This window comes from Parasphingomonas caseinilytica (assembly GCF_036663755.1).
In the GTDB taxonomy this organism is placed as follows: domain Bacteria; phylum Pseudomonadota; class Alphaproteobacteria; order Sphingomonadales; family Sphingomonadaceae; genus Sphingomonas.
Genome location: NZ_JAXOJL010000002.1, coordinates 341744 through 383504, shown reverse-complemented (window position 1 = coordinate 383504; position 41761 = coordinate 341744). Strand labels below are relative to the sequence as shown.

Here is a 41761-nt window from a genome sequence, read left to right as displayed (position 1 = left end):
TACGGCTCCAGCCGCGCCATCTGCTCGTCCGTCAGCCAATATAGGTCGCTCATGCCCAGTCTCCTCGCAGAGCCTGAATCAGATCGCGACGCTTACATCAATGGGTCCTGACCCTAGACTGGATGTAGCCGCCGACGTTGAAGGCCAGATGATCGCTAAGCGGCTGCGAATAATAGAAGTCGCCGCGCTTAAGCCCGTAATTATAGGCGGTGACGCGCGCCATGCCCTCGGCGCGCGTGAAGTTCGGCCGCTTGGAGATGAAGTTGATCGTCGCACCTGCGCCGTTGACGGTCAGCACGCCGGACGATCCGCCCTTGACCGCTTCGAGACGGTCGATGGTCAAATCCTGATCGAAGAAGAAATCGGCACCGCCACCGCTGTACAGGATCGGCATGCCGTCCTCTTCCAACTGTACGAAGCGCTGACCGCCGCCCTGCAGGCCGCGAACCGAATAATTGTTCGAGATAGCGCCTGCCGTGCCCTCGACGAAGATGCCGGGAACCAGTTCGAGCATATCTGCGGTCGAGCGCGGCGCCTTGCGATCGATATCCGCGCGGTTGGCCAGGGTGATATCGGCCGAGGCGGTGATCAGCGGACGATTGCGCGTCGTCTGGCCGGTGACGATGATGTTCTGCGTCTCGTCGGCATCGTCGGCGACGGGTGCTGGCTCAGCTGACGGATCCTGCTGCGCGACCGGAGCGGTCTGCGCGATGGCGGACGATAGCGGGACGGCGGCGACGCTGGCCAGCAATGCGACGCGGACGCCGGCACGAACGGAAAAACGCATAAATCCTCCCCACATCAACTGCCAGAGTGCTGGCTTGGACCGTCGCTTAGGCCTCGGAACGAATTCATGAAATGCTTTTCTGCAATTTTCAAGCGAAATTGGCGACGGCTGTTGCGCGCGTGCAACACGCGGGCAATAGGGGGTGAAAGCTGCCGGGTGCGAACGCCCGGGCGAAGTGAGGAGGACGGCATCGACAACGAAACTTCGCCCGCCGCGTGGTGCCTGGATCGTCGTGGCGCGCTGAGCTGGATCGCCCGCCTCGCGGCAGTGGCGGCGCTGCCGGCACCGTCGTTTGCCGCCGCGAAGCGGATCGATGCGCTGATCGATCGCATGACGATCGAGGAGAAAGCCGGCCAGCTCAGTTGTTTCAACGACGAGATCAGGCCGGTCGGCGCGGTGTTCAATCCGGTGGTCGATCCGCGCGGTGCCACAGCGATGCTGGCCGATATCCGCGCCGGGCGCATCGGCATGCTGTTCAATGGGTACGGGGTGGCAGGCGCACGCCGGGCGCAGCAAGCGGCACTGGCGAGCCGCCTCGGGATCCCACTGATCTTCGCCGCCGATGTGATCCACGGTTGCCGCACGATCTTCCCGATCCCGCTGGCCGAGGCCGCCGCGTTCGATCCCGCACTGTCCGAGCGCGCGGCGCGTGCGGTGGCGGAGGAAACGAGCGCGGGCGGGCTGCACTGGACGTTCGCGCCGGTCGTCGATGTCGCGCGCGACCAGCGCTGGGGCCGGGTGGCGGAGGGCGCGGGCGAGGACGTGCTGCTCAACCGGTTGCTCGCGGCGGCGCGGGTGCGCGGTTTTCAGGGCGGCGACCTGAGACGGGCCGACAGCCTGTTGGCGACGCCGAAACATTTCGCCGCGTACGGCGCGGTGCGCGGCGGGATGGAATATGCCGCGGTCGATATCAGCGATTCCGAGTTGCGCGAGACGTTCCTGCCGCCGTTCCGTGCGGCGTTCGATGCCGGCGCGCGGACCACGATCGCCTCGTTTACTGATCTGAACGGCGTACCGGCTACTGCCAACCGCTGGCTTTTGACCGACATCATGCGTGGCGAACTGGGCTTCACCGGCGTCTGCGTGTCGGATTACGATGCCGACCGCGAACTGATCGCGCATGGCGTTGCCAGCGACGAGGCCGACGCGGCGCGGCTGGCGTTGCTCGCCGGGATCGACGTGTCGATGCAGAGCGGCCTCTACAACCGCCATCTGCCGGGGCTGGTCGCGGCCGGGCGCGTGCCGATCGCCGCCGTCGATCAGGCGGTGCGCCGCGTGCTGGCGCTAAAGGATGCGCTGGGGCTGTTCGACGATCCGTTCCGTTCGCTCGATTCGACTGCGGAGACGCGCCGCACCGCTACGCCGGCGATTAAGGCGACGGCCCGCGAAGTCGCGACCCGATCGATCGTATTGTTGCGCAACGATGGCGATCTGCTGCCCTTGCCCCGGGCGGGCAAGCGGCTGGCGTTGATCGGGCCGTTCGGGGCGGACCGGGCGAATCTCAACGGGCCGTGGTCGTTCGCGGGCGATGCCAAGGACGGGATCGATCTCGCCACCGGCATCCGTGGCCGGCTGGCGGATCCGGCGCGCCTTTTGGTCGAAGCGGGCAGCGGCATCCTCGATGCGTTGCCCGGCGGGATCGAGCGCGCGGTCGCGGCGGCGCGCGCCGCCGATATCGTGCTGCTCGCGATCGGCGAAGCGGGCGACATGTCCGGCGAGGGCAATAGCCGCACCGCGATCGTCGTGCCGCCCGAGCAACAGGCGCTGGCCGAAGCGGTCGCCGCCACGGGCACGCCGGTCGTCATACTGTTGCGTCACGGCCGTGCCTTGGCGCTGGAGGGGGCGGTGCGCGATGCGCCGGCCTTGCTCGCGACCTGGTTTCTGGGCGAGCAGACCGGCCCCGCCGTGGCCGATATCCTGTTCGGCCTCCGCGAGCCGACCGGGCGTTTGCCGGTCAGCTTCCCGCTCGCCACCGGGCAGCAACCCTGGTCCTACGACCGGCGCAGCACCGGCCGGCCTGCGCCGGACGGCGACCCGATGCAGCCGGGACGCAGCCACTGGCGCGACGCGCCCGATCGCGCGCTCTATCCGTTCGGCAGCGGCATGGGATATACGCGGTTCGAGCTTTCCGATACGATCGTTGCGCCGCAGGTGGCGCGCGGCGGCACCTTGCCGATCCGTGTGACGGTCCACAACCGGGGCAAGCGGCGCGGTGAGACCCTGGTCGAGATCGACGTGCACGCCCGCGTGGCCAGCCGGAGCAGGCCAGCGCGCCAGATGAAGGCGTTCGGCCGGATCGCGCTCGATGCCGGGGCGACCGGCACGCTCGACCTTTCAATCGCGTATGACGACCTTGCCATCGTGGCGGCCGACCGGCACTGGCGCGTCGAGCCGGGCCTGTTCGACCTGATGGTGTTCATGGGCGGACGGCAACAGCTTGCGACGCGGTTCGAGGCGGTCTGACATCGGCAGTTGCGAAATCAGGTTTCGCGCAGCACGATACCCGTCGGCAGCATCACGGAAAGCGGGCGACCGCCATCGATCTTCTGCATGAGTTTCTCGACCAGCAGAGCGCCTGCGAGATCGGTCTTCTGATCGATCGTCGTGATCGCCGGATGGAAATGGGCGGCCGGAGGAATGTTGTTGTAACCGACCAGCGAAAAATCCTTAGGGGCCGACAAGCCGATCACGCGGAAGGATCCCAGCGCGGCCATCGCCGCCGTGTCCGAAAAGGCGAACACCGCATCCGGATGGGCCGCCGACGTTGCGAGATACGCCGCCACCGCCTCCGCCGTCGCGGTGAAGGCCATGGAGGCGATCGGCAGCAATTCGATCGTGACGTCGCCATGGCCGATCGCAGCCTGCTGCAGACCTTCGTAGCGCAGCCGCAATTCCTCGTGCTGTATGTCGCCGACGAACAGCCAGCGCTTGCGCTTGTTCGTCAGGAAATGACGGCCGGCCAGCGTGCCGCCCGAGAGATTGTCGCTGCCCACCGCACAATAGGGTGCGTCCGCTGCCACCGCGCCCCACAAAACGAGCGGCAGGTTTTCCCGCGCCAGCTTGCGCAGCATCGCGTCGCGCGTGCCTTGCCCGAGCACAATGAAACCGTCGGCGGCGCGAGCGCGGAAGAAATTGCGGAAGTCGTGCGCCGTTTCCAGTCCGGGCGGCGACAGCAACAGATCCTGATTGCGGATCGACAGGGCCTCGGAAACGCCGGCGAGCAGTTCGAAAATGAACGGATCGCCGATCGCGCCGTGCCGATGCGATCCGAAATCGAGCATCACCGCGATCGTGTTCGTCCGGCGATTACGCAGCTTCTGGGCGTTGCGGTTGACGGCATAGCCGTGTGCGCTCGCCACTTCGAGCACGCGGTCGCGGGTCTCGGCGGCCACCAACAAGCTGCCGTTCAGGACGCGCGATACGGTGGGTGTGGAGACATTCGCCAGCCGGGCGATATCGTGCATCGTGAGAGGTGTTGCAGCGCCACGGCGCGTCGAGCGGTTCTGCTTTGCGTCGTCGTCGCTCATGCTATCGGTCGTAAGCGGCAACCGCATCCGTAGCAACCCACGGTCAGAAGCGCGCACCGGGCGAGCGGCCCCGGTGCCAGCTATCGCCATCACACCGCGCAAAGTCGGGTTGAAAAGCATTTCATTAGCGCATAGCCGATATTGCGCGGGGCGGCAGGACGACCTTGCGATCGGGAAGGGGATTGCGTGATCATGGCCGATGAGATCGGAACCCCCGGCGTGACCGGATCGACCCGGCTGCGCGTCCTGATCGCGCTCGGGCTGACCTATGCCCTGCTCGGCATATTGATGAACAGCGTCGGCGTGGTGATCCTGCAATCGATCCGCCATTTCGACGCGAGCAAGCCCGCCGGTTCGACGCTGGAGGCGTGCAAGGATCTGTCGGTCGTCGTCGCGTCCTTCTTCCTCGCCACGCGCATTCCGGCATTCGGGTATCGCCGCGCGCTGATCGGGGTGTTGGCGGTGATTGCGCTCGTCTGTGTCGGCGCATCGTTCGCGCACGCGTTCGTGGCGATGCAATTGCTGTTCGTCGCGACCGGCCTGTGCTTCGGCATCGCCAAGGTCTCGACCTATGCCGCGATCGGTCTGCTGGCGCGCGATCCCGCGGACCATGCCAGCATCACCGGTATCATCGAGGGTGTGTTCATGGTCGGCCTGCTTGCCGGCGTGTGGCTGTTCGGCTGGTTCGTCGGATCGGATGCGACCGGCAGCGACTGGCTGCACGTCTATTGGGCGCTGGCCAGCCTTTGTGCCCTGGCCAGCCTGTTGTGGTGGACGACGCCGCTGGACGAATCCGCCGCGATCGTGAGCGAAACCGATCAGCCGAGCGGGTGGCGCGAGATGCTGTCGCTCGCCGCCTTGCCCGCGACGGTCGCGTTCCTGGCCGGAATCTTCTGCTATGTGCTGCTCGAACAGAGCGTCGGCACGTGGCTGCCGACCTTCAACAACGAGGTGCTGCACCTGCCGCCGGCGATGAGCGTACAGATGTCGAGCATCTTCGTCGGCGCGCTGGCGTTCGGGCGGCTGGTGTCGGGGCTGGTGCTGCGCCGGTTCGACTGGTTGCCGGTGCTGCTGGGCTGTCTGGCGTGCGTGGCGCTGCTGATCGTCGCGACGCTGCCGGCGACGCGCGGTCTGGTCGCGCGGCCCGACGTGACCTGGACGACCGCGCCGGTCGCGGCATTCCTGTTCCCGCTGCTCGGCGTGTTTCTGGCGCCGATCTATCCCACTTTGTGCTCGATCGTGCTGAGTGCGCTGCCCCGGCACCGCCATGCCGCGATGATCGGCATGATCGTGGTGTTCTCCGCGCTCGGCGGGACGATCGGGTCGTTCCTGACCGGGCTGTTGTTCCAGCACGTCTCCGGGCAGATCGCCTTCTACTTCGCGCTGCTGCCGCTCGCGCTGATCGCGATCGCGCTGGGCTGGATCCGCAAGACGCTGGGCAAGGGCGTGGCGGCGTGACCTTGCCGATCCCGTCCGAACTGTTCGGCAGCCTGTTCGTCGCGGTGCAGGAGCGGCGGCTGTTCGCCGATTCCAAGACGTTCGCCGATGTCGTGCCGCTGCGCGCCGTCGCGGCGATCATGGCCGATTGGCACGCCGATGCCGGTCTGGACGACGCCGCCTTGCGGGCGTTCGTGGCGCGCAATTTCGAGCTGCCTTCGCATTACGACACGCCGCGGCCCGACAGCCTGCCGCTGACCGAGCATATCCACGCCTTGTGGGACGATCTGACGCGCGAGACAATAACCGTTCCCGCCGGATCGTCGGCACTGACGCTGCCGCGTCGCTATGTCGTGCCCGGCGGGCGCTTCCGCGAACTTTATTATTGGGACAGCTATTTCACGATGCTGGGCCTGAAGCGGTCGGGCCGGCAGGATCTGGTCGAGGACATGATCGCGGATTTCGGCAGCCTGATCGATCGCTACGGCCATATTCCCAACGGTACGCGGAGCTATTATCTCAGCCGATCGCATCCGCCGTTCTTCTACCTGATGGCCGGCCTGTCGCAGGACGACAGTGAGGCGGGCCGGGGGCGGCGGCTCGGCTGGATGCTGGCTGAGCATCGATACTGGATGGCGGGCGAGGACGGGATCGCGCCCGGCGAAGACCATGCCCGCGTCGTCCGGCTGGGCGATGGCGCGCTGCTCAACCGCTATTGGGACGATTGCGCCCTGCCGCGCGACGAATCCTGGATCGAGGATGTCGAGCTAGCGCGCGAGGTACCGGATCGTCCGGCGGGCGAGGTGTGGCGCGATCTGCGGGCGGCGGCGGAAAGCGGCTGGGATTTCAGTTCGCGCTGGCTGGGTGACGGCCGGACGCTGGCCACAATTCGCACGACGCGGATCGTGCCGGTCGATCTCAACAGCCTGATGCACGGCCTGGAAAGCGCCATTGCCGATCTACATGCTGCGGCCGGCGACTCCGTTGCGGCGGCGGCCTTCTCGGCGCGCGCGACGGCGCGCCGCGGGGCAATCGCAACGCATCTTTGGTACGATGCGGGCGGATATTATGCCGATCACGATCTCGATCTCGGACGGCCATGCGACCGAAAGAGCGCGGCGATGGCGTTTCCGCTGTTCGCCGGGATCGCCGATGCCGGGCGCGCCGGGCGCACTGCGGACGCGCTGGAGACCCTGCTCGCGCCCGGTGGCCTGAGCACCACCAATGTTACCACCGGCCAGCAATGGGATGCGCCCAACGGCTGGGCGCCGTTGCAATGGATCGCCGTCGCGGGCCTGGCCCGCTACGGGCTCGATACGCTGGCGGCGGCGATCACCGCGCGGTGGCTGGCGATGGTCGAGGGCCAGTATCGTGCGACCGGGCAATTGTTCGAGAAATACGATGTCGAGGCCGGGGTAGCCGGCGGAGGCGGCGAATATCTCGTGGCGACCGGTTTTGGCTGGACCAACGGCGTCACCCTGAAGATGCTTTGAACCCAAATGCACCTGCGACAGGGGCATGATGACAATGCGACGTGCGGCGGTAGGCTCCGCGAGCGCTCCAATGCTTCCTCTACGCTGCCGGGAAGTGTCCTTAAACAACATGAACAAATGTCCGATGTTGGGGTTCGCGGAAGCCGCCCCGAATGGCGGAAAATGGGTCTCAGCGTCAGTTGCTTGGAGCGATGCGACTGATCTCGTGACCTTTGTCGTCGAGGAAGGTAACTGACGCGGCACCGGCTGGCTCAACACGAAACACGAGGCGCTTTCTCCCTTGAGCATCGCGAAGCGACAGTTCGACACTACGATCGATGTTGCTGCCAAGGTACACCCGCTGCGTGCCAATCATTTGGGCGTCGCGAACCGCAGCGTCTTTCACCGGGCCGGCCTTCATAGCCTCCAACGCGCCAATTTGATCGAAGCGCATCGGCTGATCGGGTCGATCATTGACGATGAAGCCCGCGTGGCGGACCGTACCGTCCTCCTCCGACGTCATCTGTATGGTCTGATCTTGGTGCCAGCGATCGAACGTCAGGCTCCCGGCGTTGACGGGCTTGCCGGCGACGACTTTGCCATTGAACACCAAACCGCCATTCTCTGCGCCCTCGTCGTTGAAGAAAATCATGCCGGCCTCCGTGCGGTTCGGATGCGGATATTCCCGATTTCCGATGACGATGCCGCCGATATGGTCGCGTCCGGCGATGATCATCCGAAGGGTGCCGTCGTCCTCGCGAACATTAATCCGCCGCACGTCGATTGTGTCGAACTTCGCGCGAGGGGCGGTTGCGGCACCCAGAACGATGTAAGCGGCAACCGCGGTCATGACGGCCGCATAGGTGCCAATCGCGCGGGACGGGTCGATCTTAAACATGGCTTGCGCTCCGGGTTTTAGGCAGTCCTTGAGGTATTAGGTCCGGCGGCCGTCATGTCGAGGCGGGCGATCCTGGACAAATATTTCGTGCTGAGCAGCGTTGTAACCAACATAGATGATTGAAAGTGGGGCGAGTTTCCAGGGCCCGGACTAGTCAATCGAGGTGACGGATCTTTCCCGCTCTTACATATTCGCCGGTGAATTTCGAGAAAGTGCATTGGGGAAACAGGTTTCGGGCAAGCGGTCCGCTCAGACCGCGGCTAACGCGACTGGCGGGGCGGCTGTCTCGCTCCACGTTCACGATCAGGAATGCCAGCATCGAGCTGTTACTTTGGCGTGTTGTGTCGGCAATACGCCAACATTCCTTTCGCAAAGGAACCCATTTTGGACCCAAAACCCCCGCAATGGTCGATGCCTGTTCTGGTTTGGGCTACGAGCTGGTGCCGCTTCCTCTGGTGCCGGTTGTCGAACAGGTCAGGTTTGTTCGCGAGCGGATCGCAAAGGCATACTGTCCGCGCCCAGTTTACAGCTCTTCACGACTGAGTTGATGGAGTTCATCATGTTGCCGCACCTCGCTATCGCCCTTGCGCTCGTCGCATCAACCGCAACGCAGACCGAGCAACCGAGGCCAAGGAACCGGTCAGAGGCCACAGCAGTCATTCGAGAACTGCGCCGTATCGTCACCCCAAATGGGATCGAGCGGGCCGAGGCGATACGGATCGGTGGTATCAGGCAATTCGTTACCATTCGCGGAGCTGACCGCCGAAATCCCGTCCTTCTTATACTGCATGGCGGCCCCGGTTTTCCGGAAGCTCCGCTTGCCTGGTGGAACACCCGGGCGCTGGAAGAATACTTCACCGTCGTAGAATGGGATCAGCGAGGATCGGGCAAGACCTACCTGTTGAACGATCCAGATGCGGTCGCTCCCACCATGAAGCCGGAACGCATTATCGATGACGCCGAGGAACTGGTGGCGTGGCTTCGCAGCGACCTACACAAGAATAAGGTGTTCGTCCTTGGCCATTCCTGGGGAAGCTACATCGGGCTGGAACTAGCCCGCCGACGGCCCGAATGGCTGCACGCGTATATTGGCACGGGTCAGGCCACCAATTCACCCGAGAGCGAGCGGCGCGGCTTCGCCGCTACGCTTGCGGCTGCCAGGGCCGCAGGAAACCGGACCGCCGTAGCTGAACTCGAGGCGATCGCGCCCTATGCCTCTCCGGGCAAGCCTATCCTGCTAAAGGACATTGCCGTGGAGCGGAAATGGTCGGACTTCTTCGGCGGCGCGATGGCCTATCGAAACGAGCAGAGCGACGGGATAGCGGCGCGCCTTTCACCAGACTATACCGATGAAGAAGCACCGCGGATCTGGGACGGCAATGACTATTCCCAGAAATTTCTGTTCAGCGCGATCGTGAGCCTCGACCTCAGCAAGATCACGGACCTGAAGTGTCCCCTGATACTCTTGGAGGGTCGTCACGACCTCACCGTGAATTCAGGGCTAGCGCACGAATGGTTCGAGCGCGTCCGGGCACCGCACAAACGGTTCGTTTGGTTCGAAAACTCCGCCCACGAGGTGATGAGCGAAGAGCCTGGAAAGGTCTTGGTCTCGCTGCTCCAATACGCCCGCCCAATCGCGGAGCGGGCGGGCGACGCTCCAACCCGATGATGTCGGCCGTGTTGCAAACGTGCGACCGCCCACCACCCATTAACCATCCTTTTCTGGAAAGCCGCAGGCCATGTCGGCGGGATCACCGCCTTATAGACCAACATGGACGGACAGCCGAAGCTGGGGGCTTAAAGAGTGCTCCGAATTTCGCTTTGTGGGTCTGAGTGACGCAATAACCGGAATATACACACAAAAAACGGTGCAGTTGGTCTGCCGCTCTGCGATATCGATCGCCATGACAATCGTCGAACGCGTTCGCAAATTCCTGGCCGAGGAGGAGTGGGCTTTCGCGCCGCACGAAGTACCGACAATGCCCGGTTCGCCTGGTTCGCCGGCACACCCCCGTCGGCGCCGCATCGCCTACGCATTGATCGGCATCCTCGTTGGCCTGACCGGCGGGTTTGGCAACGCGCTGATTTCAGCGAACACTGTGTCGCTCGGCGGGGCGCTGGGGCTTGATCCGGCGGAGATTGCGTGGCTGCCGACGGTCTATGTGATGACCAATGTCAGCATCAATCTGCTGCTCATCAAGTTCCGCCAGCAATTCGGGCTGAGGCCGTTCGCGATCATCTTCCTAGCGCTCTACGTGCTTTTCACCTTCGCGCATCTGCTGGTGCAGGATTTCTCGTCGGCGGTGCTGGTACGCGCGGCAAGCGGGATGGCGGGCGCGCCGCTTAGCAGCCTCGCGCTCTATTATCTGATGCAGGCCTTTCCGGCGGAATGGCGGTTGCGTGCGGTTGTGGTCGGCATCGGCATTCCACAATGCGCGACGCCACTGGCACGCCTGTTCTCGCCCGAATTGCTGGCGATGAGCCAGTGGCGCACGCTTTACCTGTTCGAGCTTGGGCTGGCGACGCTGAGCCTTGCCGCCGTGCTTGCCTTCCGCTTGCCGCCGACGGTCCGGGTCAAGGCGTTCGAGAAGCTCGATTTCGTGACCTTCCCCTTGTTTGCCGGATCGATGGCGCTCTTTGCCGCCGTGCTCGGCCTCGGGCGGATTGTTTGGTGGACCGAAAGCGCGTGGATCGGCTGGGCGCTGCTCGCGGCGATCCCGATGCTGGTGGCGGCACTCGCGATCGAGCATGGCCGCGCCAACCCGCTGCTCAACACGCGCTGGCTGGCCAGCGCGGACATCGTGCGCTTCGCGATCGTCACGGTGATGGCGCGGATCGTACTGTCGGAACAGACCTATGGCGCGGTCGGGTTGCTCACCGTGCTCGGACAGAATAACGACCAGTTGATCGTGTTCTTCCTCATCATCTTCGCCGCGACCGTCATCGGCGTCGCCGCCAGCGCGATCACGATCGACGTGAAACGCCTGACGCATCCGATCATGCTGGCGATCGGGCTGGTCGCCGTCGCCGCGTTCGTCGACTCGCACTCGACCAGCCTGACCCGCGCGCCGCAACTGTATGTGACGCAAGCTCTGATCGCGTTTTCCGCCGCTTTCTTTCTCGGACCAGCCTTGCTGTTCGGTATGACGCGCGCACTGGCGGCGGGGACCGGGCACATCATCAGCTTCATTGCGCTGTTCGGCATCGTCAATTCGATTGGCGGGCTGGGCGGCGCGGCGCTGCTCGGCACCTATCAAACGGTGCGGGAGAAGGCGAACAGCGCGGCGATCGTGCAAACCATCGATCCGACGGATCCGCTGGTGCAGGCGCGGCTCGCGGCAGGCGCGGCGGGGGTGACACGCGTCGTCGGCGATCCCGCCCTGCGCCAAGCCGAAGGCGGAGCGCTGCTGTCGCAAGTCGCGACGCGCGAGGCCAACGTGCTCGCCTATGACGACACATTCCGTCTGATCGCATTGCTCAGCGGCCTGACCTTCGCCTATCTCGCCTTTCTCTTGGTGCGCCGCACCATCCGTGAGCGGCGAGAGGCCCGTGCATGACCGACGCCCGCTCCCCCTTGTCCGCCACGCCCGTAACCGAAGAGCGTCTTGCCGAGACCGCGCCGGCTGCGCCGGTGGATTCGGGCTGGATGCCGCCGTCGCTTTCATCCCCGGCGGTAATCGTCGTCGTGCTGCTGGCACTCGCGGGAATGCTCGCCGTGCTGGCGGCATGGCGGATTTGGCCCTTCACATCGGCGAACGAATCGACCGACAACGCCTATGTCCGCGGGCGCGTGACGGTGATCGCGCCGCAAGTGTCGGGCTATGTCACGCGCGTCGCGGTGCGCGATTTCGAGACAGTGACGCAACGCCAGCCGCTGGTCGAGATCGACCAGCGCATCTACGCGCAGCGCGTCGATCAGGCGCAGGCCGCGCTCTCGGGCCAGCAAGCGACACTCGCCAACAGCCGCCAGCAAGCAGCGAGCCGCGCCGCCAGCCTGCAGGCGCAGGATGCAGCGGTGCAGAATGCCGCTGCTCAGCTGTTGCGCGCGCAAGCCGACATGAACCGCGTCGATGATCTCGTGACGGACGGCTCGGTCTCCCTGCGCGAGCGCGACCAGACGCTCGCGGCATTGCGGCAGGCGCAAGCAGGGGTCGCGCAGGCGAAGGCCGCGCGCGAGATCGCGCGGCAGGATATCCGCACGGTCGAGGTCGGGCGCGGCGGGCAGCAGGCGGGCGTGTCCGGTGCGGAGGCGGCACTGCGGTTGGCGAAGATCGACCTCGCCAACACGATTATTCGAGCGCCCGAGGGCGGGCGGCTGAGCGAAGTCGGCGTGCGGGTCGGGCAATATGTCACGGCGGGGTCGCAACTGATGTTCCTCGTCCCCGCCGAGGTGTGGGTCATCGCCAATTTCAAGGAAGCGCAGACCTCGCGTATCGCGGTCGGCCAGCCCGCCAGCTTCACCGTCGATGCGCTGGGCAATGCGCGGCTTACCGGCCGCATCGAGCGCATCTCGCCCGCCGCCGGCAGCGAGTTTGCAGTGCTGAAGTCGGACAATTCGACCGGCAACTTTACCAAGGTGCCGCAGCGGATCGCGGTACGTATCCGGATCGACCCCGGCCAGACGCTGGCCGCACGGCTGCGCCCCGGCATGTCGGTACAGGCGCGCGTCGATACCGCGAACGGCCCGGCGCTGCGGTGAAGCGCTTCGCGTTCCTCGTGACGCTCGCATTGGGCGGATGTATTCTACCGGGCAAACGCGCGGTCGCGCCGCCTTCATCCGCCGTCGTGCCGCCGCCCGCTTGGCGGACGCAGCTTCCCACCGGCGGTCCTGTGCAGGTGGACTGGTGGCAGGCGTTCGGCGACCCCGTGTTAAGCGCGCTGGTCGAGCGGGCGCTCGCAGCCAATGTCGATATCCAGACCGCCGCCGCACGCGTCGAGGAAGCGCGCGCGACGGAGGCGCTGTCGCGCGCGCAGCTGTTGCCGCAGATCGGCGGCACGGTGCCCGAGACGCAAGGCCAGACGCTCAGCCCGTTCGGCACGCCGAGCCAGGCGATCGGCGCGCAACCGTCGCTCAGCGCGAGCTATGATCTCGACCTGTTCGGTCGCCTGCGCCTTGCCAGCCGAGCGGCGCGCGCTCAATTGCTGGCGAGCGAAGGGGCTCGCGACACCGTGCGCCTCGCCACCGCTGCGAGCACGGCGTCGGGCTACATCACGCTGCGTGCGCTCGACCAGCGGCTCGCTATTGCCAGAGCGACGCTCGCCTCGCGCGAAGATGCGCAGCGCATCGCGCGACGGCGATTCGAGACCGGCTATTCCTCGCGCCTCGAATATCGCCAAGCGCAGGCCGAATACAATGCGACCGCGCAGCTCGTTCCCGCCGCCGAACTGGCGATCACTCGGCAGGAAAATGCATTGTCCGTGCTGACCGGGCGCGCACCCGATGCAATCCAGCGCGGATTGGCGCTCGATCGCCTCGCATCGGCGCCGATCCCCGATGGTCTGCCCGCCTATCTACTCCGTCGCCGGCCAGACCTCTACCAGGCCGAGCAGACCCTGGTCGCCGCCGACCGATCGCTCGACAGCCAGCGCGCGGCGATGCTGCCCAACGTGTCGTTGACCGGATCGGTCGGGTTGGTTCTGTCGACCGCGCTCGCCAACCCGGTCGGGGTGTTCTCGCTCGGCGGCAGCATTCTCGCGCCGATTTTCGATGGCGGTCGCTTGCGCGCGCAAGAACGCGCGGCGACCGCGCGACGCGATCAGGCCGCGTTCGCCTACCGCCGCACGGCCTTGACCGCATTCCGCGAAGTGGACGACGCACTCGCCGGGGTCCGCCGCATCCAGCAGCAGGCAACGGCTCTCGCGCTCCAGACCGAAGCCGCGCGCGGGGCGTTGCAGAATGCCTCCAACCGCTACCGCGCCGGTTATTCCGCATATCTCGAGCAACTCGACGCACAGCGCAGCCTACTCACTGCCGAACTTACGCTGGTCCAGACGCGGACCGACCGGCTGACCAATTACGTCGCCTTATATCAGGCGATGGGCGGCGGTTGGACGGCGGACGAAATCACCGGAAATCGAATTCATTAGCCGGAGATGCTCACGCCTTTTAAATTCGACAGTCTTCGAGCGCAATCGTGGCGATTGCGCTGAACGATGAACAACCGTCTGCAAACTGCAATGCGAAGCGCACGTCGAATGGCCGATTGTGGGTCTTCTCAGCCGGGACAATGAGCAACGCCCGATCAGGCACCCGCTCCGCCATTCTGGTCAGGCTGGTGTCTCCAATCCGGCAGCCGTAGCCAAGTCCCAGCGCTTCGATAGTTTTATCCACACGGACGCGTCGCTACCCAGTCCCGGGGCCATGAAGGCTTGTGGGGCACCACCGAGTCATCGAGTAAAAACTATTATTTTACAACGATTTAATGCTGCAGCTAGCGGTGCTGTCAGTCTAATGCGAACCGCTCTCCACTCAATGCAAGGCAGTCTTTGAACGCCGCGGCCTAGCTTGCGATTTTGCTCCACTCAGCCAGTGCGGCTGCGCAGCGTTCCTTGTAGGTCTGGCGATCGACGCGATGGCGTTCGAGATTGAAGTGATTGTGGACGTTGGCGTGTACGCTGGCGAACTTTTGTAGTGTTTTCATCCGCCGGAACCGGAGCATCGCCCTCTCCCGTCTTCGGAATGATAGATGACTGTTTTCGACCCGGTTATTGGCCCAGCATTTGACCTTACGCTTATCGGCATGCCCTGTTCGTTCATCGTAGCGCCGTAGCTCCGCAGGCCATCGGTGGTGACCTTTGCTCGCACTCCATGTCGCTTCAGCGCCTTTTTCATAAAGCGCAGCGCCGCGTCCTTGTCGCGGAATTTCGTGATGTAGCTTTCGAGGATTTCGCCCTCGTGATCCACTGCTCGCCAGAGGTAAACCATCTCGCCGCTCAGCTTCACGTACATCTCTTCGAGATGCCAACACCAGTGCCGAAAGCCGCGCATTGCGCTGACGCGCTGCCGACGGATATCGCCAGCGAATATTGGGCCAAACCTGTTCCACCACATCCGCACGGTATCGTGACAAATGTCGATCCCGCGCTCGGACAGTAGACCCTCTACACCACCACCAGGCGGATCACCTCGGGTGGCCGATTCCACTCAGCTATCGGCCAAGCGCGCGACCTCTCGCCGCTCCGAGTTGCCGAGTTGCCGAGTTCATTCATGGCCGCACCGTAACTGCGCAGGCAACCGGTGGGGACATTGCCCGCGGCCCATGTCGCTTCAGCGCCCTCTTCATGAAGCGCAGCGCTCCGCCCTTATTATGTGCCTGGGTGATATAGCTTTCGAGAATTTCTTCCTCGTGGTCGACCGCTCACCAGAGGTAAACGATCTCGCAGTTCAGCTTCACGTACATCTCGTCCAGATGCCACCGCCGGTGTCGAAAAGCACGCATTGCGCTGACGCGTTGCCGACGAACGTCGTTTGCGAACATCAGGCCGAGCCTCTTCCACCAATGCCTAAAGGGCCACCGCATCATGGTGCAGGTGCAATCCTCCTGGTTCCCGGTGATCGACCGTAACCCACAGACCTTCGTGCCGAACATCGCACGGGCGAAGGCGACGGATTTCGTGAAGGCGACGCAGAAGGTGTGCGCGGGATCGAAGGTGGTACTGCCGGTGATCCGTTAGTTCTTCATGCGCCAGCCGGTGCGGAAGATCACCGCGATCACCCCGAGGCACAGCACCATGAACAGCGCCGTCACGCCCAGGCTCAGCCCCACGCTGACATCGCCCTTGTCGAAGAAGGCCCAGCGAAAGCCGCTGACCAGATAGACCACCGGGTTGAACAGGCTCACCGTGCGCCACGGTTGGGGCAGCATGTCGATCGAATAGAACGCGCCGCCGAGGAAGGTGAGCGGGGTGATCAGCAGCGAAGGGATGAAGTTCAGCTGTTCGAACCCCTTCGCCCACACGCCGATGATGAAGCCGAACAGGCTGAACGCCACGCTCGTCAGCACCAGAAAGGCGAGCATCGCCAGCGGATGCGCGATCGGCAGCGGCACGAACAGCATGGCCGTCGCCAGGATGATCAGGCCGAGGATCACCGACTTGGTCGCCGCCGCGCCGACATAACCCAGCACCATCTCCATCGCAGAGACGGGCGCGGAGAGCAGTTCGTAGATCGTGCCGGTGAATTTGGGGAAGTAGATGCCGATCGAGGCGTTGGAGATGCTCTGCGTCAGCAGCGACAGCATGATCAGGCCGGGCACGATGAAGCTGCCGTAACCGACGCCGTCGACATTCTGCATCCGGCTGCCGATCGCGCCGCCGAACACGACGAAATACAGCGAGGTGGTGATGACCGGAGTCGCCACGCTCTGCCACAGGGTGCGGAGCGCCCGGGCCATTTCAAAGCGGTAGATCGCCCAGATGCCGTGGGTGTTGAGGGCCGGTGTGGTCATGCCGCTTCTCCCGGCGCGGAGACGAGATCGACGAAGATGTCCTCCAGCGAACTGCGATACGTTTCCAGATCGGTGACGCCGATGCCGAGCGCGCCGAGTTTGGCGAGCAGGGCCGGAACGCCCTCGTCCTCGGAAACGAACACGTAGCGCAACTTCGTGCCATCCTCCTCCAGCGTCAGATCCCAATCGGCGAGTTCGACCGGAAGCTCGCGTAGCGGCTCAGCAAGCGAGACCAACGCCTGTCTCTTGCCGAGCCGCTTCATCAATTCGGTCTTTTCCTCGACCAGCATCAACTTGCCCTTGGCGATCACGCCGACGCGGTCGGCCATTTCCTCGGCCTCCTCGATATAATGCGTGGTCAGGATGATCGTGACGCCCTTGTCGCGCAGCTTGTGGATCAGCTTCCACATATCGCGACGCAACGACACGTCCACGCCGGCGGTCGGTTCGTCGAGGAACAGGATGTCGGGTTCGTGGGACAGCGCCTTGGCGATCAGCACGCGGCGCTTCATCCCGCCGGAGAGTTCCATGATCTTGGAATCGCGCTTGTCCCATAGCGACAGGTCGCGCAGCACTTCCTCGATATAGGCGTCATGACCGGATTTGCCGAACAGGCGGCGGCTGAACTTCACAGTCGCCAGCACCGTCTCGAACATGTCGACCGACAGTTCCTGCGGCACCAAACCGACGATGCGGCGCGTGGCGCGATAGTCGCGGATCGCATCATGGCCCATCACCGTGACGGTGCCGGACGAAGGCGTGACGATGCCGCAGATGATGCTGATCAGCGTCGTCTTGCCCGCGCCATTGGGCCCAAGCAAAGCGAAGATCTCGCCCTTGGCGATGTCAAGGTCGATCGGCGAAAGTGCGGTGGTGCCGGAACCGTAGGTCTTCGAGACCCCGGCGATGGAGAGAATGGTGTTCAAGAGCGTCCCCTGTTCGGGGGTGGAGATGGGGCGCGACTGTCCGCGCCACAATAGCATCCGTCACCCTGAAGTCGTTTGGCGTCTATCCCCCTTGCATATGCGGAGGGGATAGACGCCGAGTCTGTTCAGTCATGAGAAATTTCGGACGTCAAGGTCGCACTGAGTTTAGCCTCAGAGACGCCGGCAAATGCGCTCGAACTCATGCGGATCAGCAATCTATCTGCGGACCCCACGGAGTAGCGTGAACACGGCCGTACCGCAGGGAAACCACCCCTTTTTTCTGCCGACCTGCAAGATAAAAAAAGGAGTGGTGCCCGAGGGCGGGTTCGAACCACCGACACCACGATTTTCAATCGTGTGCTCTACCAACTGAGCTACTCGGGCACACCGATGCGTGCATCGGGAAGCGCGCTCTTAGTCGGGGTCCCGGCGGCTGTCCAGCCCATCCGGCAGACTATCCGCTTCATCGGTGCTGGCCGGGCCGGCGGGGATGCGATAGCCCTCGCCCAGCCATTGCAGCAGATCGCGGTCGCGGCAGCCCTGGCTGCAGAACGGCTTGTGGGTTCCGGCGGGCGGTTTGCCGCAGATCGGGCAGGCGTCTTTCTTGGCCATCGTCATCTCAACTCGAAGGTCGGGGCCACGCCGGTGCGGCGGGCAAGGTCTTCCACCCATGTGGGGTGCGCGGCGAGCGTGGCAAGCAGGCGGGCGGAGACGTGGTGCTGGCGCGGCGCGGGCGGCGGGATGCGCTCGATCTGGCGCAGCAGCGCGCGGGTTTTCGCCGCGGCGGGATCGGCGCGCAGGCGTTCGAGTAGCGACGCATGGATGCGCGGGCGGACGATCTGGAGGAAACCGAAGCCGTTGACCGCGGTCCGTTCGAACGGTTGCGGCAGGGCGGCGTCGATCGCGGCGGCGACGGCGAGGCGCGGGGCCTTGCCGGTGATGGTGGGGAAGTCGATGCCGATCGACCCGCCGATATCGTGGCGCAGAATCGCCTCGGCGACCGCCGTCGCGGCGGCTAGCGCGAGCGATTCGAGCGGGCCGGTGCCGTCGACGTCGAACAGGGTCATCGCCGGGGTCGGCGTCATGCGCAGCGCGCCGCCGGGAAAGGCGATCTCGCCTATCATCGCTTCCTCAAGCACTTCGGACCAGCCGGCCTGTTCCAGCGCATCCGATTCGTGGGACCGCAACGTGCGGACGGGATGGCCGGTGGCGATGATGCGGGCGAGCAGGTCGGGGCCGTGGGCGGGGGCCTCGTCGCTCGGCATGGAGCGGGGGCGTTTGGGGCGGCCGGCTTCGGGGATCGCCTCGCGGACGATCCGCACCGTCAGGCGAGCGCCTTGCGTGATGCCGGGGGGCAGGGGGGAGAGCGTCGCCTCGCTGCCGTCGTCCAGCGTGATGCGGCCTTCACGGCCCGGGCGGGTGATCTCGATCAGGCGGGCGGCGGTGACGGTGCCGACGCGGATGGCGACGTCATCGGGTTCGATTCGCGCTTCGAGGATGCGATTGTCCGCGACCAGAGCGGCGCGGGCTTCGCCGATGCCGGCTTCGTAGAGCCATTCAGGCAAGGGGTATGCCTGCGCTGCTCAGCAGGGCGCGCGTTTCGAACAATGGCAGGCCGACGACGCCCGAATGGCTGCCCGACAGCATCCGCACCCACGCCTCGGCGCGGCCCTGGATCGCATAGCCGCCGGCCTTGCCCATGCCCTCGCCGCTGGCGACGTAGGCGTCGATCTCGGCGGGCGAGAGTGGCTTGAACGCGACGATCGTGTCGGAGATGCGGGTGCGCGCCTTGCCGGTCATGTCGATCATGCAGACGGCGGACAGGCAATGGTGGCGGCGGCCCGAGAGAAGGGCGAGCATGCGGCGCAGGTCGGCCTCGTCCTCGGGCTTGCCGAGGATGCGACGGCCGACCGCGATGGTGGTGTCGCCGGCCAGGATCACCTCGTTCGCGGCGCGCTCCACCGCATGCGCCTTGGCGGTGGCGATACGCAGCACGTAGGGGCGTGGGGTCTCGCCGGGCAGCGGATCCTCGTCGATATCCGGCGCGGCGAGGCGCGCAGGCACGATGCCGATGCGGGCGAGCAGCTCCAGCCGGCGGGGGCTGGTGGAGGCGAGGGCGAGGGTGGGGATGGGGTTGGCCGTCATGACGCCACAATACCGTTCGGGCTGAACCTGTCGAAATCCCTGATGCGAGCGCTGCGCTTGCCCTTCGACAAGCTCAGGGCGAACGGAGGGTGTCGAGCGCGCTTATTTGAAGCGGTAGGTGATGCGGCCCTTGGTGAGATCGTAGGGCGTGAGTTCGACCAGCACTTCGTCGCCCACCAGCACGCGGATGCGGTTCTTGCGCATCTTGCCGGCGGTGTGGCCGAGAATTTCGTGATCGTTTTCGAGCTTCACGCGGAACATGGCGTTGGGCAAAAGCTCCACCACCTGGCCGCGCATTTCGAGCAATTCTTCCTTGGCCAAACAAACCTCTGGTAAATATCGGGGAAATCGTGAGCGCGGCCCTTAGCGGATGATGCGCGAAAAGGGAAGCGGCCGGCCGAAGTTCACACAAGGTCACACGGTATCGGGCTGCGTGAGGGTGGCGAAGTTCACACAAGGTCACGCGGTATCGGGGTACGCTGGGCGGGACGCGCGGTCGGGCGTGATCCTGTCGGGTGGCGGCGATGGGAAAGAGCGGAGCGGGTCGAGTACTTTCTTACCGCATGGATGCTTTGTAGGACAGCATCGGTCGCCTCTCCTGTGCCGTTTTCCCTTCAATCGAGGGGCAGCACGATTTTTCGCATGATCCGATCGGTTTCGGCCAGGATCTTCACGATGCGCTGGTAATGGCCGATATCGTCCCAAGACAAAGTGCGCCCCCGCCGATCCTTCAGCCATTTGTGCGCTGGCTGATAGCCGCCGATATAGGCCGACCATGCAATCGCAGGAACCGCATCGAAATATTGGTCGGGATTGATCCGCACACGGCTTTTGTCGAATTTGGGGAAGCCGGGTGCGACCATGTCGTCGCCGTCGCCGCGATAGGCATAAGGCGTGTCGCCGATCGCACCCGGCTCCATCAGGTGCAGGCGGCGTAGTGCCTCGCCTTGTTCGGAAATTCGAGCGAATGTCTTTGCATCGCGCGGATAGGGGATGCGCGGGAAATCGATCTTGAGAAACTCGGCATAGGTCTCGCGGTAGGCGGGCGCGTGCAGCACGGCGTAGATGTAATCGAATACCTTGACCTCGGTCGGGCGGTCCGCGCCGGTGGCGGTGCGGAAGGCGTCGCCGGTGCCGGCTTCGGGCAATGGTTTCAAACCGGCGGCTTTGCAGATCGCGGCGTAAATCTTTCGGTCGAAGTTGGGTTTGCGAGCAGGCTCGGCGCCTTTGATCCGATCGGCTTTGCCACTCTGCAGGATGTACAATGGAGCGATGTCATTCGCTTCCTTCAGGCTTAGCGAATGATGCTGGATCATGGTCGAAAAGACGAAGACATCGGTAAAGGGCCGAATTTCCTCGACGCGCTTGTTGAAGCTCAATCCGATATTGCTTTGCGTATCGAACTGACGGGTCAATTCATCGCGGCCCCAATCGACCAACTCGCTGCCGCGAAAAATAATCCGGCGATCAAATGGTCTATAATCGATCGGCGCCAGACGACTGGCCACATCAATGGCAAGCAGTTGCGGGCGGGCGACGTTCAGTTTCCATCCGCGAGAGTCGCCCGGAGGATATTTTCGGCCCGCACTGGGATCTTTAACCGGGAAAAATGCATTGCGCGTCGTGTCGTCAGATTTCGATTGATCAGTGAAAGACTCGATCTTCGTGCGCAGCGACGCGGAGTCGAAATCCACAGCCAAAGAGTCGCGCGCACTGATGATGCCCTTCGACCGAATGGCCATCAGGTCGCCGATCGAAAATCCTTTGTCATATTCATTGCTGAGGCCGACATCGGTTTGCGCGAAGAAATATGCCGGTGATATCGGTTCTACAGTTTTCCAGATCGAAGAATTCAGGTCAATGCTCCAGAGGGCTTCGTTCTTCGCGCTACGATCGCCATAAACGTCCGCACGCCTTACTTTGGCTAGCTGGAGCTTGGATTGTTTCATTTTTGTTTTGCCTGGAACCGCTTTCTTGACCGCGATGAGAATCGATACACCCGTTTTAATGTCGAACACGTTGCGATCCAGCCCTCCGGCAGGATTGGTTTCTTTTTTGTTCGTATTGCCATGCAAGTCCAGCACGTAAATATTGTCGAACGAGTCTAGTAGGTGCTTTCTCATTCCACGGAAGGTGGGATTGTCCAGATATCCATGATTGGAAATCAATCCTACAATGCCATGTCCGTTTCCATTGATCAGATGTTCGGACATTCGAATAAATTTGACGTAATCGTCTTGCAGCCAGTGCTTCCGTTCGCCGAAATGCACACCATCGACATATTTATAATTGTCAATAAGATCGCTGATCCAATTGTTATTGTTCTGCGAAATGCCCGAATATGGCGGATTGCCGATGATGCACATGATCGGCGTGTTGCGCTTCACTTCGCTCGCGCCGCGGGCTTCATCGGCGAGTGCGGTGAAGAACAGGTCGCGGACTTCGCGTTCGCCGGGTTCCAGTGCGTTGGTCAGCCAGACGGACATGCGCGGGGGATTGGCGCTCGGACGGTAGCCGGTTTCGCGCAACTGCATGTCGAGCTTCATGTGGCACATCGCATAACTCGCCATGAGCAGTTCGAAGCCGTGGATGCGCGGGATCAATTCACGTTCGACATAGCCCGACCATTTGCCCGGCGCGCGGGTCTGCACGCGGTCGGCAATCGTCTGCACCGCTTTGGCGAGGAAGGTGCCCGTACCGGTTGCCGGATCGAGGATCTGCACACGGTGCACGTCCTTGCGGATCAGGCGCGGGCGGCCTTTCGCGTCGTTGGTGCCGGTGTCGTAGTCGACCGTTAGCTTGCTCGTGTCGGCGAGGCCATCGGGCAGGCCGAATTCGGTCTTGAGCACATCGTCGACCGCGCGAACGATAAAATCGACCACGGGTTCGGGGGTGTACCAGACGCCGCGGCTCTTGCGCTTCTTCGGATTGTATTCCTTGAGGAAATCTTCGTAAAAATGAACGAACGGATCGTTGCGCGCGGTGAACTTGCCGAAATCGCGGAACAGCATCCTTGGGTCCGATGCGCGCAGGATGTCGGCGAGATCGTTAATGATCCAGGCGATGCGATCATCGAGTTCCGGGCCGGCGATATAGGCGAACAGGCTGCGCAGGAACGGGTTCGATCGTGGCAGGTGCTGGAGTGCCTCGCTCCGGCTGAACGTTTCGAGACTATCGTCGTGCAGCCGGGCGGCGAACATGCCGTAGGTGATCGTTTCGGCATAGAGATCGGCGAATTCGTCGATGTCCATATGCGGCAGCAGTTCGGCCTTGAACGCGCGGTACTGGCCGCCGAGCGCGCTGCGCAGCGCCTTGTCGTCGTGGAGCAACTGGCCCAGCACGTCCTTGATGATCGCGGCCTTGCCGGCCATCATCTGGGCGAGCTTGGCGGCGGAGCGGATGCTGATCGGCGTGGCCTGTGCGAACGATCGCAGGTTGCGCGACAGTTCGTCAAACCGATCGGGCCGGGCCGGGAGCGACGGCAGTAGATCGGCGATCGATACGAAGTTGATCCTGTCGCCCTCGCGCAGGAATTCGAAATCGATGCCGTTGGTGTAGATCAGGTTGGGCAGCCCCTTGCGGTAGCGATCCTTCTGTTCCTTGCCGTATTCGTTTGGACGGAAGCGGGTGATGTCGCGGCCGACATCCTTCGCCTCAGCCCAGCCGATGCTGAGGCCTTTTCGGTTGAACACGAAATCGGGTGCGCCGACCGCGACGCGGCGCGGTTCGTTGATGACTTCGAGTTCTGGATCGATCGACCGGAACAGCGTTTCGAGCGCCGGGCGGTAGCTGTGTTCGGTAGCCTGGCCGCTGGCATATTTGGCACGAACTTCATCCAGATAAGACTGAATGTTCATACGATGCCGCCGGCGGAACGGGTAATGCGCCGTGAACAGAACAGGAATATCATGTATTTAACCCGAGTCGTTGCAAGACTCAGGGTTGGGAATGAACTGCCCTTCTCAAAGGAGGGTTTGGACCATTACGGAGGTGTTCGGGCGGGCCTCGTCCCTGCGTAATTCCGCGATCCGGATCAGGCCGGATTGTTCGCCTGCAGGAACGCCTCCAATTCCTTCAGGAACTGCAAACGATCTTCCTGCCGGGAGAAATGATGGTCGCCTTTGGGTTGCTCGACATAGCGGAACGGCTTGCCGCCGGCCTTCAGCTTCTGCGCCATATCGCGCGATTGGGCGACGGGGACGACGGTGTCGGCCTTGCCGTGGACCATCAGCAGGGGAATCGAGAAGTCACCGGCGAAGTTGATCGGCGATACGCCTTTCAGGTCCGGTGCTTGGGCACGCAGATAATCCTTCGACCGACCGCCATTCAAAAAGCCGCCGTTGTAGCGCAGCATCGCAGGCATGTCGGATACGCCGGCGAACGATACGGCGCAGCGATAGACGCCCTTGTCGCGTTGCGCCGCGCGTAGCGCCGCATAGCCGCCATAGGATGCGCCGAAGATGCAGACGCGCTTGGGGTCGGCAAGGCCATTGTCGGCGGCCCAGCGCACCGCGTCGGTCAGATCGTCCTGCATGGCGAGGCCCCATTGGCCCTTGCCCTTGTCCTGGAACGCGGTGCCGTAGCCGGTCGATCCGCGATAATTGGGTTGCAGGACGGCATAGCCGCGGCTGGCAAGGAACTGGGTCCACCAGTCCCAGCTTTCGTCGTCGCGCGCCGCCGGGCCGCCATGCGGCATCAGGATCAGCGGCAGGTTCTTCGCCGGCTTGCCTTGGGGCACCGTGAGCACTGCGGATATCTCCAGCCCGTCGCGGGACTTGTACTGGATCGTCTTGACCGGGGCGTAGGATTTCGAACCGAGCGTGTTGCTGATCTTTGCCAACAGGCTCATCGTGCCTTCATCCACGGCATAGACGTAATATTGGCCGACATTGCTGGCATTGCCGACGCGGACGATAAATATGGTGAAGTTGCGGTTCCAGGATACAATCCGTCCCTCCCGCGCGCCCACGGCCTTGTCGATATCCTGCTGGATTTTAGCGAGAGCGGGATCGAACCAATGGGTGCGCGAGCGCGTGTCGGTATAGCGCACGCCGAGCAGGCGGGTGCCGAGTTCGTCCGAGATCAGACCGCCGAGATCGTGGCCGGGCGTACCGAACAGCTTGGTGCCGGTCTTCAGCGTCGCCAGATCGTAGGCGTAGAGCGAATCGAACCCGTCATCGTCACTATAGGCCACCGCCTTGCCCGGTTCGGCCAGGAACAGAGCGGGCATGTCGCCGAGCGAGGCGGCGCTGCCGCGCGCCTTGTCGATGGTGCGGAACGACTGGCCGGCAGCGGCGCGGTACAGCACGCGATAGGCGCGTGAATTATCCACATAGGACAGGCCGAGCCGGATCGTACCGGAGCCGTCGGCCTGCCAGTTCATCACATTGTCGACGGCATTCTGCACCACCTTGTTGCGCCCGGTGGAGATATCGAAATCGCGCACCACCGGCCAGAATCCGCTTTGGTCGCTGAAGATCGAGGTCTGCATGGCGATGCGTACGTGCGGCGTTCCGTCCCGCGCGACCCACAGGATGTCGTCGGCATTCTGCCCGGCATCGTTTCCGAGCTGGACCACCTTTGTCGCATCGGCCTTTATGCCGACGGCGCGACGGAGATACCATTTGTCGCCCTGCACCGGGCTCATGCCGCCGAGCCGGGCGATCAGCCAATCGTCATTGACCCAGGTCCATCCATTCAGGTCGTTGTCCCCCAGCATGATCGTGCGCGATTCGGCGACCTTGGCGAGCGGGATGATTGCGAAACGCTGCACCCCGCCGACCGAGATGCGCGCCGCGACCTTCGTGCCGTCGGGCGACAGTTCCGGCCCCTCCATGAAGGGGAGTTCGGCGAATGATTCCAGCGGTGGGGGCGGCGGCGGGGGCGTGTCGGCGGCGGGCGCGACGGCCGAGATCAGAGACAGCGGAATGGCGAACGCCAGCGCCGCGAAAACGATGTTCGATGTCATGACCAACCCCCGGAAAGCAGGCTAGATCGGCGGCGCGCGATCGCCAATATGAAAAATGCCCCGCCCGAAGGTTTCGGGCGGGGCGGGGAGGGAAGCGGGGTAGAGAGAAGTCAGGAAGGGCGTCGTGGCGAAGCCACGCCGTCGGTCGGATCGGGCGGGAAATGCTTCCCGCCCGTCCGCCGTCCGGTCGCGCTTGCTGAGGCTTTGCCTCAGCCTCCGCTGGCAGCAAGCGCTGCCAGCAGGAGCAGCGCCACGATATTCGTGATCTTGATCATCGGATTCACCGCCGGGCCTGCGGTGTCCTTGTACGGATCGCCGACGGTGTCGCCGGTGACGGCGGCCTTATGGGCTTCCGATCCTTTGCCGCCGTGATTGCCGTCCTCGATATACTTCTTGGCATTGTCCCACGCGCCGCCGCCCGAGGTCATCGAGATCGCGACGAACAGGCCGGAGACTATCACGCCGAGCAGGAGCGCGCCGAGTGCCGCGAAGCCGCTGGCCTGGCCGGCGACGGCGGTGATGATGAAATACACCGCGATCGGGGCCAGCACCGGCAGCAGCGACGGTACGATCATCTCCTTGATCGCCGCCTTCGTCACGAGATCGACGGTACGGGCGTAGTTCGGGCGGCTGGTGCCGGCCATGATGCCGGGATCGTCGCGGAACTGCGCGCGGACATCCTCCACCACCGAGCCTGCCGCACGGCCCACCGCGGTCATGCCGAACGCGCCGAAGCTGAACGGCAGCAGCGCGCCGAGCAACAGCCCGACGATGACGTACGGATTGGACAGGCTGAAATCGACCGCGAGGTTCGGGAAGAACTCGGTCAGGTCGGTGGTGTACGCACCGAACAATACGAGCGCCGCCAGCGCAGCGGAGCCGATCGCATAGCCCTTGGTGACGGCCTTGGTGGTGTTGCCGACCGCGTCCAGTGCATCGGTGCGGTGGCGGACGTCGTCGGGCAGGCCGGCCATTTCGGCGATGCCGCCGGCATTGTCGGTGACGGGTCCGTAGGCATCGAGCGCCACGACCATGCCGGCCAGCGCCAGCATCGCGGTCGCGCCGAAGGCGATGCCGATCACGCCGGCGAGCTGGTACGTGGCGATGACGGCGACCGAGATGACGATCGTCGGCAGCGCGGGGCTTTCCAGGCTGACGGCGAGACCCTGGATGACGTTGGTGCCGTGGCCGGTTTCGGAGGCCTTGGCGATGCTGCGCACCGGGCGGTAGTTGGTGCCGGTATAATATTCGGTGATCCACACCAGGGCACCGGTGAGCGCGAGGCCGATCATCATGCACCAGAACAGCTTCATGCCGGTGAAGGACGCGCCTGCACCCGCCGCCGCTTCCGGCGTGAGGGCCGGGTTGGAAGCATCGAGGAAGGCCGCGCCGCCGATCACCGCGTGCATGTCGCCCAGCACATATTGGGTGGCGAAGTAGATGGCGGGGATCGACAGGATGACGGTGGTCCAGAAGCCCTTGTAGAGCGCGCCCATGATCGACTGCTTGGCGCCGAGGCGGACCATGTAGGTGCCGATGATCGAGGTGATGATGCACACGCCGCCGACCAGCATCGGCAGCGTCATGAGTTTCAGCAGTTCGGCGGCATCCGCCTTTACGAGCAACGCGATCGACACCATCGTCACGCCCAGCGTCACGACGTACGTTTCGAACAGATCGGCGGCCATGCCGGCGCAGTCGCCGACGTTATCACCGACGTTATCGGCGATCGTCGCGGGGTTGCGGGGGTCGTCCTCCGGGATGCCGGCCTCGACCTTGCCTACGAGATCCGCGCCGACGTCCGCCGCCTTGGTGAAGATGCCGCCGCCGAGACGCGCGAAGATCGAGATCAGCGACGCGCCGAACGCCAGAGCGACGAGCGAGTCGATCACGATGCGGTCGTTGGGCGCGTGCCCGCCGGGGCCGGTGAGATACCAGAAGAAGCCGGCGATCGAGAGCAGGCCGAGGCCCGCCACCAGCATGCCGGTGATCGCGCCCGAGCGGAACGCCATCGTCAGGCCGCCCTGCAGCGAGGTGCGCGCGGCCTCCGCGGTGCGGACGTTCGCCTTCACGGAAACGTTCATGCCGATGAAACCGGTGATGCCCGAAAGGATCGCGCCGATCAGGAAGCCGGTCGCGGAGACGAGGCCGAGGAAATAGGCGACGATCAGCGCGACGACGACACCGACGATGGCGATCGTGCGATATTGCCGGCCGAGATAGGCACGCGCGCCCTCCTGAATGGCGGCGGCGATGTCCTGCATCTTCTCGTTGCCCGGACTGGCGGACATGACCTGGCGGCTGGTGATGATTCCGTACAATACGGCGATCAGGCCGCACACGATGGCGGCATAGACGATCTGCATGCTCTCTCCCTTGTTCAGGTTCCGAGGGTGCCGATGCTTTGCGCCGTGCCCCCACGATCGGGCCGGAGCGTATATAGCGTAAGGGGTGAGCGCAACCCGGTCAGGAGTGGTGCTGGAATCCCAGCCGCGGAGGGAGCGGGACCGGGGTGCCATCGTCCATTAGGATGAGACCGGCACCGGGCGCGAACGTGCCGATGCGGGTGGCGGGGACGGGCGGGGTCCAGTTTTCGGGCGAGGCAAAGAGCAGTTCGTAATCGTCGCCGGCGGTCGCGGCGGTGAGGCGGTCGCCGTCGAAGGCCGTGTACGCCGGGGAGAGGGGGATGGCGGCGAGGTCGATCGTTACCGCGAGGGCGCTGGCGGCGGCCATGCGTTTGGCGTCGATCAGCAGGCCGTCGGAGACGTCCATCATCGCGTGGATATGGGGGGCGAGGGCGCGGCCTTCGGCGAGGCGGGGGCGGGGCCGGCGATAGGCTTCGAGGAGTTCGGCGGGGCCGGTCTTGCCCTGCGCGATGGCGAGGCCCGCGCCGGCATTGCCGATCGTGCCGGTGACCCAGAGCGCGTCACCGGGTTGCGCGCCGGAGCGCAAGGGCGTGCGGGGGGACTCGCCGATCGCGGTTAGGGTGATGACGCGGGGGGCGTGCGGCGGGAGGGAGACGGTGTCGCCGCCGAGGATGGGGGTGGCGAAGTGGTTCAGGGCTTCGGTTAGGCCAGATAGGAAGGCGGCGTCCCAATCCTCGCCCCCCAAATCTTCATTCCTGACGTCTTCGTTCCCCGGCGAAGGCCGGGGTCCAGTCGCGGAGGTGGAAATTGCGTCGGACGGCGCTTCCTCATGATCGTTTCCCGCCTGTTCCCCGGCCTTCGCCGGGGAACAGGCGGGTTCGTGTGCGCGGGCGGCGCGCAACGGATAATTCAGCAGTATGCCGACCGGGGTCGCGCCCTTGGCGGCGAGATCGGAGAGGTTCTGGGCGAGTAGTTTCCACGCCACATCACCCGCCGGATCGGTGGGCAGATAGTGCACGCCCTCGACCAGAGTGTCGGTGGTGATCGTGTAACGCCCCAGCGTCGCGGCGTCATCGGCGAGGCCGTGCGCGCCGGGGTAGAGCGGGAGGGTCCGCAGGCGTTCGAGAAATTCCGCCTCGGTCACGGCTCGCGTTTCGCGCCGTCGAGCGTGCGGGCGCGGCGTTCGGCGTCCTTGGCGGTGGCCTCGCGCTCGGCCTTGGTGCGGCCGAAGGCGGTGCGGTTGGTGGCGGCTTCGGTTTCCTTCGCGGCGCGGGCCTTGGCCTTACGCGCGGTGCGGAGGTTGATGATGTCCGCCACCTACGATCCTCCCCGTTTCGGGGAGGACTTAGGCGCGGACATCCTTGGCGATCGCGTCGAGCAGGCCGTTGACGAAACCGGCCTCGCGCTTGTCGAAAAAGGCGTGGGCGACGTCGACATATTCGGTGATGACGGTGCCGACGGGCACGTCGGGCCGGGCGATCAGTTCGTAGGCCCCGGCGCGCAGGATCGCGCGCATCGATTTGTCGAGGCGCGGCAGGCTCCAGCCGGCGGAGAGCTTGGCGGCGATCGTGGCGTCGATCTCGTCGAGGCGCGCGGCGGTGCCCTTCACGACATCATCGAAGAAATCGACCTCGGCCTCGGCATATTCCGCGTCCTCGATCGTCGCGCCGAGCCGGTGCTGGTGGAATTCGTGCAGCAAAGCGGTGATCGCGGTGCCTTCCATGTCATGCTGATACAGAGCCTGCACGGCGGCGAGGCGGGAGGCGGCGCGGGCCTGGCTGCGGGCTTTGGTGCGCGTGGGGGTGCGTTGGGACATTTTGGCGCTCTTAGCTTCAGAGCGCAGTTTTTCCCACCCCCGTTCGTCCTGAGTAGCGACTGAGCTTGTCGAAGGCGCGTATCGAAGGACGGGTTTTACGTGGGGTGGTGCTTCGATACGAGCCTTCGCTACGCCTTCGGCTACTCAGTCTCTACTCAGCACGAACGGTTTAAGGTGATCAAGACAGACGCAGCGCGACCGACCTTGCGTGCGCCGGCAGCCCTTCGGCCTCGGCCAGTGCCACCGCCGCCGGACCGATCGCGGCGAGCGATGCCTCGTCCAGTTGCAGGAAGCTGGTGCGCTTCATGAAATCCAGCACCGACAGGCCGCTGGCGAACCGTGCGCGCCGCCCGGTGGGGAGGACGTGGTTCGGGCCGGCGACGTAATCGCCGATCGCCTCGGGCGTGTGGCGGCCCATGAACACCGATCCGGCATGGCGTACGCGATCGAACAGCGCCTGCGGATCGTCGCAGGCGAGTTCGAGATGTTCGGGGGCGAGGCGGTCCACAAGTGGCAATGCCTCTTCCAGCGACGCGGTGACGATGATCGCGCCGTTGGCGTCCCAGGCGGCACGCGCTGTCTGGGCGGTGGAGAGCGTGCCGATCTGCAGGTCCACCGCCTGGGCGACGGCGCGGGCGAAGGCGGCGTCGTCGGTGAACAGGATCGATTGGCTGGTCGGATCGTGCTCGCTCTGGCTGAGCAGATCGGCGGCGATCCAGTCCGGATCGTTGCGGCCATCGGCGACGACCACGATCTCGCTCGGGCCGGCGACCATGTCGATGCCGACCACGCCGTAGAGCTGGCGCTTGGCCTCGGCGACCCAGGCGTTGCCGGGGCCGGTGATGACGTCCACGGGCGCGATGCGGCCGGTGCCATAGGCGAGCGCGGCGATGGCCTGTGCGCCGCCGACCTTCCAGATCTCGTCCACCCCGGCGATGTGCGCGGCGGCGAGGACCAGCGGGTTGATCTCGCCATTCGGCGTGGGCGTGACCATCGCGATGCGATCGACCCCGGCGACGCGCGCGGGGATCGCGTTCATCAGCACCGACGAGGGATAGGCCGCGCGGCCGCCGGGGATATAGATGCCGGCGGCGGCAATCGCGTTCCAGCGCGCGCCGAGGCGGACTCCGGCGGCGTCGGTGGTGTCGCTGTCCTGCGGGCGCTGTTTCTCGTGATACGCAGTGATGCGCGCGGCGGCGAGGTTGAGCGCATCGCGCAAGGCGGGGTCGAGGTTTTCGTAGGCGGCGAGCCATTCGCTCCGTTCGATGCGCCAGCCGGTTTCGTTCGGATCGTGGCGGTCGAACTTCTTGGTGAAGGCTGCGAGCGCGGCGTCGCCTTCGTCGCGGACGCTGGACACGATGATGCGCACGTCGCGGGCGACGTCTGCGTCGGCCTCGCGGCGGCCGTTGACGAGGGCGGTGAAGGCGCGGTCGAAGCCGGGGTCGGAGGTGGAGAGGTTCAGCATGATTTTTTTAGCCCCTCCCCTTCAGGGGAGGGGTTGGGGTGGGGCGTCTCAGTCTCATTGAGACCAGCGCCAGAATTTGCGGCACGGCCCCACCCCAACCCCTCCCCTGAAGGGGAGGGGCTTAGAAATAGGAGGGCCCTCACGCCGCCACTTCCTGCGCGACGGCGCGGCGGAACGCCTCGACCAGCGGCACCACTTCGCCGCGCGTCTTGAACGCGGCGCGGTTGACGATCAGGCGTGATGTGACTTCGCAGATCACTTCCACCTCTACCAGCCCGTTTTCCTTCAGCGTGCGGCCTGACGAAACCAGATCGACGATGCGCGGTGCCAGCCCCAAAAGCGGCGCCAGTTCCATCGCGCCGTTCAGCTTGACGCATTCCGCCTGCACGCCGCGCGCGGTGAAGTGGGCGGCCGTGACGTGGGGGTATTTGGTCGCGATGCGCACATGGCTCCAGCCGCGCGGATCGTCCTGCGCGGCGAGCGAGGCGGGTTCGGCGACCGACAGGCGGCAATGGCCGATGCCGAGATCGACCGGCGCGTAGAGTTCGGAATAATCGAATTCGGCCAGCACGTCCGATCCGACGATGCCGAGTTGCGCCGCGCCGTGCGCCACGAAGGTCGCGACGTCGAACGCGCGGACGCGGATCAGGTCGATGCCGGGGTTGCTGGTGGTGAAGCGCAGCGCGCGCGAATCCTCGTCGCTGAACGCCGCTTCGGGCACGATTCCGGCGCGCGCGAGCAGCGGCACGGCCTCGGCGAGGATGCGGCCCTTGGGGACGGCGATAATGATGGGATCGACCATATGCGCGGGGCTTTACTCGGGGGTGGGGCCGGGAGCAACAATGCACAGGTAAGGAGCATCCGGATGGCCGACGAACAGAATAATCGCGGGGCGTTCCTGATCCAGGAGCATTATTGCCGCACCAATGCCGCGCCGATCTATGGCCGGATGTGCCTGGCGGTGGCGCAGCATCTGACGCGCGATACGGTGGTGGGCACTCGGGTGCTGGACTGGGCAGGCGAGCCGACGCGGGATGCGTTGCCGCTGCGCCTGTTCGGCGGGTTGCATGCTTTGGTGCTGGCGGGGGTGGATGACGAACTGGCGCAGGTCTATTCGGGCGCGGTTACCGATGTCGGGGAGATTGGCGCGATCCTTGAGCGCGTGCTGGCGCGGCACGAGGGCGCATTGATGCCGTGGCTGGACGGGCCGCCGCAGACCAACGAGCCGGGGCGATCGGCGGCGCTGATGACCGGGCTGATCGAGATCGCCGCGCGGCATGGGCCGAGACTCGAAATATTGGAGATCGGATCGAGCGCGGGGCTGAACCTGCTGATCGATCGCTATCGCTTCGATCTGGGCGGCACGATGTACGGGCCGGCGGGTTCGCCTGTCACGATCCGGCCGGAATGGAGCGGGCCGCCCGCGCCTGCCGTGCCGCTGGAGATCGTCTCGACGCGCGGGTGCGACGTGAACGCGATGGACGCGACCGATCCGGCGGTGGCCGCGCGGCTGGCGGCCTATGTGTGGCCGGAGACACCTGAGCGGCTGGTGCGCGTGCGGGCCGCGATCGAAATGATGCGGGCGAAGGGCGTGAGGCTGGATCATGCCGATGCGGCGGACTGGATCGAGGCGCGGCTGGCCGAGCCGCAGGCGGCGGGCGTCACGCGGGTGCTGATGCATTCGGTGGTGTGGCAATATCTGCCGGAGGCGGTGGCGGAGCGGATCCGCGCGGCGATGAAAGGGGCGGGGGCCGCGGCCACGGCGGAGCGGCCGGTCGGCTGGGTGATGATGGAGCCGGATCGCGCGTTCGGATATCAGGTGGTGCGCGCGCGGAGCTGGCCGGGGGATGGTGCATGGGCGACGGTCGCGACGGCGCATGCACATGCGGCGTGGGTCAATACGGGTGCGGTCACGGATGGCACGCGGGTGGATTTGCCGGCGGGGGCGAAGATCTCTGTCTGAATCCTCCCCGGAACGGGGAGGATTAGGTCAGGGGAGCCAACTGGTGATGGTGTTGACCACCGCTTCGGGCGCTTCCCACGGTACGAAATGGCCGGCATCGACGTGGATCAGCGTCAGATCCGGCACCAGCGTGTCCAGCCCTTCTAGCTGGCTGGGCAACAACGCCTTGTCCTGCATGCCCCAGATGACCAAAGTCGGCTGGGTGATCGGCGGGAAGGGCGTGTCGAGATAGGCCGGGCGTTCGGGCGTCGAGTCCATCGGCGGCACGATCGCCTGGCTGGCGCGATACCAGTTGAGCATCGCGGTCATCGCGCCGGGCTGGCTCCATTGATCGAGATAAACCGACTTTTCGGCGGCGATCTTCTCGAAATCGGTGTGCTTCATGAAGCTGCTGTCGAAGAAGGCGCTGAGGCCGATATGTTCGATGTGATGTTCGAACGAAGGATTGCGGAAGGCGGTGATGTATTGGCTCGCCTCGCGCTGGGCCATGTCGTCGAACAATGTCTTCTGGAAGACAAAGGGATGCGGCGCGTTGATGATGATCAGGCGCGCGACGCGGTCAGGGCGGATGAGCGCGGACATCCACGCGATCGCGCCGCCCCAATCGTGGCCGACCAGCGTGAAACTGTCGATTTTGTAGTGATCGGCGAGCGCGAGCAGGTCGGCCACCATCTTGTCCGGGGTATAGTCGCTGACGTTTTCCGGCTTGGACGAGCGCGCGAAGCCGCGCTGATCGGGGGCGAGGACGAAATGCTTCTCGGCGAGCGCGGGGATGACGTGGCGCCAGGTGCGGTGCGATTCCGGAAAGCCGTGGAGCAGGATGATCGCGGGGTTTTCCGGGCTGCCTGCGGTGGCGACGTCGAGGGTTACGCCGGTGGAGAGGGGGATGCGTTGAAGTTCGAAATCCGGCATCTCTTTCTCCCATCTACGCTTGCGGGATAGGTCGGGGCGGGCCCGATCATCACGCGCGATAGATGTGGACATGCCCTCCCATAACTCCTTCCGCAAGAGGGGGATTATTACGGATAGCTCACCGTCAACGGTATCTCCGGGATCGGGATGAATTCCTTGTCGTCGCCCGGCACCGTGGGGAATTCGCCAGCCTTCCATGCGCGCTTCGCTTCGTTGATGCGATCGCGCGAGGACGAGACGAAATTCCACCAGACATGGCGCGGCGTCGCGAAGGCTTCGCCGCCGCACAGCATCACGCGCGCGCCAGTGGCGGATTTCAGCGACGTGGCGATGCCGGGTTTCAGAACGTACAGTACCATCGGCTCCAGCGTCATGCCGTCCAACGTCGCCTCGCCGATCGCGAGATACACCGCGCGTTCGTCCGCGCCGGGATCGATCGGCACCTCGCCGCCGGCGTCCAGCACGATGTCGGCATAGATCGTCTCGGCATAGGTCGTGGTGGGGGCGGATGCGCCCCACAGATTGCCCATGATGATCCGCGCGCGGGCGTTTTTCGTCTCGACCGTGGGGAGTTCGGCCTTCGACACATGTTCGAACGCCGGGTCGATTTCCTCGTCCTTTTCGGGGAGGGCGATCCAGGTCTGGATGCCGCTGAGCGCCGGGCCGATCGCGCGTTCGGCTTCGGGCGAGCGTTCGGAATGGACGATGCCATGGCCTGCGGTCATCAGATTCACCGCGCCGGGTTCGATCGTGACGTTGCTGCCGATCGAATCGCGGTGACCGATCGCGCCTTCGAACAGATAGGTGACGGTGGCGAGATTGATGTGCGGGTGCGGGCGCACGTCGATGCCGTTGCCCATGTCGAGATGCGCCGGGCCCATCTGATCGAAGAACAGGAACGGGCCGACCATCGTGCGCGCCTTGTTGGGCAGCGTGCGGTGGACCTTGAACCCGCCGAGATCGTGCGTGACGGGGGTTATGGTCTGGAGGATCAAATCGTCATTGGTCATCGGTCGGCTCCGCTCGCGTCGAGCAATTCGGCGAGGTCCGCGGGATAGATCACTTCGTCATGCGCGGCGATGTCGTTTCGGGAAAACCACCGGTGCCCGACGAGCAATTGTTCTTCCTGCGCGGTGAGCCCACCGGGCTTCACGTCGAAGCTGTCGATATCGATGCGGAAATAGCGTTCGTCGGCGGTGACCTCGACGCCCTCGAAGGTGACGAAATCCACGACGCGGCGCGCGATTTCGGGGCCGCAATCCACGTCGAGGCCGACCTCCTCCCACAATTCGCGGCGGGCGGCGGCGGGATAGCTCTCGCCCGGATCGACCGCGCCGCCGGGGGTGCACCAGAGCGGCGGCCGGTCGGCGGGGGTGAAGCGGAACAGGAGGACGCGGTCCTCGGCGTCGACCAGCAGGATGCGCGCGGCGGGGCGGGGGGTTCTCATCTTTGCAACTGTTCCCCGGCGGAGGCCGGGGTCCAGCCGAGAGACTTGAATTGGCTGGTGTTGCGCAAAGTCATGTCCACCTTTCCGACTGGGCCCCGGCCTTCGCCGGGGAAGCGTGAAGGAAGGGGAACAGGATTGTCACGCCGCATCCAGCTCCGGATAGTATCGAAAGATGCCGTCGGTGTTGAACGCCAGGCGGCGGTCGCTTTTCAGATAGGCCCTGATGCCGGGCAGGTCGGCGACCTGATCGTGGATGCGGATCACGCCGGGGTAATCGTGCTCAATCGCCGCCATGCGCCTGGGGAACATGTAACGCAGGCCCTCGACGATCTGGAACAGCGATGTGTCGGCATAGGTCCAGCGGTGATCGATCAGCCAGTCGCCTTTGTTGGCCTCCACCGCATTCTCGAAATGGCCGAGGAATTTGGGCAGGCGGCTGTCGCGGAACTGCGCGGCGGCGCGGGCGGCCTCGGGCTTCTGGTCGTCGTAATAGGCGCCGGGATCAACCGGGTGATGGACGTTGTGCACCTCGGCGACCAGATCCGCGATGGTCAGCTGCAGCTGGTTGAGCCACAACCGATCGGCCATGTTGCTCGGCGCGAGCTGGTGGCGCTCGCCGAGATACATCAGGATGTTGGCGACCTGCGCGATGATCAGCCCGTCGATCTCGAGATAGGGCGGAGCGAACGGGCCGTGCCCGGCCTGGCTTTCGAGATTCTCGATCAGGCCCTGCTCGTCGGTCTTGCGGGCGCAATCGCGATAATCGATCCCGGCGGCTTCGAGCGCGAGGCGGACGAATTCGCCGCGCCCCTGGATCGAGGGCCAGTACCAGAGGTTGTAGGGCATCGACTTTTCTCCCCCTATTCGCCGGGCGCGCGCGCCTTGATCGCCAAGGCATGGATGCGGTCCCGAAGCAGGTCCGCCAACGCCTGGTTGACCAGCCGCTGCCGCTGAACGCGCGAGACGCCGGAAAAGGCCGCGCTTTCGATCGTGACCGAGAAATGCGATTCGCCGGTGCCGTCGTCGCCCATATGGCCGGAATGGCTCGCGCTATCGTTGGAGACATGGAGCAAAGTCGGGGCGAGTGCCGCCGTCAGACGGGCGGTGATCTGTTCGGCGATCGGGGCGGAGGCGGTGGAAGCGTTGGTCATCGCGCCTATATAGACCGCTTTGTCGTTTCGGGGAGCCGCGTGGCGCGCGAGAGTGAAAAGAAGGACCGGCCTACGGCACGCTTTCATGGGCGTGTCGAAAGCAAGGGACGATTGTGTTCGGAAGCCGGGTGCGAGGAGCCGGGCGAGTTCCGTGCGCCTTTGCTGGAAGGCGTGGGCAGCGGGCACGAGGGGCCGCGCCCGTATCGCTGGCTGTGCCTTGATCACGTGCGCGCATTCAACGCCGGGTATAATTTCTTCAGTGGGATGAGCGTGGACGAGATCCACGACGCGCAGCGTCCGCTCGCCGGCTGGGAACGCGAGACGCGGGCCTTTACCGGCACCGGCGGCGCAGACCGGCCGCCGAAATGGGCCGACTTCGCCGATCCGCTCGACGCGATCGGCGCGCGGTTCCAGCGCAAGATGGAAGAGGCGCGAAAGGACGGGCGATCGCTGTCCGAGGTGGATCGGCGATCGTTGAAGGTGCTGGGGCTGGGGGCGGATGTCGATCGGCGGGGGCTGCGGCAGCGTTATGCGGAACTGGTGCGGAAATATCACCCCGATCGGAATGGCGGGGATCGGAGCCACGAGAAGGCGCTGCAGGATGTGATCGCGGCGTACACGCAACTGAAGGGCGCGGCGGCGTTTGCTTGATTTCTTCTCCCTCCCCTTCAGAGGAGGGTCGGGGTGGGGCCGTGCCTTCTCATCGAGACCAGCGCTGGTTTTTGCGGCACGGCCCCACCCCAACCCAGCGACGGGTCGGTCATGCCCCCGGCATGACCTGAACAGCGCGGGGCGCTGTTCACCCGTCGCTCCTGAAGGGGAGGGGCTTAGAAAGAAGTCACACCTTTGCCTCGCGCTCGGCGATTTCCGCGAGTTGTTCGGCGCATTTCTGCCAGCCGTCTACGAAGCCCATCGCCTCGTGCTGGTCCTTCGCCTCCTTGGTCCAGTGGCGGGCGGTGGCGGTGTAGCGGGTTTTTCCGTCCTCGTCGGCGAAGTCCCAGATGCCAGTCATGAACGGTCCCTGCGGCACCCAGCCTGTGGCATAGGCATCCGTGGAGACGAAGCGCGTGTTGGGTACGACTTCCAGGAACACGCCTTCCAGTTCGTGGCGTTCGCCGTCCGGCCCGCGCATGATCATCGCGGATCGGCCGCCAGCGCGCCAATCCTGTTCCACGATCTCGGTCGTCCAGGGGCGGGGGCACCACCATTCGGCCAGGCGTTCGGTGGCGATCTTCCACACCACCTCGCGCGGGGCGTCGATCAGGCGAGTGACGGAGAGTTCGTGGCGGTCGGTCATGAAAATCCTCCCTTGAAAAAGATCAGTCGCGGTCGGGTGCGCCGAGTGGAAAGAAAGCGCGGTAGGGGCGGGCCTCATCGACCGCCCGGGCGAAGGACGGACGCGCGAGCAAGCGGGCGCGATAGGCCGTGAGCGTGGCATAAGCCGGATCGATCGGGCGGACCCAATCGGCATAGAAGAGCGCCGGTGCCGCGGCGCAATCGGCCAGCCCGAACGCGCCGGCGGCCCATTCCCGACCGGCCAGCCGGGCGTCGAGCCAGGCATAGGCCGTGTCGAGCGCACCCCCGGCCTGCTCAACCGCGGCGGAATCGCGGCGTTCAGGCGGGCGCAGCGCATCGGCCACCACGCGCTGCATCGGCCCCATCACATGATTGTCGAACACCCGATCGAGCATCCGCGTTTCCAGCGCGTCGTGCGGATCGGCGGGTATGAAGCGCCGGGGGCCGGGATGATAGTGCTGAAGATGTTCGATGATAATGCTGGATTCCACGATCGCCCGGCCATCGTCGACGAGCAGCGGAAACTTGCCGATCGGCCATAAAGCGGCGAAGGCGGCCCCGTTCTCCGGGTGATCGCCATCGAGCATCCGGAACGCGAACGGCGTCGCATTCTCATACAGAGCGATCAGCACCTTCTGGCAGTAAGACGAGAAGGGGTGTGCGAAGAGTTCCAGCCCGGCCATCAGTTGCGCCCGGCCACCGCGGCCTCGATGGCCGCGATATCGATCTTGCGCATCGTCATCATGGCTTCCATCCCGCGTTTCGCGGCGGCGCGGTCCGGGTTGGTGGTGGCGGCCATCAGCGCGCGGGGCGTGATCTGCCACGATACGCCCCAGCGGTCCTTGCACCAGCCGCACGCGCTTTCCGCGCCGCCATTGCCGACGATCGCGTTCCACAGGCGATCGGTCTCTTCCTGATCGTCGGTATAGATTTGGAACGAGACGGCCTCGGTCTGCGGATAGAGCGGGCCGCCGTTGAGGCCGAGGAACGGCATGCAGCAGACGGTGAATTCGACCATCAGCACGTCACCCTCGGTGCCGCCGGGCAATGCGAGCGGCGCGCGGTGGACCGCATCGACCGAGGAGTCCGGAAAGGTCGCGGCGTAGAAGGTGGCGGCGGCCTCGGCAGTGCTGTCATACCAGAGGCAGGGGGCGATCTTGTGGCTCATTGCGCCGCTGCCTCGCCCGGGCCGACCGCGCCGAACATGATGCCGTGGGGATCGCTGGCGATGATGATGCGGTCGCCGCCGGGCACTTCCGCCGGGCCGTGATGGACGGTGCCGCCGGCCTCCGCGACGCTGGCGGCGGTGGCCGGGATATCCGGCGTGCGGAAATAGAATTGCCAGCCGCTCGGGCCGCCGGGCACCGCCTTCATGGTCGCGCCGATCTGTTGGCCCGCGACATGGACGAAGACGTAATCGCCCATGTCGCCGGGCATCGTCATCCTGTCGGGAAAGGTCCAGCCGAAGATCTCGCCGTAGAAGGCGTTCGCCGCCGCCTGATCCGGGGTGGCGAGTTCGTTCCAGTTGCACTTGCCCATGCCCGTCCGGTCATAGGCCGTGCTGTCCTCGGGACTGGCGCCGCGCATGACGTAGAAGGGGATGCCCTGCGGATCGTGGACGAAGGCCATGCGGCCGACGCCGGGCATGTCGATGGCGGGCATCAGCACACCGCCGCCCTTCTCCGTGATCTTCGCGACGGTGGCATCGACATCGTCCACGCCGATATAGAACAACCAGCGCGGTTTCGCGCCGCCGGCATGCATTTCGGGCGTCAGGTTCATCAGCCCGCCGACGAAATCGCCGCCGCCGGTGTCGATCATGCGATAATCCATGCCGCCGGGGTCGGCCGGGTGGACCGTCCAGCCGATGACCTTTTCGTAGAAGGCCTTGCTGGCGTCGGCATCGTTCGAGAGCAGTTCGTACCAGATCGGGGTGCCGTGGGGATTGGTCATCGTTCCTCTCCTTGTGTGTCTCGTGTCGGATGTATCTCGGGTCAGGCGTCGAGGATCGGGGTGAAGCCGCCATAGACCATGCGCTTGCCGTCGAACGGCATATCGGAGCCGTCGGGCTTCATCCGGTCGTCGGCCATCACCTTGCCCCAGCCCTGCTGGCGCGCGGCCTTTGAGGGCCATTCGACATAGGAGAAGACCACCGCCTCGTCCGGCTGCGCCTGCACCGCGCGCTTGAAGTCGGTGGTCTTGCCGTCCGGCAGACTCTCGCCCCAGCATTCGACGATCCGCGTCGCACCGTGATCCTGGAAGACGATCGCCGCCTTTTCGGCGAGCGCGCGATACGCGTCTTTCTTCGCCAGCGGCACGGGGACGAGATAGCCGTCGGCATAGCCCATATCGCCGCCCGCGCCCGCTTCCACGATCGGTTCGAACCCGGCGAAGATCATCCGCGTGCCGTCGAACGGCATGTCCGCGCCCAGTTCCGCCATGCGCGGATCGGACATGATCTTCTCCATCGCTGCATCGCGCGTCGGCTTGTCGGGATATTCCATCCAGCTGAACAGCACGATCTCGTCGTCCGTCGCCTTCACCGCGCGCTTGAAATCGGTGGCCTTGCCGTCGGGCACGTCCTCGCCCCAGGTCTCGACCATGCGGGTCGCGCCGAATTCCTTGAACAGCGGCACGGATGCTGTGGCGTGGTCGATATAGGCCTGCTTGTTGGCGGCCGGCACGGCGAGCACGAAACCATCGATATAGCTCATCGTCTCTCTCCTGTTTTGCGCAGTCTAGCGGATGATTGGGAAGATCGCGCGCAGCCGGGCGTCGCGCAGCCACAGCCCGCCCCATACGAACAAGGCGATATAGACGCCGAACAGCGTGTGGCTGAATATCGGGCTGGCGACGCGAAGCTGGCAGGCGATCGCGCCGCCGAGATACCCGGTGAGCAACACCGCGCCGAGCACGCTGGTTCGGGGCCAGGCGTATAGCGCGGTGCAGATCAGGGCGATCGCGCCGAGCAGGCGGTAGAATTGAACGCTCGCGGGCAAACCGAGCGGCGGGCTGTTGGCGATCATCGTGGCGGGCGCGATCAGCTTGCCGCCGGCGTCCATCAGGAAGAACAGGATGGCGAGGCCGGTCAGTATCCGGCCGATCCAGAGCGTGCGGGTGGTGTTCATGTGCTGGCTCCTTCGTCGGCGGTGGCGAAGGTTGCGAGATGATCGGCCATCGCCTTGACGTAGGCGGGCCGGGCCTCGCCGCGCGCGACATAGGCGGCGAGATTGGGGAATTCCTTCAACAACCCGCTATCGTGCAGGCCGCGCAGAACCGAGACCATGGTCAGGTCACCGACGGTGAAGGTGCCGTCGAGCCAATCCTTGTCGCCGAGGGCATGCGACAGATCGGCCAGCCTCGTGCGGATATCCTCGATCACCTTGGGGCGACGCAGCTTCGACCATTCCTGATCCGCCTCGAACACATCGACCACCGCGATCTGCATGACGAACGGCTCGACCGAGTTGAGTGCGGCGATGACCCATTGTTCGGCCCGCGCGCGCGCCGCCGGGCCTTCCGGGAGCAGGCCCGGCGCCTGACGCGCGATGTGCAGCGCGATCGCGCCGGATTCGAAGATCTCGACAATGCCGTCGGAATAGGTCGGCACCTGGCCGAACGGCTGGAAGCGGCGATGCGCCTCGCTTTTCACGTAATCGAAGTCGATCAGATTGACCGCATAGGCCTGTCCGGTTTCCTCGAACGCCCAGCGCGCGCGGGTGTCGCGGACATAGCCGC

Annotated in this window: 40 protein-coding genes, 1 tRNA gene and 2 pseudogenes (1 of these 43 only partly in view); 11 read left to right on the top strand and 32 right to left on the bottom strand. The window is 64.8% G+C overall.

Going from position 1 to position 41761, the window contains the following annotated elements; translation table 11 throughout:
• Positions 1 to 97 precede the first annotated feature (97 nt).
• A complete protein-coding gene (locus U1738_RS08275) occupies positions 98 to 787 on the bottom strand; it encodes a TonB-dependent receptor plug domain-containing protein (protein ID WP_332788558.1) in 690 nt (229 codons plus the stop codon).
• 156 nt (positions 788 to 943) lie between these two features.
• On the opposite strand from U1738_RS08275, the gene U1738_RS08270 reads away from it, so the two are divergent.
• Positions 944 to 3250, top strand: coding sequence for a glycoside hydrolase family 3 N-terminal domain-containing protein (locus U1738_RS08270; RefSeq protein WP_332788557.1), 2307 nt, complete (start codon positions 944 to 946; stop codon positions 3248 to 3250).
• A gap of 17 nt (positions 3251 to 3267) precedes the next feature.
• Here the strand turns inward: U1738_RS08270 and U1738_RS08265 are convergent, their stop codons facing one another.
• A complete protein-coding gene (locus U1738_RS08265; protein ID WP_332788556.1) occupies positions 3268 to 4314 on the bottom strand; it encodes a LacI family DNA-binding transcriptional regulator in 1047 nt (348 codons plus the stop codon).
• Between the two features lie 192 nt (positions 4315 to 4506).
• On the opposite strand from U1738_RS08265, the gene U1738_RS08260 reads away from it, so the two are divergent.
• Positions 4507 to 5772: an MFS transporter gene (locus tag U1738_RS08260; protein WP_332788555.1), complete on the top strand. Its 1266-nt coding sequence runs from the start codon at positions 4507 to 4509 to the stop codon at positions 5770 to 5772.
• Positions 5769 to 7244: an alpha,alpha-trehalase TreA gene (treA, locus tag U1738_RS08255; RefSeq protein ID WP_332788554.1), complete on the top strand. Its 1476-nt coding sequence runs from the start codon at positions 5769 to 5771 to the stop codon at positions 7242 to 7244. Before U1738_RS08260 ends, treA begins: the two co-directional genes overlap by 4 nt.
• A 175-nt stretch (positions 7245 to 7419) precedes the next feature.
• On the opposite strand, the gene U1738_RS08250 is transcribed toward treA, so the two are convergent.
• A complete protein-coding gene (locus U1738_RS08250) occupies positions 7420 to 8121 on the bottom strand; it encodes a hypothetical protein (RefSeq protein WP_332788553.1) in 702 nt (233 codons plus the stop codon).
• 559 nt (positions 8122 to 8680) lie between these two features.
• Between U1738_RS08250 and U1738_RS08245 the strand changes: the two genes are divergently transcribed.
• The 4 genes from U1738_RS08245 (at position 8681) to U1738_RS08230 (ending at position 14208) form a co-directional block, all read left to right on the top strand.
• Positions 8681 to 9790: an alpha/beta fold hydrolase gene (locus tag U1738_RS08245; protein WP_332788552.1), complete on the top strand. Its 1110-nt coding sequence runs from the start codon at positions 8681 to 8683 to the stop codon at positions 9788 to 9790.
• Between the two features lie 235 nt (positions 9791 to 10025).
• Positions 10026 to 11678, top strand: coding sequence for an MFS transporter (locus U1738_RS08240; protein ID WP_332788551.1), 1653 nt, complete (start codon positions 10026 to 10028; stop codon positions 11676 to 11678).
• A complete protein-coding gene (locus U1738_RS08235; protein ID WP_332788550.1) occupies positions 11675 to 12820 on the top strand; it encodes an HlyD family secretion protein in 1146 nt (381 codons plus the stop codon). Before U1738_RS08240 ends, U1738_RS08235 begins: the two co-directional genes overlap by 4 nt.
• A complete protein-coding gene (locus U1738_RS08230) occupies positions 12817 to 14208 on the top strand; it encodes an efflux transporter outer membrane subunit (protein ID WP_332788549.1) in 1392 nt (463 codons plus the stop codon). Before U1738_RS08235 ends, U1738_RS08230 begins: the two co-directional genes overlap by 4 nt.
• Positions 14209 to 14227: 19 nt before the next feature.
• On the opposite strand, the gene U1738_RS08225 is transcribed toward U1738_RS08230, so the two are convergent.
• Positions 14228 to 14452, bottom strand: coding sequence for a hypothetical protein (locus U1738_RS08225; RefSeq protein WP_332788548.1), 225 nt, complete (start codon positions 14450 to 14452; stop codon positions 14228 to 14230).
• 169 nt (positions 14453 to 14621) lie between these two features.
• Positions 14622 to 15226: pseudogene (locus U1738_RS20275) on the bottom strand (IS6 family transposase); the annotation flags it as partial.
• Positions 15227 to 15615: 389 nt separating this feature from the next.
• On the opposite strand from U1738_RS20275, the pseudogene U1738_RS08205 reads away from it, so the two are divergent.
• Positions 15616 to 15795: pseudogene (locus U1738_RS08205) on the top strand (CocE/NonD family hydrolase); the annotation flags it as partial.
• Here the strand turns inward: U1738_RS08205 and U1738_RS08200 are convergent.
• The 8 genes from U1738_RS08200 to U1738_RS08165 form a co-directional block, all read right to left on the bottom strand.
• On the bottom strand, positions 15792 to 16568 hold the full coding sequence (locus U1738_RS08200; protein ID WP_332788546.1) for an ABC transporter permease: 777 nt from the start codon (positions 16566 to 16568) through the stop codon (positions 15792 to 15794). The pseudogene U1738_RS08205 and the gene U1738_RS08200 overlap by 4 nt on opposite strands.
• Complete coding sequence (locus U1738_RS08195) at positions 16565 to 17494, bottom strand: ABC transporter ATP-binding protein (protein ID WP_332788545.1); 930 nt, start codon at positions 17492 to 17494, stop codon at positions 16565 to 16567. Before U1738_RS08195 ends, U1738_RS08200 begins: the two co-directional genes overlap by 4 nt.
• A gap of 308 nt (positions 17495 to 17802) precedes the next feature.
• Positions 17803 to 17878 (bottom strand) — tRNA-Phe (locus U1738_RS08190).
• 30 nt (positions 17879 to 17908) lie between these two features.
• The gene (locus U1738_RS08185) at positions 17909 to 18106 is read right to left on the bottom strand and encodes a DNA gyrase inhibitor YacG (protein ID WP_332788544.1); all 198 of its coding nucleotides are present in this window, start codon (positions 18104 to 18106) and stop codon (positions 17909 to 17911) included.
• Positions 18107 to 18108: 2 nt separating this feature from the next.
• Entirely contained in the window at positions 18109 to 19059 is a 951-nt protein-coding gene (locus U1738_RS08180; RefSeq protein ID WP_332788543.1) for a ribonuclease, read from the bottom strand.
• A complete protein-coding gene (locus U1738_RS08175; RefSeq protein ID WP_332788542.1) occupies positions 19052 to 19639 on the bottom strand; it encodes a Maf family protein in 588 nt (195 codons plus the stop codon). The genes U1738_RS08180 and U1738_RS08175 overlap by 8 nt, the downstream gene beginning before the upstream one ends.
• Before the next feature lie 102 nt (positions 19640 to 19741).
• Positions 19742 to 19960 carry a translation initiation factor IF-1 gene (infA, locus tag U1738_RS08170; protein WP_010162480.1) on the bottom strand — a complete coding sequence of 73 codons (219 nt, stop codon included), beginning with the start codon at positions 19958 to 19960 and terminating at the stop codon, positions 19742 to 19744.
• 293 nt (positions 19961 to 20253) lie between these two features.
• Positions 20254 to 23010 (bottom strand): type ISP restriction/modification enzyme, encoded by a 2757-nt coding sequence (locus tag U1738_RS08165; RefSeq protein ID WP_332788541.1) that lies wholly within the window; start codon positions 23008 to 23010, stop codon positions 20254 to 20256.
• Between U1738_RS08165 and U1738_RS08160 the strand changes: the two genes are divergently transcribed.
• On the top strand, positions 22988 to 23197 hold the full coding sequence (locus tag U1738_RS08160; protein WP_332788540.1) for a hypothetical protein: 210 nt from the start codon (positions 22988 to 22990) through the stop codon (positions 23195 to 23197). The genes U1738_RS08165 and U1738_RS08160 overlap by 23 nt on opposite strands.
• Positions 23198 to 23672: 475 nt before the next feature.
• On the opposite strand, the gene U1738_RS08155 is transcribed toward U1738_RS08160, so the two are convergent.
• The 7 genes from U1738_RS08155 to hisG form a co-directional block, all read right to left on the bottom strand.
• Positions 23673 to 25607 (bottom strand): alpha/beta hydrolase family protein, encoded by a 1935-nt coding sequence (locus tag U1738_RS08155; RefSeq protein WP_332788539.1) that lies wholly within the window; start codon positions 25605 to 25607, stop codon positions 23673 to 23675.
• A 209-nt stretch (positions 25608 to 25816) separates the two neighbouring features.
• On the bottom strand, positions 25817 to 27973 hold the full coding sequence (locus U1738_RS08150) for a sodium-translocating pyrophosphatase (RefSeq protein WP_332788538.1): 2157 nt from the start codon (positions 27971 to 27973) through the stop codon (positions 25817 to 25819).
• Positions 27974 to 28073: 100 nt separating this feature from the next.
• The gene (locus tag U1738_RS08145) at positions 28074 to 29117 is read right to left on the bottom strand and encodes a thiamine-phosphate kinase (RefSeq protein WP_332788537.1); all 1044 of its coding nucleotides are present in this window, start codon (positions 29115 to 29117) and stop codon (positions 28074 to 28076) included.
• Positions 29114 to 29290, bottom strand: coding sequence for a DUF4169 family protein (locus tag U1738_RS08140; protein ID WP_332788536.1), 177 nt, complete (start codon positions 29288 to 29290; stop codon positions 29114 to 29116). The genes U1738_RS08145 and U1738_RS08140 overlap by 4 nt, the downstream gene beginning before the upstream one ends.
• Positions 29291 to 29318: 28 nt before the next feature.
• Complete coding sequence (gene nusB / locus U1738_RS08135) at positions 29319 to 29789, bottom strand: transcription antitermination factor NusB (protein WP_332788535.1); 471 nt, start codon at positions 29787 to 29789, stop codon at positions 29319 to 29321.
• Between the two features lie 178 nt (positions 29790 to 29967).
• Positions 29968 to 31254, bottom strand: coding sequence for a histidinol dehydrogenase (gene hisD / locus U1738_RS08130; protein ID WP_332788534.1), 1287 nt, complete (start codon positions 31252 to 31254; stop codon positions 29968 to 29970).
• Between the two features lie 139 nt (positions 31255 to 31393).
• Entirely contained in the window at positions 31394 to 32056 is a 663-nt protein-coding gene (gene hisG / locus U1738_RS08125; protein ID WP_332788533.1) for an ATP phosphoribosyltransferase, read from the bottom strand.
• A 63-nt stretch (positions 32057 to 32119) separates the two neighbouring features.
• Here hisG and U1738_RS08120 point away from each other — a divergent pair, with 63 nt between their 5' ends.
• Positions 32120 to 33217, top strand: a complete 1098-nt coding sequence (locus tag U1738_RS08120; RefSeq protein ID WP_332788532.1) for a DUF2332 domain-containing protein — start codon at positions 32120 to 32122, stop codon at positions 33215 to 33217.
• 27 nt (positions 33218 to 33244) lie between these two features.
• Here the strand turns inward: U1738_RS08120 and U1738_RS08115 are convergent, their stop codons facing one another.
• From U1738_RS08115 to U1738_RS08095, 5 genes are all read right to left on the bottom strand, one after another.
• Positions 33245 to 34129 (bottom strand): alpha/beta fold hydrolase, encoded by an 885-nt coding sequence (locus tag U1738_RS08115; protein WP_332788531.1) that lies wholly within the window; start codon positions 34127 to 34129, stop codon positions 33245 to 33247.
• Between the two features lie 107 nt (positions 34130 to 34236).
• Positions 34237 to 35139: a pirin family protein gene (locus tag U1738_RS08110; protein WP_332788530.1), complete on the bottom strand. Its 903-nt coding sequence runs from the start codon at positions 35137 to 35139 to the stop codon at positions 34237 to 34239.
• The gene (locus U1738_RS08105; protein ID WP_332788529.1) at positions 35136 to 35576 is read right to left on the bottom strand and encodes an NUDIX hydrolase; all 441 of its coding nucleotides are present in this window, start codon (positions 35574 to 35576) and stop codon (positions 35136 to 35138) included. Before U1738_RS08105 ends, U1738_RS08110 begins: the two co-directional genes overlap by 4 nt.
• Before the next feature lie 138 nt (positions 35577 to 35714).
• The gene (locus U1738_RS08100; RefSeq protein WP_332788528.1) at positions 35715 to 36422 is read right to left on the bottom strand and encodes a glutathione S-transferase; all 708 of its coding nucleotides are present in this window, start codon (positions 36420 to 36422) and stop codon (positions 35715 to 35717) included.
• 14 nt (positions 36423 to 36436) lie between these two features.
• Entirely contained in the window at positions 36437 to 36727 is a 291-nt protein-coding gene (locus U1738_RS08095; protein ID WP_332788527.1) for a BolA family protein, read from the bottom strand.
• 39 nt (positions 36728 to 36766) lie between these two features.
• Here U1738_RS08095 and U1738_RS08090 point away from each other — a divergent pair, with 39 nt between their 5' ends.
• Positions 36767 to 37378: a J domain-containing protein gene (locus U1738_RS08090; RefSeq protein WP_332788526.1), complete on the top strand. Its 612-nt coding sequence runs from the start codon at positions 36767 to 36769 to the stop codon at positions 37376 to 37378.
• A gap of 187 nt (positions 37379 to 37565) precedes the next feature.
• Here the strand turns inward: U1738_RS08090 and U1738_RS08085 are convergent, their stop codons facing one another.
• The 7 genes in view from U1738_RS08085 to U1738_RS08050 are tightly spaced (at most 41 nt apart) and all read right to left on the bottom strand, a layout consistent with a single transcriptional unit that may run on beyond the window.
• Entirely contained in the window at positions 37566 to 38024 is a 459-nt protein-coding gene (locus U1738_RS08085; protein WP_332788525.1) for an SRPBCC family protein, read from the bottom strand.
• A 22-nt stretch (positions 38025 to 38046) separates the two neighbouring features.
• On the bottom strand, positions 38047 to 38706 hold the full coding sequence (locus tag U1738_RS08080) for a glutathione S-transferase family protein (RefSeq protein ID WP_332788524.1): 660 nt from the start codon (positions 38704 to 38706) through the stop codon (positions 38047 to 38049).
• Positions 38706 to 39191 carry a VOC family protein gene (locus U1738_RS08075; RefSeq protein WP_332788523.1) on the bottom strand — a complete coding sequence of 162 codons (486 nt, stop codon included), beginning with the start codon at positions 39189 to 39191 and terminating at the stop codon, positions 38706 to 38708. The genes U1738_RS08080 and U1738_RS08075 overlap by 1 nt, the downstream gene beginning before the upstream one ends.
• Positions 39188 to 39976, bottom strand: coding sequence for a VOC family protein (locus U1738_RS08070; RefSeq protein WP_332788522.1), 789 nt, complete (start codon positions 39974 to 39976; stop codon positions 39188 to 39190). Before U1738_RS08070 ends, U1738_RS08075 begins: the two co-directional genes overlap by 4 nt.
• Positions 39977 to 40017: 41 nt before the next feature.
• Positions 40018 to 40737 (bottom strand): DUF1428 domain-containing protein, encoded by a 720-nt coding sequence (locus tag U1738_RS20270; protein WP_443026994.1) that lies wholly within the window; start codon positions 40735 to 40737, stop codon positions 40018 to 40020.
• A 24-nt stretch (positions 40738 to 40761) separates the two neighbouring features.
• Positions 40762 to 41151 carry a DoxX family protein gene (locus U1738_RS08055; protein WP_332788521.1) on the bottom strand — a complete coding sequence of 130 codons (390 nt, stop codon included), beginning with the start codon at positions 41149 to 41151 and terminating at the stop codon, positions 40762 to 40764.
• Positions 41148 to 41761: the 3' portion of a glutathione S-transferase family protein gene (locus U1738_RS08050; RefSeq protein ID WP_332788520.1), read on the bottom strand. The gene runs 46 nt beyond the window's last position; only the last 614 of its 660 coding nucleotides appear in the window; the start codon falls outside the window, past its right edge; its stop codon occupies positions 41148 to 41150. The genes U1738_RS08055 and U1738_RS08050 overlap by 4 nt, the downstream gene beginning before the upstream one ends.

Bases quoted from the DNA above. Each gene is read 5' to 3' on its own strand.
- U1738_RS08275 (WP_332788558.1), bottom strand. From the start codon at position 787: ATGCGTTTTTCCGTTCGTGCCGGCGTCCGCGTCGCATTGCTGGCCAGC.
- U1738_RS08265 (WP_332788556.1), bottom strand. From the start codon at position 4,314: ATGAGCGACGACGACGCAAAGCAGAACCGCTCGACGCGCCGTGGCGCT.
- U1738_RS08260 (WP_332788555.1), top strand. From the start codon at position 4,507: ATGGCCGATGAGATCGGAACCCCCGGCGTGACCGGATCGACCCGGCTG.
- U1738_RS08250 (WP_332788553.1), bottom strand. From the start codon at position 8,121: ATGTTTAAGATCGACCCGTCCCGCGCGATTGGCACCTATGCGGCCGTC.
- U1738_RS08245 (WP_332788552.1), top strand. From the start codon at position 8,681: ATGTTGCCGCACCTCGCTATCGCCCTTGCGCTCGTCGCATCAACCGCA.
- U1738_RS08240 (WP_332788551.1), top strand. From the start codon at position 10,026: ATGACAATCGTCGAACGCGTTCGCAAATTCCTGGCCGAGGAGGAGTGG.
- U1738_RS08235 (WP_332788550.1), top strand. From the start codon at position 11,675: ATGACCGACGCCCGCTCCCCCTTGTCCGCCACGCCCGTAACCGAAGAG.
- U1738_RS08200 (WP_332788546.1), bottom strand. From the start codon at position 16,568: ATGACCACACCGGCCCTCAACACCCACGGCATCTGGGCGATCTACCGC.
- U1738_RS08185 (WP_332788544.1), bottom strand. From the start codon at position 18,106: ATGGCCAAGAAAGACGCCTGCCCGATCTGCGGCAAACCGCCCGCCGGA.
- U1738_RS08175 (WP_332788542.1), bottom strand. From the start codon at position 19,639: ATGACGGCCAACCCCATCCCCACCCTCGCCCTCGCCTCCACCAGCCCC.
- U1738_RS08160 (WP_332788540.1), top strand. From the start codon at position 22,988: ATGATCGCGGCCTTGCCGGCCATCATCTGGGCGAGCTTGGCGGCGGAG.
- U1738_RS08165 (WP_332788541.1), bottom strand. From the start codon at position 23,010: ATGGCCGGCAAGGCCGCGATCATCAAGGACGTGCTGGGCCAGTTGCTC.
- U1738_RS08155 (WP_332788539.1), bottom strand. From the start codon at position 25,607: ATGACATCGAACATCGTTTTCGCGGCGCTGGCGTTCGCCATTCCGCTG.
- U1738_RS08150 (WP_332788538.1), bottom strand. From the start codon at position 27,973: ATGCAGATCGTCTATGCCGCCATCGTGTGCGGCCTGATCGCCGTATTG.
- nusB (WP_332788535.1), bottom strand. From the start codon at position 29,789: ATGTCCCAACGCACCCCCACGCGCACCAAAGCCCGCAGCCAGGCCCGC.
- hisD (WP_332788534.1), bottom strand. From the start codon at position 31,254: ATGCTGAACCTCTCCACCTCCGACCCCGGCTTCGACCGCGCCTTCACC.
- hisG (WP_332788533.1), bottom strand. From the start codon at position 32,056: ATGGTCGATCCCATCATTATCGCCGTCCCCAAGGGCCGCATCCTCGCC.
- U1738_RS08120 (WP_332788532.1), top strand. From the start codon at position 32,120: ATGGCCGACGAACAGAATAATCGCGGGGCGTTCCTGATCCAGGAGCAT.
- U1738_RS08115 (WP_332788531.1), bottom strand. From the start codon at position 34,129: ATGCCGGATTTCGAACTTCAACGCATCCCCCTCTCCACCGGCGTAACC.
- U1738_RS08110 (WP_332788530.1), bottom strand. From the start codon at position 35,139: ATGACCAATGACGATTTGATCCTCCAGACCATAACCCCCGTCACGCAC.
- U1738_RS08105 (WP_332788529.1), bottom strand. From the start codon at position 35,576: ATGAGAACCCCCCGCCCCGCCGCGCGCATCCTGCTGGTCGACGCCGAG.
- U1738_RS08100 (WP_332788528.1), bottom strand. From the start codon at position 36,422: ATGCCCTACAACCTCTGGTACTGGCCCTCGATCCAGGGGCGCGGCGAA.
- U1738_RS08095 (WP_332788527.1), bottom strand. From the start codon at position 36,727: ATGACCAACGCTTCCACCGCCTCCGCCCCGATCGCCGAACAGATCACC.
- U1738_RS08085 (WP_332788525.1), bottom strand. From the start codon at position 38,024: ATGACCGACCGCCACGAACTCTCCGTCACTCGCCTGATCGACGCCCCG.
- U1738_RS08080 (WP_332788524.1), bottom strand. From the start codon at position 38,706: ATGGCCGGGCTGGAACTCTTCGCACACCCCTTCTCGTCTTACTGCCAG.
- U1738_RS08075 (WP_332788523.1), bottom strand. From the start codon at position 39,191: ATGAGCCACAAGATCGCCCCCTGCCTCTGGTATGACAGCACTGCCGAG.
- U1738_RS08070 (WP_332788522.1), bottom strand. From the start codon at position 39,976: ATGACCAATCCCCACGGCACCCCGATCTGGTACGAACTGCTCTCGAAC.
- U1738_RS20270 (WP_443026994.1), bottom strand. From the start codon at position 40,737: ATGAGCTATATCGATGGTTTCGTGCTCGCCGTGCCGGCCGCCAACAAG.
- U1738_RS08055 (WP_332788521.1), bottom strand. From the start codon at position 41,151: ATGAACACCACCCGCACGCTCTGGATCGGCCGGATACTGACCGGCCTC.